Raw genomic sequence first — 57671 nt, 5'->3', positions numbered from 1 at the left:
CACATTGACTTTGCGGAACATCTCTATACCTTTTTTGGCATCCAACAAAGCTATGTCCTGTGGTGTGGTAACAATCACCGCACCCGTTACTGGTACTTTTTGGGCGAGCGTAATTTGTATATCGCCGGTACCTGGGGGCATGTCGATGATTAAATAATCCAAATTATCCCAGCGGGTTTGCATCAATAATTGCTGCAGCGCTCCCGTCGCCATAGGGCCACGCCAGAGCATTGGAGTATCTTCAGTAACCAGATAGCCCATGGAAATCGATTGGATACCGTAAGCATTGATCGGTAGCATTTGCTGCTTACCCTGGTCACCAACCACTTCCGGGCGGCGCTGCCCTACCCCCAACATTTGCGGTTGACTGGGGCCGTAAATATCCGCATCCAAAATACCTACCCGCGCACCTTCTGCTGCTAACGCCAGTGCAAGATTAACGGCAGTAGTGGATTTACCTACTCCCCCCTTACCCGATGCAACCGCGATAATATTTTTTACCTGCCGGATCGCTTGATGATGTGTTGTACTTTGATTGCTTGCCATAGAACCCTCTGTGTAACGCTATTCAGCACTCAAATTTCTGCTAATGAATTTGGTCGCACCCTAACAAAAAAGGGTGCCAATTGGCACCCTTTTTTGTAATCGGCTGCTTTAGTTAGCTTCAGCCAAATGCTCAAGCTCTTCGCGATCATGCTGATGATCTTTGGCAAGCAGCATGTACACCGAGGGCAATACAAACAAGGTAAAGAAAGTACCAATCGTCATACCGAGCACTAACACAATACCAATCGCATTGCGCGCCTCCGCACCTGCACCTGCCGCAAATATCAAGGGCGTATGGCCGGCAATAGTCGCGACGCTAGTCATCATCACCGGACGCAGACGCAACGAGGATGCCTCGCGAATTGCATCAAGCTTGGCGACACCCTGCTCCTGCAATTTATTGGCGAATTCCACCACCAGAATACCGTTACGCGCGATCAAGCCCATGAGGGTCACCAAGCCCACCTGTGAATAAATATTCAGTGTGCTGGTGAATCCATTGGTAAAGAACGGAATGGGCATAGGTATTTTCAGGAAGGTGAACAAGAGAGCCCCGAACATCGCCAAAGGTACCGAACCCGCAAGAATAACCAGTGGATCACGAAAGCTATTGTATTGCGCTGATAACACCAAAAAGATCATAACAATTGCCATCAGGAACGCCGGCAAAAAGGTATTACCTTCACGAATCAACTGACGCGATTCGCCGGTGTAATCGATGGTGTAGCTTTTTGGCAATATCTTACGTGCTTCGGTTTCCACATGTGCCAATGCTTGCCCTAACGGAACACCCGGAACGCCACTGATTTTCACTGCGTTGAGTTGTTGCATACGGTTAATCGTACGCGGCTCTGTCGAGTGACTAATGCTCGCGACCTGATCCAAACGAATCAAGTTCCCATCAGGACCCGTAACATACAGGTTGGCCAAATCATCAGGGTTTAATCGTTCCACACGCTTCACTTGCGGGATTACTTTATAGCTTTGCCCAGCCATATTGAACCGGTTGACATAACCACCACCCAACAAGGTCCCCACATCGTTAGTCACAGTCTGCAAATCCAAACCAAGATCCGCTACTTTTTCACGATCAATACTGAGCTTGTAATCCGGTTGATCCACTTTTACATCCAGCGTTTGGAAGTAAAACATACCGGACTTCACCATAATCTCCTGCACTTTCAATGCATAGTCATAGATCTCTTTGATATCCGCTGTGGATGCCAATACGATTTCAACAGGGAACTGGCCACCACCCGGTAATGCAGGTGGTGTAATGGGTAGAATTTTCACACCGGCAATAGCAGATAACTTTTGTTGTACTTCCGGCATTATCTCAAACACATCACGATCACGATCTTCCCAAGGTTTAGTTACCATGCCGGAAAAACCACCGGTGGGAAACGTCAATTGAAAAGTAAACGCTGTTTCCGGAACAGCCATAAATACTTCATTAACTTGCTTACCATAATGCGAAGCCTGATCGACGGTTGAGTTGGCCTGGGCATCTACTATTCCGAAAATAACACCTTGGTCTTCTGTTGGTGCCAATTCTTTAGGTGACATGTTGTATAGAGGAAAGCACAGTAAAGTGATACCTATCCAGAAAACATAAACACCCGCACGATTCTGCAAGCTGACTTCCAGCTTGCGCCCGTACCATTCGCGGAAACGCTCAAAAGGTTTTTCCAGCGGAGCCTTCAGTCCAGTGTGGGGTTTCAACATGCGCGACCCCAACATCGGCGACAAAGTAATTGCAACAATCGCGGAAATTGTCACTGCTCCTGCAAGTGTTATCGCAAACTCACGAAACAATGACCCGATCAAACCGCCTTGTAAACCGATTGGAATGTACACAGAAGCCAGTGTTACTGTCATCGCCAAAATGGGGCCCGCCAATTCACGTGCGGAAATAATTGCGGCAGGGAAAGGTTTCATCCCCTCCTGAATATGGCGTTCGATGTTTTCCACCATCACAATCGCATCATCCACAACCAAACCTACGCAAAGTACGATTGAGAGTAGCGTGAGCAAGTTCAGGGAGAAACCGCAGACCTGCATAATAAATAATGCGCCGACTAACGACAGTGGAATCGCCAATACCGGAATGATGACCGAGCGGCTAAACCCAAGGAATAAGAAGATTACTATCACAATAATCAACAGGGTTTCCGAGAGGGTTTTGATTACTTCATGAATCGCGGCGTCGATATACTCTGTTGAGTCATAGGCAACTGTGCCGGATAAACCTGTCGGCAATTCTGCCTTAATCGCTTCCATTTCCTTATTGACCGCTTTCATTACATCCAATGCGTTTGCATTGGGTGCAACCCATACCCCCATAAATACCGCAGTATCGCCTGAGTAGTTAACAACTGTGTCGTAATTCTCTGCGCCTAATGCGACGTCAGCAATATCACTTAACCGGATAATGCCATCAGCAGAGTTGCGAATAACTAGCTGCTTAAATTCATCGACACTTTTTAAATCAGTATCAGCGCGTAAATTAACCTGAGTATAGGTACCTCGAGTTTGCCCTACTGCTGCTTGCACGTTATTGGCCGCTAATGCAGCACGCACTTGTACTGGTGTTACGTTTAACGCCGCCATGCGTTCTGGCTTCAACCAAATACGCATAGCAAAAGTTCTACCACCCAACACGTCAGCTTTTTGTACACCTGCAACGGCCGTTAAACGCGGTTGGATCGAGCGGGTTAAAAAATCAGTGATTTGGTTTTGTTCAAGAATTTCAGAGCTGAAACTTAAGTAGGCAGCAGCAAATTGAGAATCCGCTGCCTCGATACGAATCGCAGGCACTTCCGCTTCTGGTGGTAAATCACCACGCACCTGATTCACCTTGGCCGAAATTTCAGTCATGGCTTTCAGTGGGTCGTAATTCAAACGCAAGTGCGCAGTGACGGTCGACATACCCATCGCACTTTGCGATTCGATGTAATCAATACCACCCGCGGAGGCAATCGCGCGCTCAATCGGAGTAGTAATGAATCCACGCACCAATTCTGCGTTAGCACCAACATAAACGGTGTTGATGATAATGACGGAAATATCACTACGGGGATATTGACGCACAGTCAGGTTGGAGCCTGCCTGTATACCCAAAATTAAAATAAGCAGGCTCACCACTATGGCAAGTACCGGCCGTTTGATAAAAATATCAGTAAATTTCATAAGTTAGGCTCATGGGCTTTTTGGCTTATGGAGTAAGTAAAGCGTGTGATCTTGTCACTCGCTCCACAATGAGGAGCGAGCAGGTAATCAAATACTAACTATCAGCTGGGGTTGGTTCGAGCTTGAACTCCGGTGTTGGCAATGCACTTACCGTTACCGCTTGTCCATTCAACAATTTGAATGCGCCTGCACTGGCAACTACATCACCCACTTTCAAGCCATCAACGATTTCAACAAAATCGCCGCGTGCCTTACCCAAGCGTACAAATTGTTGACGCGCTTTAAATGTGCCGGCTTTTTCACCGGCTTCAATTACAAAAACCGTATCACCGAAGGGCGCATAAATGACTGCTGTACTTGGAACAGCCAATACTTCCTGCGGATCAGACAAAGTCACTTTGGTTTCAACTGCCATGCCGGGAATCAACTGATTTTTTTCGTTTTGCAAATAGGATTGCACAATTGCATTACGGGTTACTGAACTGATCTCTGCACCAATCGCCGTAATTTCACCGGTAATTGTCGCATCAGAGCCATCGCCCACGTTGACTTCAACTGGCAAACCGCGATTCATTTGTACCAACCAGAATTGCGGTACGGGGAAATTGACGCGCACACTATTAGTCGCTTGTAAAGATACAATTTCGCCACCGACTTGTAGATCCTCCCCCAAGTCCACTTGACGAATGCCCAAGCGCCCATCGAAGGGCGCGCGCACTATTTTTTTCTCGAGAGTAGCTTTCAAATCGCCTACATCGCCTTCAGCAGATTCCATTTGCTGAACGGCAGTATCGAGTTCGCTTTGCGAAACAGTATTACGTTTGCGAAGCTCCACTAACCGTTCATGATTTGATTTAGCCAAACGCAGACGCGCTTCCGCGGCGCTCAGTTGCGATTGCTCATTACCCGACTCTTGTACCAGAATCACAGTACCTTTTTTAACTTGTTCACCGGATTTAAAGCGTATCTCTTTCACCTTACCGGCAACTTCGGCGGCAATCACAATACCTTCGGAGGCTTCTACCGTACCCATCGCCGTATAGCTATTAGGCCACTTTTGAATTTCCGTGGTGAACGTGCTGACAGTCTCAGAAGGTGCAGGGGTATTCTCGCCGGCCTCCACCATAGCGGCAATTTGACCGCCTTTGATGCCGCCGACAACCAACACAATTCCTAGAAGGCTTGCAACAGCAATACCGATTGATTTCGCATTGTTCATAAGATGAAGAACCATTGAGAGGAGAGAGGATTCAAAAATATGGGGTTGGCAAGCGACTACGGAGGGAGGAGGTGATAAACCGTAGGTATCCCAACCATAACTTCGGCATTTTTCAGCTGAAGAATTGTTGCACAGCCACATATAAAACCAAAACCAACAAGTGTCACAAAGTGTAAAAGTGACCTATCCGCTTTAGCTGTCAGAGAAAACCAGCCGACCATCTGGTCGGTTGGCAAATAATATTCCCTTTTTGATCATTGTCCAACGAATTGTTAGGCATAACACAAAGTTATGACATTCATCATTCAATGATGCCGCTATTCTCCACAATGGAGTGACAAGACCTGTCAGCAGAACTAATCGCCCGTTATGAAGGATGATAAAAGCTCAATCGACCAACTCGGCGGTGGTAATGCAGTAATTGCTCTCCGGCTCAGATACACCGCCCCCCAAAGGATCATGAACAATACCTACCTCGTAGTGGTCACCGGTAATTTGAGCAAGCAATTCACGAAGGGCCGCATACCGTTCAAGCGGATACCCGATGATATCGCCCTCCACCAGAACCACGTTTGAGCAATCCAGAATTGCTGCCCTACCTGCCACTTTTACCCACCCACCAACCGCTTGGATCTGGATACGAATAAGGCCGTAATGGTATTTATGAATAGAATCAACTTTGGGAATAAAATGGCGGAAATTTTGCCCAGCCGAAAAGAAAGAAGAAGATTTGAATTTTGAACCTATCACCCCTGCCGCAGACAGATGGCGCTCAATCAATTGAGTTTTATTAAAACCAACATAGGGTTCAGGATAAAAAATTAATGCAGTGGCGGTCATATAAACATCCTTGCTGTATGTGTTGATTAATGTCGGTCCGTGATTAGGCGGATTCAACCAAAGAACCGACTAAAAATCAACAAATGAAACTCGCTGAATTTAGCGATAAGTCTGCTAGGATTTGCGCTCTTTCGATTTTTCCAAGGAATATTTATGACCTGGGCACCCCACGTAACCGTCGCCACCATTATTGAACGCGATAATCGTTTTTTAATGGTGTACGAAGAGGCCGATGGCAAAAAAGTTTACAACCAACCGGCTGGCCATTTAGACCCTAACGAGACATTAAAAGAAGCGGCAATTCGCGAGACCTTGGAAGAGACAGGTTGGATTGTGGAGTTGACTGGTGTAGTAGGTGTGAATTTGTATACCGCGCCCAGCAATGGCATTACCTACTTCCGCACCACGTTTATTGCCAACGTCGTCAGTCATGATGCAGCGCGTACTTTGGATACCGGCATCATTGAAGCCGTCTGGCTGACCTATGAGGAGCTGCTGGCCCGCAAAGACCAGTTACGCAGCCCCATGACCCTGCAAATCATTGAAGAATACCTTGCAGGGCGCCGCTTTCCCCTCAATGTCGTCGGCTAAGGTGGCAGTGAGGGGCCGGGGCGGGTAAAATGCCCGCCTTTCCCTTTCCCAGCAGTTGCTCCTTATGTCAGACGCTCTTCCCGCCCCCGTCTCAGGCTCATCTATAGGCCAGGGCCAAAAAGTTATCGTTGGAATGTCCGGCGGTGTTGATTCCTCAGTCTCTGCCTTGCTCCTGAAACAACAGGGCTATCAGGTCGAAGGCCTGTTCATGAAGAACTGGGATGAGGACGACGGCACTGAATACTGTACGGCCAAAGCCGATCTGGCGGATGCCGAAATGGTCTGCGAACGCATTGGTATCAAGCTACACACCGCTAATTTTGCAGCGGAATATTGGGATAACGTATTCGAACACTTCCTCGAAGAGTACAAGGCCGGGCGTACACCTAACCCGGATATTCTCTGTAACCGCGAGATCAAATTCAAAGTTTTTATGGAATACGCGCGCATGTTGGGTGGCGAGCTGATTGCCACCGGCCACTATGTGCGCCGGGCCGACAGCAATGGCCATGCCCATCTGCTGAAAGGCCTAGACCCCAACAAAGACCAAAGTTACTTTTTACATGCGGTGGGCGAAGCTGAATTTGCCAAGTCCCTGTTTCCTGTCGGTGAGCTGGAAAAGCCGGAAGTACGCCGGATTGCAGAAGAACACGGTCTGGTTACTCACAACAAAAAGGACAGCACCGGGATTTGTTTTATCGGCGAGCGCCGCTTTAAAGACTTTTTGCAACAGTACCTGCCCGCACAACCGGGTGAGATTCAAACCCCAGACGGCAAGGTGATCGGCGAGCATATGGGTCTGATGTATCACACTATTGGCCAGCGTCAGGGGTTGGGCATTGGCGGCGTAAAAGGTGCCAACGAAGAGCCCTGGTTCGTTGCGCAGAAAGACTTGACACGCAATGTGCTGATAGTGGTGCAAGGTACGGATCACCCCCTTTTATATACCGATCACTTAATTGCCCAGCAGGCCCATTGGATTAATGGCACCCCGCCCTCATCTACCTTTACCTGTACTGCCAAAACCCGCTACCGCCAACCCGATCAGGAGTGCGTAGTAACCCTGTTGGCTGATGGCACCCTGGATGTTGGTTTTGCGCAACCGCAGCGCGCAGTAACACCGGGCCAGTCCGTCGTTTTTTATGAGCATGACATCTGCCTCGGTGGTGCAGTGATCGAATCTACCGACAACCGCTAACCCGTAAATCAAATCCCTTTTCAAGTAGCTGAGAGAATTTCGCGTGAGCAAAAACTGGCAAGACATTACCCTCGCCCTCGCAGGCGTATTTCAAGCAACTGCATTAGTGGAACAGGTTGCAAAAACAGGCCATGTCCCGCCCGATGCCTATAAATGCAGTATTGAAAGCATGCTCGACCTCAACCCTGAGAGCACACTCGCCGTTTATGGCGGGAACCTGGAAAACCTTCGTACCGGGCTCGAAGTCATGCGCGAACTACTGCGCCCCGGCTCGCAAAAACACCGGGAAACATTGCGCTATGGTTTAGGTGTGCTACACCTGCAGAAAAAACTCGCTGGCCGGCGCGATATGCTCGGCGTTATTGGCAGCCGTCTGGAGCAAGTTGCGCAACAGGCGCAACATTTTTCGTCTACCCATGAAAACGTTATCGCCAATTTAGGCACGCTCTATACCGAAACGCTGAGCACCTTCCGTTTTCGCATTCAAGTTAATGGCGACTACAATTATCTGCAACAACAGCGCATCGCCAACCAAATACGCGCCCTGCTGCTCGCTTCAGTGCGGTCGGCAATCTTATGGCGACAAGTTGGCGGCAACCGCTTGCAACTCCTGTTTTATCGTAAGCATATTGCGCAACAGGTCGATGATTTTTTGCGCAGGATGTAATTGATTCATAAAACACGGTGAACAAATTCGCATTTTATTTTTTAATCTTTAAACGAGAAACACAATGGACAATTCATTTAACACACTCAACGCGCTTAATGCTGTATCGCCAGTTGATGGCCGTTACGGTAGCAAAACCATCGCACTGCGCAGCATTTTTAGCGAATTCGGATTAATTCGTTTCCGCGTAGAAGTGGAAGTTCGCTGGTTGCAACAACTCAGTCGCCTTGAAGGTGTTCAGGAAGTCCCGGCATTCAGTGGAGCGACCAATGTATTTCTCGACAAGATCGTTACTGATTTTAACGAGGCCGATGCACAAGCAGTAAAAGATATCGAGCGCACCACCAACCACGATGTAAAAGCGGTTGAATATTTTCTTAAAAACAAATTTGCTGGCAATGCTGAACTCGAGGCCGTGTTGGAATTTGTACACTTCGCATGTACCTCGGAAGATATCAATAACCTCTCGCACGCATTAATGCTGCGCGAAGGCCGCAAAGTATTCCTGAAAGATGCTGAATCCATTATCGACGGAATCGCCAAACTCGCACACGATTACGCGGCAGATTCCATGCTCTCCCGCACTCACGGCCAAACCGCATCACCCACTACTGTGGGCAAAGAAATGGCGAACGTGGCTGCGCGTTTACGTCGCCAGTTAAAAACCATTAAAGAAGTGGAATTGCTCGGCAAAATTAATGGCGCCGTTGGTAACTACAATGCACACTTGTCTGCCTACCCTGATGTAGATTGGCAAACCAATGCGAAAGAATTTGTTGAAAGCTTGGGCTTGAGCTGGAACCCCTACACTACCCAAATCGAACCGCACGATTACATAGCTGAATTGTTTGACGCGATTGCACGTTTCAATACCATCGTGATCGATTTTGACCGCGACATCTGGGGTTATATCTCACTCGGTTACTTCAAACAAAAGACCATCGCCGGTGAAGTGGGATCTTCCACCATGCCCCACAAAGTGAACCCGATCGATTTTGAAAACTCTGAAGGTAACCTGGGGATCGCTAATGCGATTTTCACCCACCTCGCACAAAAACTGCCAATCTCCCGCTGGCAGCGCGACCTCACCGACTCAACTGTATTGCGTAATATGGGCGTCGGTTTTGGTTACGGCATGATTGCTTACGCATCAACGCTAAAAGGGATGAGCAAATTAGAAATCAACCGTGCGCGTCTCGCGGAAGATTTGAATAATTCATGGGAAGTGTTAGCCGAACCAATCCAAACCATTATGCGTCGCTATAACGTCGCAGAACCCTATGAGAAATTAAAAGCACTGACTCGCGGCCAAACTATCAATCGCGAGGTGCTCGCTGCATTTGTTGAAACGCTGGATATTCCCGAGCACGCCAAGCAGACTATGCGCGATTTGACCCCCGCCAATTACATTGGCAATGCGGTGGATCAAGCCAAGGCGATCTGAACCGTGAAAAAATAAAGGGCTCTTCAAGAGCCCTTTCTTATTTTGATTCCCATTTTATTTTCAGGTATTAAAAATGACCGCACCACTCACCCATCTTGGCGATATGCCCATCGAAGAATTTCTGCGCCATTACTGGCAAAAAAAACCACTGCTGATCCGCAATGCATTTCCCGGTTTTGAATCGCCAATTTCACCCGATGAATTAGCAGGTTTGGCGTTGGAAGAAGAAGTGGAGTCGCGCATTGTATTGGAAAAAGGTGCGACGCCCTGGGAATTGCGCAACGGGCCGTTTGATGAGAAAACTTTCGAGACATTACCAGAAAGTCATTGGACATTATTAGTTCAAGCAGCCGATCAATATGTGCCGGAAGTAAACCAAATGCTCGATGCATTTCGTTTTATTCCCAACTGGCGTCTGGATGACATTATGATCAGCTATGCACCGGATAAGGGCGGTGTCGGTCCACACTTTGATTATTACGATGTATTTTTACTGCAAGGTTTGGGGAAACGCCATTGGAAAATCGGTCAGATGTGCGATAACGATTCACCGCGTATTGAAGGTACCCGCTTAAAAATCCTGAGCGAATTCCACACTACTGACGAATGGGTAGTTGAACCGGGCGATATGCTTTATATACCGCCCGGGATTGCCCACTGGGGCAATGCGCAAGGCGATGACTGCATGACCTACTCAATCGGTTTCCGCGCACCCAGCCATGCCGATATTATTTCGGAGGTCGGCCAGGAGGTTGCATTGTCTATTGCCGATGATTTGCGCTTTAGCGACCCGGATTTGAAATTGCAGAATAATCCTGGCGAGATTGGTGCTGAAGCTATCTCGCAAGTACAGAAAATTTTGCAACAACATTTAACCGCAGAAAATATCGCCCATTGGTTCGGAAAATTTATGACCGAACGTAAATATCTGGATCACACCGACGAAGAGCCGATGGATATCGATGCCGATGAGTGGCAATCAGCCCTCGCCGATGGCGAATTGCTCTGGCGCCACCCATCGGCTCGCCTCGCTTTCCACAGCGATGCTAAGGGCACTTTATTATTTGCCGATGGCGAAGCGATTTGCTGTTCGCGCGAGCTGGCTGAGTTAGTGTGTAAAGAAGTGGAGATTAGTTGGCGCGAACTCAAAGAGTTAGTGCAAGATCCACAAAACCGCGCGGCAATTACCCAACTGGTCAATCAGGAAACCTTATTGGTCGATGAATAGCATGCTGATCACAATTATTCCCACCAGCTGGCAGCAACATAAAGCGGATTTAACTAAAATCCGAACCAATGTTTTTATGCACGAACAACAGGTTTCTGCAGCAGATGAGTGGGATGGATTGGATGAGCAAGCGATGCATTTTTTAGCCTTATCGGCAACTGACGAGGCCATAGGTTGTGCCCGATTATTGCACGAGCCATCGGGCGTAAATAATCTTTATCACATCGGTCGGGTTGCCATTCTCGAATCTTTTCGCAACCAAGGTATCGGCCATCAATTGATGCAGTTTGTAATCGCTTATTGCAAAAAAACAGCGCCCGCGAATCACATTTATTTACACGCGCAGACTGAACGCCGCCATTTTTACGAAGCATTGGGTTTTATTGCAGAAGGACATGAATTTATGGATGCAGGAATACCTCATGTCCGTATGTATCTACCGCACTAAAGGAGCAATAAAATGGCTGAACAATCATCAGCAAGTGATACGCTGTGGCTGTTGGATGGAATTTCGGATTTTCGCACTTATAGCGAACAATTGATCACGCAAAGTCGCCGTTCAATCGCCATTCTCACACGTGACCTGGATGCACTTGTCTACGCCACACCAGAATGCGTACAGCACTTATCAGACTTTGTGCGTTCCAGTCGCAATGCACAAATGCAAATATTGATTAAAGATACCAAACCCGCGATCGAAACCGGGCACTTGCTTGTGCGGCTTGCGCAGCGACTTTCATCCAAAATCCTCGTGCGTAAAATGACCGTTGAGCCCAACAATAAAGAAATGGGTTTTATGCTCGGTGATACTGACAAGCTACTCTATAAAAACGACGATGCACTGTATCGCGGTTTTTTTAATAGTGCCGCCGCCAGTGAAATAAAGTCCTTGCGCGAGGAATTCAATTACCTCTGGCAATATGGCGAACTTGAGCCTGAATTCCAAGTGCTGCACATTTAAGCTGCAAGCCCTACCCCCCGGTAATACCCATAAAAACTGTTGCCAAACTTCACAACGCGTAAAAAAAGCAGTTTTTGCCGGAAAAGCAGCGTATTTTTTGTTGCCGATTACTTTTTTATCCTATATATATAGCGTCAATCCGCGTTTAGGGCCGTTTAAGCCTACAAATGCAGGGCTTTTTGTTATAAAAGTTGTTGTACGAGTATTGCCAGGATCAACCAGACTCTGCAATTCACGTTGTTGCTATACGTAGTGACTATAGTTAGTTACTACGCTATTACTACACGAGCATCTTTGTTCAAAAGATAAGCATACCCACTCATCAATAAATAGAAGGAAACCAATATGGCCGCCAAAAAACCTGCTGCCCCTAAAGCTGCTCCAGCTAAAAAAGCACCTGCTGCTAAAGCTGCTGCCCCTAAAGCCGCACCAAAAGCTGCCGCTAAAAAAGCACCAGCACCAAAAGCCGCTGCTAAAAAAGCACCTGCTGTTAAAGCTGCTCCCGCTGTTGTTAAGCCGATTGCTGAACGCCAAAACAAAACCCAAATGTTGCAACAAATTGCTGACTCAACCGAACTGAGCAAAAAACAAGTTCAAGCAGTATTAGACGAGTTGACCAACATTATCGAAGGCCACATCAAGAAGAAAGGCGTGGGCGAATTCGTATTCCCTGGCCTGTTGAAAATTACCACCGTTAAGAAGCCCGCCACTAAAGCACGCAAAGGTATCAACCCCTTCACTGGCGAAGAAGTGATGTTCAAAGCCAAACCAGCGAGCACCTCTGTAAAAGTGCGCCCGCTGAAAAAACTGAAAGAAATGGCTGTTTAAATACTCGCTGCTTCTTGCACAAAAAGCCCCGCAACAGCGGGGCTTTTTATTGATACTCAAATCAATCTATAAAACCCTAAACCCTTCACCCACCAATGCATTTTGCAAGCGCTTGATGCGCTCAGCAAATTCATCCGCCGTGTATTCTTTTGCGGGGAGCTTACCCCAAATCGGTTGAGGCCATGCCGGGTCGTCGGTAAAGCGAGCAATATGATGAATATGGAGCTGGCGCACCACGTTGCCAAGTGCCGCCACATTCATTTTGTCGGCATCAAACACGCTGGTCATCACCTCTGACAAACGACAAGACTCCCGAATCAACTGCAGCTGCTCATCTTCTGCCAAGTGATGTATCTCATACACGTCCTCGCGCTTGGGCACCAAAATGCACCAGGGATAATTAGCATCACGGCTTAGCAGCAGTAGCGATAAATCAAATTCGCCGATAACGATAGAGTCTTGGGCAAGACGAGGATGAAGTTCAAACATGGTGCCTTCCTTCTTTTATTTGACAAGAGATAGACACTGGAGCACCCGAGGCGCTATACCAATATCTCCAACCGCCGTAGAATAAGCGGCTTTGAAACCCATTATAGCTACCAAGAAGTCATAACTATGCGTTCCAGCCGATTTTTAATTGCCACACTTAAAGAAACACCTTCAGATGCGGAAGTTATCAGCCATCAATTGATGCTGCGCGCGGGCATGATCCGCAAAATGGCCTCAGGCCTTTATAACTGGTTGCCGATGGGTTTGCGCGTACTGCGTAAAGTCGAAAAAATTGTACGCGAAGAAATGAATAAATCCGGCGCGATGGAAGTGTTGATGCCGGTAGTACAACCCGCAGAATTATGGGAAGAGTCGGGTCGCTGGCAGCAATACGGCCCGGAGCTACTGCGCATGACTGATCGCCATGATCGCCCTTTTTGCCTCGGCCCAACCCACGAGGAAGTGATTACCGATTTGATCCGCAATGAGATCAGAAGCTACAAACAATTGCCGGCCAATTTTTACCAAATCCAAACCAAATTCCGCGATGAAATACGTCCACGTTTTGGCGTAATGCGCTCGCGCGAATTTATCATGAAGGATGCTTATTCCTTCCACACCAGCACTGAGTCCCTGCAAGAAACTTACGATGTGATGCATGCGACCTACTGCAATATCTTCACCCGCTTGGGATTGCAATTCCGCCCGGTATTGGCCGATACCGGCTCAATCGGTGGCGCCTTCTCCCATGAATTCCATGTATTGGCCGACAGTGGTGAGGACGATATTGCGTTCAGTAACGCCAGCGACTACGCCGCCAATATCGAAAAAGCCGAAGCTCTGCCACCTTCGACACCACGCACCGCTGCACAACACGTGATGCAGGAAGTCGCAACACCAGGCAAACACAGTATCGATGAAGTCTGTGAGTTCCTGAAAGTCAGCCCGCAACAAACGGTAAAAACCCTGATCGTGCTGGGTGAAGTACGCGAAGATAAAACTCAGCCGCTGGTAGCGCTGGTATTACGTGGCGACCACGAACTCAACGAGATCAAAGCAGAGAAATTAACCGGTATCGCATCACCACTGACACTGGCACCTGAAGCGCGCATCAAAGCGGAGTTGGGTGTTGGCGTAGGTTCACTGGGTCCAGTCGGTCTGAAGATCGCCGTGATTGTTGACCACTCGGCTGCGCACCTCTCGGATTTTGTCTGCGGTGCCAATAAAGATGGCTTCCACCTGACGGGTGTAAATTGGGAACGCGACGCGACTGCACCGCTGGTTGCCGATATCCGCAATGTAGTGACCGGTGACCCAAGCCCTTGCGGTAAAGGCACATTGGAAATTAAACGCGGTATTGAAGTTGGCCACATATTCCAACTCGGTACTAAATATTCTGAAGCGATGAAAGCCAAGGTCTTGGATGTCAACGGTAAAGAGCAAACCATGATTATGGGTTGTTATGGTATTGGCGTAACTCGCGTTGTCGCCTCGGCCATCGAACAGAATTTTGATGAAAACGGTATTATCTGGGCAGATTCCATTGCACCTTTCCATATCGCCATAGTGCCGATCAACATGCAGAAATCCCCAGCTGTTGCCGCCAAATGCGAAGAGCTTTATACACAACTGCAAGAGGCAGGCTTGGATGTCTTGTTGATGGATGAAGACAAGGCACGTCTCGGAACCATGTTGGCAGATACCGACTTGATGGGTATCCCACATCGCATTGTGATTGGCGATCGCGGGCTGGAGGCTGGTAGCATCGAATACAAAGGGCGTCGTGATGCGGAGAAACAGGAAATTCCGGTAAACGATATTGTGAACTTCCTGAAAGCCACTGTGAAAGTGTAAACCAACCTTGTCTGTGCCCCCTTGAATTATCAAGGGGGCACATCGTCATCCCGGCCCTCTAGATAGAACTCACAATAGCATCGACTAACGCACATTTCTCTTCTGCAGTGAAAAGTCGTACTTATTTTTTCTCCGCCATCCACTTCGACAAGAATTCCCGAAATCTCAGTGCTCAAACCTTGTGTGTTTTGGTCGCAATAAATTGTTGTGCAAAGTCCGCTTATAGTGTGCAGTTACGCATAAAAAATCGGCTTTTTGTACCACTTCATAAAGTGGCATTCGCTTAAAAAAAATCGAACTTCTCCAGAAGAATTCCCACTTTAATTATTAACTGGCACCTTTAAAACGCTGTGACGCAGGTTGCAACGCCCCTTCAAGCATGAGTGTTAACTTGGCCTCGCTGTACGCATGGTTGTATTGTTTTTTTAAGCTGATATCACGATAAAAATATTCCATGCCTCCCTAAAAATTCGACTTACACGATCAATGGGCGATCGAGGTATCGGATTTATTTCGCATTGATAGACTCATCACACAATAATTGAGAGGAAATGCAATGAACTTTCATCGCGTAAAAAATACCGCCAGGCATTTGTTGTTTGCCGGCATCACTAGCTGTGCACTTGCTAGCACCGCACAAGCGGCCACCGTTGATTTACTGGTCCTCTACGATAATTTCTCCAAAAACTATTTTGGTGGCGATCCACAAACTGCAATGAACAGTTGGGTAAATCAAATGAATGCGGCTTATGCCGACAGCCAGATCGACGTGCAACTACGTTTGGTCGGTGTGCGTGAAATGGAGCAAGCGGGCGCCGACATGGGTGCGGTATTGGGCAACCTGCGCCTTAACAGTGCCGCCATCGCCCTGCGCGACCAATTGGGAGCAGACTTTGTATCCCAACTTCACCAAAAAGGCGCTTGTGGTGTTGGCTACGTGGCTGTCGATAAAAACTGGACATGGAACGTTACAGCACCGGGTTGCGGCCCTATCGTCATGGCGCATGAGCTGGGGCACAACATGGGATTGAATCACTCCCGCAAACAGGGTGACCAATCAGGTGCACGTTTCCGTTATGGTGTTGGTTACGGGGTGGATAACGTATTCGTCGATATCATGGCCTACGAAGGCGTATTTAATACTACGCGCGTCAATCGTTTCTCCAACCCCAATCTCACCTGCCGCGGACTACCCTGTGGTATAGCCGTGGGACAAGCCAATGAAGCTTACGGCGCACTGGCTATTCACAATGTCCGCGACGAAATCGCAGGCTTCCGCCCAACCGCAGGTGCTTCTGGTCCGGTACAAGTTTCACAGCATTGCGACTACGGTGGCTACAACGTTGGCTTACCAGTTGGCAGGTACACACTGGGTCAATTGCAAGCGCGCGGCATTATCAACGATGATATTTCATCGCTCCGCGTTCAAGCGGGTCACAGTATTACGCTCTATCAAAATGACAATTTCAGCGGCAACTCCATCACTAAAACCGGTGACGATAACTGCCTGGTGAATGAAGGATTTAACGATACTGCCAGTTCGATTGTCGTGGCGGCGAGCGGCGGCGTTAATATTTTGATCCAGGCTGAAAATTATTTTGCTAACAACGGTGTGCAAACTGAAGCTACTACCGATACCGGCGGCGGCCAAAATGTGGGTTGGATTGAGGCAAATGATTGGATGGCTTACAGCAATATCACCATTCCAACGACCGGCACCTACACGATTGAATACCGTGTTGCGAGCCCAAGTGGCGGCAGACTCTCAGCCGATTTAAATGGTGGTGGAATTCTGTTGGGTGAAGTAGCCATACCGGCAACCGGCGGTTGGCAAAATTGGACCACCGTTACACAAACCGTCAATATGAATGCAGGCACTTATAATTTTGGCGTGTTTGCCAAAACCGGTGGATGGAATATTAACTGGATTCGTATCAAACGCTAACGCAAGCTTGTACACGTGGAATAGGCATCGATTCCTGATGCCTATTCCGCGATTTATATTCTCACCACAACAATAATGAGCGAAAGAGTTATGCAAACCCAACGACATTTTTGGCTAAAAACAGTAATTGCTGGCGGGATTGTAATGGGCGTCGTGTATTTTTTTGCCCAACCATTAGAAGATGCGCCGACAAATATTATCGACCCGGCGGTAACCATACAAAAATCGTCCCCTAGTGTTGTTGATGATGATAGTCAGTTAAATAATCAACGCACAGCACAGAACTCCTCAAGTGCATCATCAGCGGATGAACAGACAATCGCGCCTGAACTACAAGAGCGCTTGGCGGCTATGCAACAACGCAGGCCCAATCAGCAATTTTCCAATAGTGAAGTTGCCGCTGCAGTCAATCGCACTAGCAGTTGGACGCCAACGGAAGACATTCCCCGCGAACTGCCATTGCAGCCAGAAGAATTTACCGATGGCCGTCAATTTATCGAATTGGATAGCTTAAAAATTGAAACATTAATGCCCGGTGACCAGATCAATGTCCGCGTAGATGAAAATGCCAAAGATTATAAAGTGACTATCGATAAAGTAGAGAAGCACGATTACAACAGCATCAGCTGGCACGGCCATATACAGGGGGATGACGGACAAAAATACAGTGTGAGTTTTACGCGCGGAGAACAATTAACAGTGGGGGGGTTGGATACACCGGATGGTCACTACGTTATCCAAGCCCATGGTGACAAAGGTTGGGTTGCATCGAGCCAATTGTTGTTTAAAACAGACACATCAGTGAGCGACGCTATACATCCTGCCGATGTAGATCCCAACTACTCCAACAACCAAGGCACACCGCATAACCATCAATGATGTGGAAAAAATATCGGCTCTTCTATACAGAGCCGATACACATTATTGGGACGGCACTTGCAGAAATTCCGCGGGTGACAATGCGCGCTTGGTGATTCGCGCTTGCGCAATATCCCCTTTAAACCAATGCACTTGATTCATGCGCGCGCCAATTGACGTTTTAGCATTGCTGGCAATCGGCAAATAGTCCACCTGCCCCACTAACTCTTGCTGTCCGTTTACGTAGGAAACAAACTCGCGATTTTTAAACGTTATCGCTGCGTGCGCCCACTCCCCAATGGGATGAACTTTGGTTGGGTCAATCAACGTAAATTGCGATTTTTCCGATTTGATATACGCATCCAAATACCACTGCTTTTTATCATTCAATCGCAATTCGATTGTGACGCGACGATTCGGATTGTCGGGTGATTCAATATGAAAAAAACGCGGTTCAAGATTATTCGGGTAAGCATCCGCCGGATTGAAAATAATCTCGATGGTAAATTCGATCGCATCACCCAAAGGATTGGCATCCACCAGCAAACGGTCGCCATCACCATCAAAGCGCACCGCAGCGCCCAGAGCCGTATTCACAACTTGAGGATTTCCCAAGACCTCGGCCGACGCACCGCCAATCCGACTTAGCGAATTGATATCCCATAGCGAAGCATCAGTCGATATTCCCGCAGGCGAGGCACAGGCAATCAACACCAGTGTGGCGGGAAGCAGTAATAATTTCATAGAGGCTGCAACTTATTCATCATCAGCTCCGGTGTAACGAGCTTGGTCTTGCAACAACTCACGCTCTACATCACCGGGTGAACCCGTATTGCGCGCGAGCAAACTGTAAGCCACAGGAACTAAAAAGAGTGTAAGAAAAGTTGCGACCAGCACACCGGAGATCACTACTACACCAATAACAAAACGTGTTTCTGAACCAGCACCAGATGAAATCACCAAGGGAATTGCGCCCGCAACTGCAGTAAGGCTGGTCATTAAAATTGGACGCAAACGCGCAGAGGATGCCTCCAACAATGCCTCGGTAAATTCCACACCGCGATCGCGCAATTGGTTGGCGAATTCCACGATAAGAATGCCATTTTTTGCGGCCAACCCTATCAGCATCAACAAACCAATTTGCGAGTAGAGATTAAAACTACTGCCTGTCAAATAAAGCCCCAACATTCCACCCAGTATCGCTAGTGGAACAGTAAGCATAATCACAAACGGGTGCACGTAGCTTTCAAACTGGGCTGCCAATACCAAAAAAGTAATTAATATTCCCAGCAAGAAAATAAACATAATCGAACCGCCTGCCGTCTGGAAATCGCGCGATAGGCCTTTGTAATCCACAACAGCGGTCGATGGCAGATGCTCGCGCACCAAACCATTTAGGTGATTAAGCGCATCACCCAAGGCAAGTCCATCAGCGAGGTTTGCTTCGATCGTGAGCGAGCGCATACGGTTATAGCGATTCAAGCGGCTGGCATCGGCAACCTCCTTCAAGGTAACCAAATTCGACAATGGAATTAATTCACCCGAACGCTCGGAGCGGACATACATGTTTTGCAAACTGGTCGTTGTGCGCTGCTCGTCTCGCTCGCCTTGCATAATCACATCGTATTCTTCACCATCATCAATATAAGTCGTTGCGCGACGCGACCCCAACATAGCTTCAAGTGTACGACCGATATTATTTACACTCACGCCCAAATCTGCAGCACGATTGGTATCAATTAGCACCTCGACTTGCGGTTTGGTTTCTTTGTAATCCCAGTCGATACCCGTTAAGCCTGGATTATTTTTTTCCAGTTTCTCTAATAAGATATCGCGCCATTTAGCCAACTCCTCGTAGGTGCCTCCGCCCAAAACAAATTGCACGGGTTTAGTCGCCTGCGAACCAAAGCCTTGGCGCATTACAGGCGCTGCGGTTACACCGGGTAAATCCGCAAGCTTTTGACGAATTTCATCCATCACCACAAACGCACCGCGGCGCTCGCTCCAATCATTCATCACGGCGATAATCATGCCCGAGTTAAAACTTTCTACCGCACCAAAACCGCGTGGAGCACGTACCATTAACCGATTGATTTCTCCCGCCTCTACATATTTCATCATGCGGCTTTCAATTTCGGTCATGTACTCTTCCATGTAGGCGTAACTGGCACCCTCAGGGCCATTCACCATCACAAAAAAAGTACCGCGATCTTCACGTGGCGCATATTCGGAGGGGATTTGTTGGGCAAGAAAAAACGTACCCAACAATAATAATGCGAAACTCACAATGATTAATTTTGCACGGCGCAAACAAGCGCGGATGGCATGCTGATAGCGCAGGCGCATACGCGACATTCCCCGATCAATCGACGCAACAAAGTTATTTTTATTTTCATTGCGCACCAGCATTTTGGAGGCGAGCATGGGCGAAAGCGTGAGTGCGATTAATGCAGAGAAGCCAACAGCCGCAGCCATAGTAATGGCAAACTCGGAAAATAAACGCCCTATATCGCCTTTTAAAAATACGATCGGAACGAAAATGGCAATCAGCACCAGCGTAGTTGCAATAACAGCAAAGCCTACTTCACGTGCACCATCATAAGCAGCAAGCAAAGGTGTTTTACCTTTTTCTTCTATATGGCGTACGATATTTTCCAGCACTACAATCGCATCATCAACCACCAAACCAATTGCGAGCACCAGCGCCAGCAAGGTCAGCATATTTACTGAGAACCCCATGACGGCAAGCACAGTAAAGGTCGCGATAATTGAAACGGGTACTGCGACAGCAGGCACTAACATCGCGCGGATGCTACCCAGAAATAAATAAATCACCAACACAACCAAAGCGATTGCAATACCGAGCGTGATGTAAACTTCATGAATCGCGCGCTCAACAAAAATAGAACTGTCGTAGCTATCTTCGAGGCTCATACCTTTAGGTAAAATTGCGTTGATGCGGTCACGCTCTTCTTTTGCACCGCGCGCCACATCGATGGTATTTGCAGTGGATTGCTTCACAATCCCGATACCGACTTGTGTAACGCCGTTACCGCGAAATAAGGTGCGATCCTCTTCGGTACCCTTCTCGACTTTGGCAACATCACCCAAGCGAATTAAATGCCCATCATCGCCGCGCTTAACAACCAACTGACTAAATTGATCTACCGTGCGATAGGAGCGTGCCATACGCACTGTAAATTGCCGCTCCAGCGATTCAATACTACCCGCCGGTAATTCAATATTTTCGGCGCGCAATGCGGATTCAACATCATTCACCGTTAGATTGCGTGCGGCGAGTTCGCGTCTGTCCAACCATAAACGCATAGCGTAACGCTGCTCGCCACCAATACGCACTCGAGCAACACCGTCAATCACCGAAAAGCGGTCAATTAAGTAGCGCTGCGCATAATCCGATAGTTCCGGCATCGTCATATTTTCGCCGGCCAAATTAAACCAGAGAATCACATCTTCATCGGAACTGACTTTTTGAACTTCAGGCGGATCAGCCTCATCCGGTAAATTTCCTAATGCACCGTTGACGCGGTCGCGAATATCATTGGCTGCAGAGTCCATATTGTGGCCAGTATCAAACTGTACCACTATGTTAGAGATACCATTTTCGCTGGAGGATTCGATAAAACGAATGCCCTCTACGCCTGAGATGCGATCTTCAATGACTTTAGTAATCCGCGTTTCAACAATGCTCGCCGCCGCACCGGGATAATTGGTGCGGATGGATACGACAGGTGGATCAATATTGGGGTATTCACGCAAAGTGAGGCGATCAAACGCCACTATGCCGAAGGCAATTAATAAAATTGAAATGACCGAGGCAAATACCGGCCGCTTAATGGAAATATCCGAGAGCATCATCGCAGGTTACCCTCAGTTATTTTTTTGTTTGATTAAATCGGAAAGGTGTGTACCTTCTCCTGTTTGTTCGGCATCAGGTTTTTCCTCTGCCAATACTTTTACTTTTTGCCCGGGACGAACTTTTTGTAAACCATGGGTCACTAATTTATCACCCGCATTCAAGCCACTTAACACCTCTACCGATCCCGCAAGACGCTCGCCAATGGTAATTTGGCGGCGTTCAACAATGCCTCCTGTTTCGTCCAGCACAAATACGAAATTATTACTGCCCAGCGGCACTAAAGCGGATTCGGAAATAATTAACGCGTCGCGCGATGCCGCTTTTAAATCGACCAACATCAACATACCCTGCTTTAATTCGTGATTTTTATTGTCGAGCAACGCACGCACTTTAATTGAACGAGTCACTTCATCGATTTGGTTATCAATGCTAAAAACTTCTCCTTCAAAAACCTTGTTACCTAAATCACGGCTCTTTGCAATGATCGGCAAACCCGGTGACAAGCTGCGCAAATAAACTCCGGGCACGGTGAAATCCAGTTTCATTTTTGAATCGTCATTCAAGGTGGTAATTTGGTCTCCAGGTGAAACCAATGCACCGACACTCACTTCGCGCAAACCAACTACACCTGAGAAAGGCGCTAGCAACACCAAATCTTTCAAGCGCGATTCAGTTGCATTGTAGCGCGCACGCGCCGACTCAAATTCTCGCACGCGTTGATCCAGCAGCGATTGGGAAGCGGCGCCGCGTTTAGCTAGCTCTTGCACACGGTCGAGTTGTTTTTTGGCCTCATCGGCATTAAAGCGCGCCTCTTCTAACAGCGCTGATTCTTCTCGACTGGTCATCTCCACCAGTACCTGACCTTTTTCAACGCGCTGGCCATCCTCAAAATTAATCCGCGTCACCTTTTTCGTATCATTCGGGGTCAGCGTAATCGCCTCATTTGCGCGCAGAGTCCCGAGTGCTTCAATAGTGGTTGTCAAACTCTTGATACTCGCAGCTTGTACGATGACCTCGACAGGCCTATCTGCTGGAGGTTGCGCATAGGCGCTGGCAACAAAAGCAAAGGAGCCGAATATAAGGACACGCAAACTATTCAATAGGCATTGCGAACCGCGTAGCGAAACATGCGGATGTTGATTCATAAGATCTCCCTGGAAATAAAGCATCGCCATTATTCAAGTGATTTTGCAGCGCTGCCAAAGAAAATAAGTAACACGGCGGTTTGATGTTGCAGCCTATTACGCACAGATGTCGGTAAAGGATAAACGGCAACCAGAAGGATCCTGCAAGTTTAACATTTGTTTACAAAATCAAACCTTTAGGCGCAATTGTGCAAGAAAAACAGAACGGCAGCCGGTTATTAATCACAGCTGCCGTTGCATTATTTTTCATCAGGAGAGAAGAGAATTGATGCTGAGTTGATGCAGTAACGTAAACCGGTCGGCGCTGGCCCATCGGTAAACACATGGCCAAGATGGCAATCGCATTTGCGGCAAACCACCTCGGTTCGCACCATGTAATGGCTGGTATCCATATTTTCCCGGATTGCCGTTTTATTGACCGGAGCATAAAAGCTTGGCCAACCGCACCCGGCATCAAACTTGGTATCAGCATCAAATAAGAGCTCGCCACAGCAGCGGCAGCGATAATCGCCCGCACTGAACTCCTGCCAATATTCACCGGTAAAGGGGCGCTCGGTGCCCTTTTCCCGGCAAATCCGGTACTGCTCAGGGGTTAATTTTTCCCGCCATTCGGCGTCGGTCAGGTTTTCGTTATCAGCCATAAGGATTTCCTTGACAGATCAACTAGTTAAGGTCGATTATTCGAGTGTTTTTCAACCGCAATCACGCACGACCGCAATCAAGGCATCTTACTGCAAATGAACCCGATTAAGAAATCCGACAAACTCAATGGAGTCTGTTACGACATACGCGGCCCGGTATTGGACCACGCCTATCGCCTCGAAGAAGAAGGCCACCGTATTCTGAAACTGAACATCGGCAACCCTGCCCCGTTTGGTTTCTCGGCACCTGATGAAATTATTCAGGATGTCATCCGCAACCTCGCCAATGCCGAAGGTTACACCGCATCCAAAGGCCTGTTTGCCGCGCGCAAAGCCATCATGCACGAATGCCAGCGCCTGGAAGTACCCGGCGTTGAAATCGAAGATATTTTCCTCGGCAATGGCGCGAGCGAATTGATCGTGATGGCCATGCAGGCACTGCTGAATAATGGCGATGAAGTCCTGGTGCCCGCACCGGATTATCCGCTTTGGACTGCTGCTGTAAATCTTGCTGGCGGTAAAGCTCGTCATTATTTGTGCGATGAGCAATCTGACTGGTTCCCGGACCTCGCCGATATCGAAAGCAAAATCACCGATAAGACCCGCGGCATTGTAGTTATCAACCCCAACAATCCAACCGGTGCGGTTTACAGCCAGGAAGTATTGGAAGCGATTGTGGAATTGGCCCGTCGCCACAACCTGATTATTTTTGCGGACGAAATTTATAGCAAAATCCTGTACGACGATGCCGAATTTATCCCTATGGGGAAGTTGGCGCAGGACGTACTTTGTGTGAGCTTCAACGGCCTATCAAAAGCCTATCGACTGGCTGGTTTCCGTTCTGGCTGGATGGTCATCAGCGGCGCCAAGCATCGTGCGCGCAGTTATATTGAAGGCTTGGAGATGCTCTCTTCAATGCGCCTCTGCGCTAACGTTCCGGCCATGTACGCCGTACAAACGGCATTAGGTGGTTACCAGAGCATTAATGAATTAATTATTCCTGGCGGCCGCCTGCGCGATCAGCGTGATACTGCCTTAAAAGCCATGGCCGATATTCCCGGTTTGTCCTGCGTAAAACCCAAAGGCGCTTTGTACTTGTTCCCAAAATTGGATTTGAACATGTACAAGATCAAAGACGACCAGCAAATGATCCTGGATTTCTTGTTGCAGGAAAAAGTATTGTTGGTTCAGGGCACCGCGTTTAACTGGCCGAACCGCGATCACTTCCGCATTGTGTTTTTGCCCCGCGAAGATGACTTGACCAAAGCAATTCATCGCTTCGGTAATTTCTTATCCCGTTACTCGCAATAATTTTTTCATCATTTCAAAAAACACACATAAAAAAACCAGCCTTGCGCTGGTTTTTTTATGTTCAGGCAGCTGATGGAGGAACTCGGTACACCAAGAGCTTTAATTGCTGCTCTGGGTCTATATCGGGGAAATCTGCATGCGGTCTTACCCTTTCGATAAATTCCGTATGCGGACACTGCTCAACAAACTGCTGCTTTAAAAAGCCTTCACTCAATTCCGGTGCATTTAAACAAGCCAGCACTAACCCACCTGTGGGCATCAATTCCGGCAAACGACGAATAACTTTTGCGTAATCTTTTTCCGCGATAAAACTGCCTTTTTGGTAAGACGGCGGATCAATAATCACCAGATCATAGGGGCCGGGCTTTTTAACACGACTCCAGGATTTCAAGATATTTTCAGCAACAAATTCACTTTTACTTTTCGCAAGATTGTTGAGCTGATGGTTGGCACGACCTAGATTCAAGGCGGCACTACTCATATCTACGTTAACGACTTTCTCTGCACCAGCGTTGATAGCAACAACCGAAAAAGCACAGGTATACGCAAATAAATTCAGTACCCGCTTATCTGCTGCATGCTGTTCAATCCATTGCCTACCCGATTCCATATCCAAAAAGAATCCTGAGTTTTGCTGTTGTGCAAGATGCAAATTAAACAGTGAATTGCCACGGCGCGCATAAATCAAATCGGGCAACTCACCCCAGACAATTTCACTCGGTGCATTAGGCATATAACGATGCTGCACTACTAACACCGAATTAGATGATGCAAACAGAGGATGAATTTGTACAATCAATTCGTCCAACCACTGCTCAGGTGGTTCAACAAAAAGAGTTACCAAAATAGCGGGCTGAAAAAAATCAACTGTCACAAATTCCAAGCCAGGAAATGTGCGACCACGGCCATGAAATACACGGTAACTATCAATTTCAGTTTGGATACGAATTTTTTCAGCGAGCAAGGCAAGGCGCTCAACAATAATCTGCATTAATGTTCGCCTTCTACGGAATAACCTACGGGATACATAATGGCCTCGCGATACCCGACAATAACCGGGCGATAACCACCGAACGCAACATCCAATTCGGGGTCATTGGTATCCACCAATAGTGGGCGGCCATTAAGCGCCAGGATTTTTCCGCGCGCGGCAATAATATGGATATTATTTTTGCCAATGCGACGCAAAATCGCTGGAGTAAATTGCTGATTGCCACGGCCAAGAATATGACCTTGCCCACCAATCGCAGTGATGATCATTTTTACTGGACCGGAGAACTGATCGAGGTGGGTAATAATTTGTGCAGCACTGACATCTGTGGCAATTAATTCATTATTCAACAATACATCCACACCTAACAAACTGCCATCAACACCAAGCTCTTGTAAAAAAAGATGTGTCGTTGAACCTGGGCCGACCAAATACAGTGTATCGGGTTGCAACTGCTCAATCATTCCTTGGGCAACATCCAGTTGCGCCAATTCATCGCGCTCAGTACCGGCATTTTTAACTTGCTGCAAAAATTGCGAATCTTCCGGCACTAATAAAGTGCCGTAAAAGCGTGCACGCACCTGGCCATTACGAAACGCATCTTCATCAATATCTTTTACATCGCGCTCGACGATATTCACCAAGGAGCCGGTTAATAATTGTTTAAGGATTTCACCCGCAGCTTCTGGCGCATTAGCGTAAACACCGGAATGCATCTTCACACCACAGGGAACACCTAATACCGGTTGGGATGTACCCACCACATCGGCAATTAATCGCGCAGTGCCATCGCCACCGGCAAATAAAATCAAATCAACATTGTGTTGCATAAGCACCGTGGCCGCAGCGCAAGTATCTTGCGCACCGCTCGGCTGTTGTTGCGCAGCGCCGACAACATGGGCAGTAAAACCAGATGCGTGGGCACTGCTTTCCCCCATATCGCCAGCAAAACAAAAAATCTCTATTTGCTCACGAAAATTGGCAATCACCTGCAGTGCGCGCTCCATACGCTGCAATGCACGCGGTTCAGCACCGCGCGCAATGGCTTCAGTGCGAATCGCATCGCCATCGGAACCTTTTAAGCCGACACTGCCGCCCAAGCCTGCACAGGGATTAATAATTAAACCGAGTTTAAACACAGTGGAATCCTAATACCTGCAACCATTTTTTATCGGTATCAGTGATGCTTTCCAAATGCACTTGGTAATTATGAAATTCACGGCGTACCGGATAGTGTTTGCGCAAGCTATCGAAGCCTTCTCCAAAAACCACTTCACCTGCAAATGCCTGCGTAGCAAGTGCACGCAAACGCGCATCGTCTGCGGCGATATCGTAAACCTGTTTTATTAATTCTTTGGCGATATTGAAAATATTATTATGCTTATCAATATTTTTATCGATACGCAATTGATTATTCGCCAATGGCGGCACCAATGCAGTGAGCGAGGATTGCGGAGATTTATCGAGATGACGGCAGAGCGCCTGATAAATCAGCTCGGTGCCGTTTAATTTTCCATCGTAGCTGTAACCAGCGATATGCGGGCTGCCGAGCAATACATGATTGAGTAATTCCAGCGATATATCCGGCTCAGGTTCCCACACATCCAATACAACACGTAAATCATTGCGCTCAGTTAACACATCCAACAAAGCCTGATTATCAATCACCGGCCCACGCCCACAATTAATTAATACCGCTCCAAGTTTCAATTGCAGTAATTCTTTACGCCCCAATAAATGAAAGCTTGGATGTGCCCCAGTAGTGACGAGCGGCGTATGCATACTGATTACATCGCAAGCCAGTACCTCTTCAAGACTAGTGAGATCAGGATTTTGTGCAAGTGTCAGATTGGGATCATAACAGAGCACATCAACGCCCTGTGCTTTGAGCCGTTTGTAGAGCAAGCCACCCACATTGCCGCAGCCGATAATGCCGAACTTTACTGGCAGCCAATTGATATCCAAATGGCAAAGTGCGGCATAAACAAACTCAACCACTGAATTGGCATTGCAGCCTGGGGCGCTGGACCATTTGACTCCATGTGCATCCAAATAGGCTTGATCCAAATGATCAACACCAATAGTGCAAGTACCCACAAATTTAACCTTACTACCCTCTAGCAGAGCGGGGTTTACTTTGGTAACCGAACGCACAATCAAGGCATCTGCATCACGGACATCAGCCGCAGTCATAGTGCGGCCCGGCAAACAGACCACCTCACCCATATGGCCAAAAAATGCATTCACCAGCGGGATGTTTTCATCCGCAACTATTCTCATAACAACTCGCTTAGGTTCGAAAAATGGCTTCTATAGACCTTATCTGCGGTAAAACCAAGCTACAGATAAATCTATGGAATAAAAAAGTTGCCCATAGCAGTTGTGCTTTGGGGATTTAGCATATACTTTATATAGTGATGGTGACGTTAAAACCATCGTTCGGCACCTGGTTTTCAAATCAGGCTCTGCCTCACTTTAGGGGGTGGTATTATGAAGATCTCGGACACTGGCCACAACATGGATAATGTGGTTGATCTCTTCACCAGGAAAACCTATTCGGCCCTTCACGATGAGCGTTTTATCCGCCTGGCTCCTGAATTGGACGGATTGGAAATGCTTTATTCCAACGATACCAGCTCCGAAAAACTCTACAGCCTAAAAATCCTTTGTTGGGGCTTACGCGCTAACGGCGAAGTAGTTGGCTTGGTGCCGTGGCTCAATGACATAGTGCCCTGCCCTGACTTATGCGACCCCTTAAATGGCCATTGGGAAGGGTATTATGATCCGGGCATTGACGAGCTGTTCTTCGAGGCGCCCATGCACAAGATCATTGAGCTGGAAACCGCAGCGGAGTATTACGAAGTTCAGTGCGACAGTGGTGATGATGTAATCCAGGAACTACCCGATACTATTGGTACACATGCCGTATTGGCCGTGCCCGATAGCAAGCGTTTATCATTGGTAGAAGTCGTGAGTTGGAGCCTGCATTTTGATGGCAGTGTTTACGCCATGATTAGCGATCCAGCCAAAGTAGTTAGCACGCCGGTGTTGCCGGGAGATGATTCTTTGTACGAGGCCCAAGCCAGCGAATTTTTCCGCTACTTCTTCCAACACCAGATTGCCAACAAAATCAAAGCAGAAGACCCCGAAGCTATGGCTGCGATTTCCATGCTGGTTGATGGAATACAGTAATTTTTATTCTCCTGCACCTTTGCAAATAACGCCGCTCGTGCGGCGTTATTTTTTGGCGTCTCGAAAAGATATAACTAAAAATCCGTAAAAACCAATTTTTAGTTTTTACGAATATAAAAAAAGTACTGTTTTTCCGTTTCTTTTTGCTCGATCAAATCGTGACCAAGAAATAAACAAAATTTGGGAATATCGCGCAGCGTAGATGGATCTGTTGCAATCACTTCAACAACATTACCCGTTGCAGCTTCACGCATTACTTTGTGCAACATCATCACCGGCTCAGGGCAAAGCAAACCTGAAGCATCCAAACTTTTATCAATTGTGTCATTCATAGTTTTAAATCGTCTATAAACTTTTCGGCAAATAGCCAAGCGATTGCTATCATTAGGTCAACGGAAAAACATTCAGCAAAAGAGTTAACTACCGAGGAACCTGGTTCGATGTCTCGGATATCTATAAGCGATTATATGCCCACCGATTTTTTTAGTCGCCAAGCGTTGGAGCTAACGTTTCGTCTTTTGCGAAACAATCATCCTTTGCTGGCACATGCTGTAAAACAAACTATCGATAATACTGCCACTGTATCCTACGAAGATTTACAGTCTGCCTACACAGGTGAAATGCTACTCAACTCCGAAGTATTAGCGTCGCTAAAAGCCCACACTATTGGAAAAATAGTATCTGTGTTAACCGACATTGGCGAAGAGGCACTCAAACAAAATGATTTACCTCCAAGCCATATGACGCTAATGCGCACCTTGATTGAAGACTGGGTGCAGCTCACAGAATGGGTGCTTGCACATACTTCGGCAGATCAAAACGACCGTACGTCATACCATTAATTTTAGAGAATGACTGCGCGCTTAAGAAACGCGCAAATGACCAGTTACCTCTTCTCTATCGTGATACAGTTGCTTGAATTGGATTTCAACTTTAAAACCCGCTTTTTCCAATGCAGTACGAATACGCTCTTCACATTTTTTCACTTCAAGATAGCGCTGCTTCATAGGTAATTTCAAATTAAATACAGCTTCACGACAATTGGCTTTCGTGAACCAACTAATTACCATACTCGTTACACGCGCAGGTTTATCAACGATATCGCATACCAACCAATGCACCGGTTTTTTCGGCTCATATAAAAAACCATCCGTCAAAATATGCAAGACCTGCCCTGTCTCTAACAAGTTTTTATCCATTGGACCGTTATCGACTGCCTCCACATACATTCCACGCTGCACCAATTGCCAGGTCCAGCCACCCGGCGCAGCACCCAAGTCAACGGCGCGCATGCCAGAGGCTAGACGCGTATCCCAATCTTCTGCAGGAATAAAGTGATGCCAAGCCTCTTCCAATTTTAAGGTTGCACGGCTGGGCGCTTCTTTGGGCAAACGCAACCGTGCAATACCCGTTGGCCACGGCGATGAATTGTACGCAGGAATCACACCTAAATAGGCTTGTGTACCGGTGATAAACACCAGATGCAAACGCATGTGGCTACTTGGCTGAAATACTTTATTGGCTTTTAATGCTTTCTCAAACGGCGCGGTAAATTTTTTACTTAACCCAGAGAGTTCTTTACCCTCATTTGTATCGACGGTTTCTATCACCAATTCGCTGGTACTTGGCAATGCCTCCGCCGCTGCCAGTAAAGGTGTGACGCGATCAGCGACGGGCAAGTCATCAATCAAACCTGCACTGACAAACCACTGGCGCGCAAAAATCAATTTGGTAAAACGCAGCTGCTTGGTGATTAAATCTGCACCATTCGGCTCTTGGGTAATGAATACCACATAAGCGCTACCATCTTTGGTTTTGCTATAGCCATAAATACCCAGCTCACCAGCCAGATCAGTAATTTCTGCCGCACACTCTTTTTCAAAACCCGCACGACAATGTAAAAATAAATGATTCACAATTTTCCCGTTACGCAGATACGCGTTTAAATATAACGGAGCACTATTGCTCCATAAGTTCAGCATCACGGCGCGACAAAATACTTACCGTTTCTGTAGTAGTATCAAACACCACTACAATGTCGCGGCGCTTTAATTGCTGTTTAATTTGTTCAACTTTGGTACTGAGCGATATCTCTTCAACGCCATAATCGGTTCCCTCACGTGTAATAAATTCTTCAATTAATCCTTGTAATGCATCGCTCGATAATTGTTCATAAGGAATAATCATCTATTTCTCTTTCTATCGGTTTTGTGAGGAGAACCCGGTGATACCAGACCTGACTTGTTCAGCAGCAGCAAGCGGAGTAATCTTCGCTTATCAATCCTGTTTAACTGTTCAATCCAAACAATAAGGAATCACCGTGAATACACAATTGGTTTTAACTGTCCTCTGCGATGATCGCCCCGGTGTCGTTGAACAACTCGCCCAAACCATCAGCGAGCACCACGGCAACTGGCTGGAAAGCCGTATGGCGCAACTCGCAGGTAAATTTGCTGGAATCCTTCAGATCGCAGTGGCGGATACCCACCAGAACGAATTACGTACAGCCCTGGGGGGATTGACCGATAAGGGCTTTAAGATCGTCATTGAAAATGCGGTCAATACCACCAAACCGGACTGCCGCGAGTTCAGCTTTAGCGTCGTAGGCAATGACAGACCCGGCATTGTACGGGAAATCGCCCAAGCTTTTGCCGCCCGCCATATTAACATGGGCGAGCTGGAAACGGCGTGTTCAAGCATGCCATGGTCGGGAGAGCCGCTATTTGAGGCCACTGGGATAATTGAAGTGCCCAAATCGGTCGATATGAATGAGCTCTACGACTATCTGGATAAGATTGCTGATGAGCTGGCGGTGGATATCCGATTAGAGTCATCAACCGAACGCAATAGTTAGATCTACGCCACCACTAACAGCAGGGGCCACACTTGTGGCCCCTGTTCATAGCATTCATGCCATTGTTAGCCATCAGTGCTTTCGCTTTTTCAGCTCCTCATCAAACTTTTCCAATTCGATGTTGATTGCTGTAGTAGAAATATTGACCTCATAAAATGAAAACAATAGCGAGATCACCAACAAAATCAGACTGACAGCGAACAAATACATTCCCGCCGAAAGAAAAGACAGCAATAGCGAAAACATCGACAGCGTACAAAACACAAACGACAACACCCCAAACGCCTGCATCAACCGGATTACCGTCATACGGATACGCAAATTTTCAATTTGGCGAATTACAATGTCGCGGCTAGGTGCATTTTCCAAATTGCTTAATTGACGAATCACATTCGCAAGAGTCACAAAACGATTGGTGTAGGCCAGCATCAATAATGAAATTGCAGGGAATAATAAACTTGGAGTGGTGATGGTCATTTCCATAAATAAATTTTCAACTCAATTAAAATCTTTCACGCCAATAAATTACACGGTCATGGCCGCGATAACTACCAAAGGTATAACGCGCAGGGGGCAGCGCCTGATCAGAAAAACTGCCATCCTGATTCCAATCAAACCTAAGCCAAGGATAGCTCGTAAGATCAACATTGACATTAAAGCTTCCTGTACCGCCTCCAGTTGGCGCACTGAAAGAGTGAGTGGCCGTTCCGTTTGCGAAACCAACTTCAGTAGCCGTCATTTGACCGTAGGCACCGGTAGTGCTTCCCCCTGATAATCCTACGGTTAAATTCGCAGGAGTTAAAATATTTCCTGAAGGATACGCAATTACACTGCGTAAAATTGTTGTGCAGCTGTCATTCATATTTGGTGCAAAAAAACTACCCGTCCAAAATTCTGTAGCAAAATTAACAGGGAGAATCGCTGTTTCCGGACCAAATGCACCATCCAGCCGTAAGCGACCATAGCGCATGTTTAACGTAGAACCCAAATTGATTGCCGTACAACCTAACCCACTACATATCCCCGTAGTTGATGCATTCATATCCAACCCCTGCAAACTACGAGAATCAAACGTATCGCTCAATTGCAAACCAATTTGTAAATTCTCAAATGGACCATCAGGAACTTGATTAGGTAAAACGCGATTAAAACTTGCTGCAGCTGAATTGAGCAATAATTCACCCGCTGACCAAGTAAGAGCCGCACCAGCAGTGAAGCGTGGCAAGTTAACTCCCGAATTTGCGTTTTCTGCTACATAATTAATAGTAGGAATCGTGCCATACGCCGGTATGTAATTAGCCAATTTATTATTTCCAACTCCCCTTGCCTCTATTGAATAACTCAAGCTCAAAGGTTGTTGCATATAAGAAAATGCACCACAACTATTTGTGAGCGTAGAGTTTGTCAACGTAAAATGATTGGGATAAAAACGCCCCACAATTCCACTAGGAGAAATAACACTCACATTGCCCTGCCCCAAGTATCCCGTACCTGAGAGGCTGGGCTCTAATCTGAAACTCCCCACTTCATTCCATATCCTTGGAATTGTCGCACCGGCGGACAGTGCGCCATACGGAAAAGGAACATCGACAATATTATCGCCATTAAGGTCATCACCAATGATAAGCTGACCGGAAACACCACCTGTAGGGTAGTCTGGTTTTCTGACTGCACACGCCGGATCACTGACATCATCCCGCTCTGGGCATCCCATATTCAATTGAATTTTATTGCGTTCTGACGTAGTTATTTCATTGCCAAAATTCGGTGTAATTGCTCCTACTGCATTACGTGATTGCACATTCACCGTAAATTTTTCCCCCGCCGGAATAAAACCTAGCACGGGATTATTGGTACCCGCTGGATTAGCTTTAAATGGCGATGCCGTCTGGGCAACCGCTGATACAGCTAAAGTGTAGGGTTTAACCACAAATGGATTACTGCTTGCGGATATTATTAATTCAGGATTATTTCCTGATTCATCAATTTTTAACCGACCATGTAACGTAACTTGACCAACATCAGAATAATTAATTGTCATGGGCGCTTCGCCATTCGCATTAAAGGTCAAATTCACATTGTTGTAGGTAACTGCAGCAGCATTGTTATTGGCGGCGATCTGTATCCCGTTCACCGTAAAGGTTTGACCGCCTACACAAGAGGTTGGATTATTACAGGTAAATCCTAATCCTGTTTGAAGCGTTCTTGATGCAACTATCGCTTCACATACACCTGTTTTTGGGTTGGTACTAATCACCTTTGCAATCGCACTGCCATTTACACTGGCAACTTGCGTAGGAATATCAGCGAGTGCCGAATTAAGTGCAATCCGCAATACGGTATCAACAAACGTAATTGTTGATGTATTCGATGCTGTTGCGCTCTCAGCCTTAATCGTTAAAGTACCAGGCGTTGTCTGTCGCAAATATTTTGTAAAACTGGATTCATTACCCGTGAACGTAAAGGTATTTCCACCAACCCAAACACCTGTTGCAGGAGTTGTACTGAGGGTAACCAGGGTGCCGGCTGGCGGATTGTAAACAACACCCAATGAATTCCGTGCAGATACAGTCACCGCCTCTGCAGCGCAAGTAATTCCAGTTGCATTGTGACTGATTAAATAAGAGGCCGGTGTTGTAACGCACTCATAAAGCCCAGCCGCCGATATTGGTGAAGAACCCGTACCGCGAGGAATATCCACATAAGATCCACTGCCCGGCGTTTGCCATCGCAATTGCGCTACTGCAAAGCCGCCATTTTCGTAATATTCCAATTTAATGGGATAACTATTGCCTGCAACCAAATTCACTGCAGCAGACGTATGTATTGTTGCAGCATGATCATTCCATTGATCAATTAGTAAAACACCGTTCACCGTCAATCGTACGCCATCATCGGAATTGGTTTGGAATCGGTGAACACCCGACTGAGTAACATGCACGTAGCCGTCCCATCGAACAGAAAAAGCATTGGCACCAATACCGGTGGGCCCGGGAGCACCAGTGCCCCAGTCAAAATTAATGGGGCCATCAGATCTTCTGCTGGTCACAGGCGCAGTCAGCGATTGATTATTGAAATAATCGCCCGTAATACCTGCCGTTAAGGTTGTAGGGCATGATGCTACAGGCGGTGTGGTAACTGGCGCGCACTCATATAAACCCGCCCCCATAGCCGGTAATGGGCCACCGGGAATAGCGACATAAGAACTTGCCCCAGGCAATCGCCAATTCAAACGTATAACTGCATCACCACCAGCTTCGTAATATTCCAATACCAAGGTATAAGCGCTACCTGCAACTAAAGGGATATCAACCGTTGTGTCCGTTGCTGCCGAATGATCATTCCAGCGATCAATCACCAAATTACCATTCACATACAAACGTACGCCGTCATCAGATACCGTTTGAAAACGATACGAACCCGATTGAGTAACACGTACATACCCGGTCCATCGAGTAGAAAAATTATCAGCGCTAATACCGCTTGGCCCCGGTGCAGCAGTGGCCCAATTAAAATCAATCGGTGCATCACTGCGTGTCGCAGTTGAAGGCTCGGTGAGTGTGCGGTTGTTGTAATAATTTCCTGTAATTCCGCTGGATACCCCCGCCGGGCAATTCATCGGCGATGGTGGTGCGGAGCCACATGCATTTGCCGGTGTTGAACCCGGTGAGCAGGTGCCATATACGGCTCCGCCGTTGGTCACATTTACTGTTGAATAATTTGGGGCAGTTAAACTCCCATACACAATAGAATTATTAACCGTAATCGCTCCACTCGTACTACTGATACTGATTGACGAGGAGCCTGAACCCAACACACTGCCGTTTTGAATAGTCACAGTACTAGCTCCAGAAATACTGCCGCTCGTCATTGCCACTCCCGATAACGTGAGTGGATTGTTCGAGGTCATCACAAAGTTTCCGGCTAAAGTTCCACCCGTAATTGACATACCGGATTGTGCAGTGGCACCACCACCTAAATTCGTGCCATTAGTAGTGATGGTATTGTTGTTACTCCTCACCAACCCGGTTACACCACCACCGGTTAAATTAATATCACCATTGGTGGTGACCGTGCCATTAACTGTGGTGCCAACCAGCGTAACTGCGCCACTACTAGTCAAGTTGCCCCAAATAGTCGTAGTAGCAGAAGCGTCATGAGAGCCGTAAGTAGACGTGAGGTTGATACGGTTGCTAATGGACCCAATTGTGTTGTTATTCAGCGAAAAACCGTTATTAGCAGAAATGGTAATGGTGGTATTGGATGTCAGGATATCACCCGATGCCAAAGTCACTCGCCCATTACCATTACAGGTGTAGGTAGTGCCTGAAACACTCCAACTCGTACTACATGGAGGATAAGAACCTGACGTGAGATTATAAGTCGCAGCATTCACAATTGATGGAAACACAAGCGACCATAACAAGACGATCCATTGTATTTTTTGATTCACTAGATATCGGGATAAATAAAATGTTATGCGCATTTATTACTGCTCCCGGAAAGCGCCGACTTCAATAGTACGGACCGCGCGATAATGATCGCCCGGTCCGCAGGTGCCAACGCTTCTGATTGTGTAAAAACTTCTTGTTACACCAACAGCCGATGTCTGCAAATAATTAGTACCTACAGTGGGAGCGCAAGCGCTGTTATTCTGATAGATACAAGTACAAATCACAGTGGCAGTGCATGCCTGAAGACCATCTATATTGGCAAAATTCTGATTGATCGCCATATTAGCGCAAGCTTGATCGGTTGCCTGGCGATTGGCCGTTGTTAGAAATAACGCCTGCATACCACGTTGCGCACCACTCTCAGCAGCGTAAAATGATTGGATATTAATGAATTCCTGAATAGTGGACGTATTGGTTTGCGTCGCTGTACGTGAAATAGTTAATGCCAAAACACCCATAACCACCAAAATAAATAATGCCAATGGCAGTAAAAACCCGCGCTGGTCACGATAAGATGAGTCCGGAAATTGATTAGGGCACATTGCGAATTAGCACCCTCTGTGTAAAGTTAATCGTTTCACCACCGCTGGAAAAATCCAGTGAAATTATAATGGCAGTGTTGCGGTTTTCAGTACCTGCAGCCAAAGTAAAAGGAACAGTAGCAGAAACATTACGCGCAATAATATCGCTTGCACCAGTCACATCCACATTTGCGCTAGCAACATCAATACCCTGATAAAAACGAAGCACATTACTCACCACACAAAACGCTTGGGGATTATCCAGTAAGTAATAACGCCTATTGAAAGAATTCCGCTGCCAACGTTTGGCGGCACTCAAGGTAATATTACCCCCGGCATAACCCTCGCGGGATACCGCAGTAGTGCCATATATTTCAGCGGCCGACATAGCGCCTATAGTCACAAAAATGGGAGTTCCAAAATCAGCAGGAACTGGGACAGGTGAAGCAGGAATACTGTTACGTGGCGCCGCAAGGTTTTCATTATCGGGAACCGGATCAAAATAATTTCCACCGGCTGCAATCGGCATAAACTCAAGGCAATTACCACCATTGGTTACGCGCACTGAATAAGGTAATGCAATTCGCAACTGTCGTGTCATCCGCTCCAATGCCTGGCGTGAGGTATTAACTATTAAAGCTCGGTTTTGGGTGCGCTGATAAGCCTCTGTAGTTTTCACCACAAAGCCAGTTCCGATAGTGGAAAGAATGGAAAGGAGAACAATAACCGTGATTAATTCGATCAGTGTAAAACCTGACGAGCGGATTCCTGGAGTGAGTAAAATTCCTTTTGCTTTTAGCAAATAATGTTTCACTAAAAATTCGCTCGCTCAGCCGCTAACAAAATGGTTTCACCCGTCGGCGTGGCAACTCGAACGGTAATGAGTTTGATAGAATTCGCCGCATTAGTTTCAACAGTAACGGCACGCGTATAGCCCGCGTAAGGTGCATCGTTCCAATTGCGGTAATCATCTACATCGTTCATGTTAGCATCGGGCGTATCATCACACGCAGTACACGCGGGAATTCCGCCAGTGGGTGTGTTTTCAGAATATCTCAGCGAAAGAATTTCATCCAACAGCGATTGTGCGGCTTCCAACGCCTGAGTACGAATTATTGGATCGACATTGGTGATAGTGGCTTGACGATAAACACCCACCAACGCCAGCAATGCAATACTCACCACCACAATAAAAACAATCATCTCAATCAAGCTAACACCTGATATTCGAATGCGATGCATTAGCAATTTATTGCGCATAAGCATAACCACTGGCATCAACTTGAATGGTTGCAGTAACACCGCTGCTATTGCCTGAACCGGTCAGGACTATTTGTGTCGCAGTAGTACGGCCTAATTTATCGTAATTCAATGTCAGTGCTGGCAGGCTCACACCCGCTGGCATCGTCAGCGGATAAAAATCGTTACTGACGGCGATGGGGTTATTATTTTCATTGACGCTTACAGAGTTAGCGGTGAGCACTACAGAAATATTGCTACGCATCATTGCTTGTTGTTGAGCAAAAAATAAGGCCGCGATGAGATCATCGCGGCCTGATTGTACTGCGGCGGCACCTGTTGAACTTATACGAGATAAGAGAACAACCGACACTATTCCGACTAAAATCATTACCGTAACCAATTCAATAAGAGTAAAGCCTTGATTACGCATAATTAATTTTTAATCAAGTGAAATATTAAGGCACATAAATGCCACCAAAAGTCGCAGTATCTGTCGTACTATCTTGCGTAACTGTGCAAACAGCCTCCGCACCCAATGTGGTTGCGGTAAATGTGCCCGTAACTGTATAACCGTCAGGAACTCCACCTAACAGAGCATCTTCAACGTCAGCGCACGTATTTATTGATGCTGCAGTAGTCGTAACGGTTAAGCCCGCTGCGCTCGCAACCGCATTGGCATAATTCATTGCCATCGCACTCGCTAGGCTACCCGCCACGCCATCTAATGCCGCCTCCTCAGCCGCATCCGACAAATCCACAAAGCGCGGAAGCGCCGTGGCAGCTAAAATCCCGAGAATTACAATTACTGCAATTAATTCAATCAACGTAAAACCAGATTGCTGTTTCATAAACAAAACTCCGCGCCGTTAAAAAGAGAACATTAAACATTGTGTGGCTGGCTCAATAACGCCCGGCCTCGTAGGTTGGACATCCCTGGGGTTCATAAACGCCTATGGTATTTACGAACAAAAACTCATGTGGTTAAAACAAAATATAGCTAAAACTCTCAAGAACGCCAGTTTATAAACTAATTAATATTTAAGCGTTAATGACCTGTTGGAATGAACATTAACCTGCCATCAAAAGGGTAATAATCAAAATAAGCAGATCCATCGGTAAATTCGTAGCGGCAGCTATTAGCATTGGCAAATACGCGATAGTCCCAGCGGCTTTTTACAGCTTCCCCCTTGGCAATGGGTGCGGGGTTTTGTAATAGCTGCTGCCATAACTGATAACAATCTTCGTCGGTCACTTGATAATCATCGGCAACCGGGCCAGTAACCGATACAGGCCAGCCCTGCTCCGAAAAATGAAGTGGTTGCCCGGAACGGGCTAGCGGTTCTTGTTCACTCTTTTTATCGACAATATTGGTTACTAAATATTGGATGCGCGCATTAGCGGCACCCGTCATGAAATGATTGGATATAATTTCCAGGCGCAAAACTCGTGCATCTTCAGCCATTAAGGAATAACGGCCCAGCGCAGCAAGCGCGATAATCGCAATAACGATTACTGCAACAAAAAACTCGAATCGCCCATGGTGGTAAGTTTGGATCAAAATCACCTCACTTTTGAATGTTATACATATCCCACATGGGCAGAAAAATACCCAGAGCAATTACTGTGACGAAACCGGCCATAATCACAATCATGATTGGCTCGATCCGGTCGCTCAGTTGTTTAACATCGTATTCCACTTCACTTTCATAAAAGGCAGCAACTTCAGCCAGCAGAGCATCCACTTGGCCACTCTCCTCCCCCACGGAAATCATCTGCAATACCAGCGGCGTGAACATGCCGCTGATCAGATGGGTTTGGAACAAACCTTCACCCCGTTCGACACCAGCGCGTATACCTCGAATTTTATCGCCGAGGTAAGGGTTATCCACAGCACGCGCGCTCAACTCCAAGGCATTGGAGAGCGGCAACCCTGCATTCAACATCAAACCAAATGAACGGGCATAACGCGCGAGGGATGCACGCTCGATAATATCGCCCACCACAATCAAGCGTAGCTTTTTGCGCCCCCAAACACGGCTGCCTTCTGGTGTATTTACATAGTGATAAGTCCAGGCAATGACTGCCGCGATCATGGCAAACACATACATCCAATAATTGACAAAAAAGTCAGAGACACCAATAAGTATGCGAGTTGGCAGTGGTAACTGCGCACCAAATTTGGCAAACATACCGGCAAATGCGGGAATAACTTTTATGTTAATGACCGCAATGGCAATCGTGATTGCAATCAATACAAACGAAGGATAACGAAGTGCAGTTTTGATACTTTTCATGGTCGCCAGATCGCGCTCCATGTATTCACTCAACTGCTTGAACACCAAATCCAATCGCCCGGAGTTTTCCCCCACACTCACCAAACTGACAAATAAATTATTAAATATTTTGGGGTGGGCACGCATTGCAGTAGACAGCTCAACCCCCGCTTCCAAGCGTTCCACAATATCGTTCAACGCTTGCTGGAACGCATAATTGCGCAAGGATGCCGATAAACCACGCAAGCCTTTTACCAGGGGAATCCCTGCACGGGTAATGGTGTGCATTTGGCGGCAAAACATAATCAGTTCGACGGTTTCCACGCGCCCGCGATTAGTGGCGCGTGCAAAACGCTCAGACAAACTCAATTGCTCGATAAACTCTTTTACTTCGACCGGTGTTACCCCACGCCCAAGCAATTGATTGACGGCAGCATCCTGGCTGGATGCATCCAACTGTCCGGTAATCAAACGGCCCTCAACATTTCGGCCTTTGAACTCATAAATCGCCATTGTTATTTATTACCTGACACGTTAGACATCATCAATTTGCGCGGAAATAGTCATCACCTCTTCCAGTGTTGTCGTGCCTTCCAGTGCATACCCCAATGCCGCTTCGCTGAGCGTAACAAAATTGGGAACTGCGTAAGCGGCGCGGGTAAATCCGTTGATGTCGTTCATGCGCAACGCTTCTGCCATCGCCTGGTTTAATTCCAACATTTCAAAAATACCGATGCGCCCACGATAACCCGTGTTGTGGCAATGCGGGCAACCTGCACCCTGCTTGAAGGGAACATTGCTAAAATCGCGCCCTTTACCAATAGTCGCCAGCAACTGTTGTTCATTGGCATCGGGTGTATAGGGCTGGATGCAGCTTGTGCAAATGCGGCGCACCAAACGCTGTGCAACAATTGCCTTAAGTGCGGTCGCGACCAAATAACCATCGACGCCTATATCCATCAAACGCAAGGCCGATGTCACTGCATCGTTGGTGTGCAAGGTCGATAACACCATATGGCCAGTCATGGATGCACGCAGCGCAATCTCCGCTGACTCTGCATCGCGGATCTCGCCCACCAATAAAATATCCGGGTCTTGCCGCAAGGTTGCACGCAACACACTTGCGAAATTTAAACCGATTTTTTCATGCAGCTGCACTTGGCTAATACGCGGCAAACGGTATTCAACCGGATCTTCCACGGTGATGATTTTTTTCTCGGGTTTATTTAATTCAGACAAGGCACCATAGAGCGTTGTGGTTTTACCGCTACCGGTAGGCCCCGTTACCAATACCAAGCCGTGCGGGCGAGTGATCGCTTTGCGGAAGCGATCAATTAAATGCGGCGGCATGCCCACATTATTTAACGGGCGCACACCATCGGTCTGGTCAAGCAACCGCATTACAACCGATTCACCAAACTGCACCGGCATAGTAGAAATACGCACATCAATATTGTGGTGTTTTACTTTCAAATTAAAACGGCCGTCTTGCGGCAAGCGCTTTTCTGAAATATCCATACCCGACATTAATTTCAAGCGCACCACTAAGGCGGAGGCGATACGCTTTTCATTCATCACCTGCTCAAGCAGTACACCGTCGATACGGTTGCGGATACGCAACACTTTTTCATCGGGTTCGATATGGATATCCGAAGCTTTGGTATTGATCGCCTCTTCAAATATTTTTTGCAGGAGTTTGACTACAGGTGCTTCACTGTCGGTTGCGTCTACCGCGAAATCAGCCAAATCCAATGCGGATTCTTGCAACTCCTCATCCAGCTCACCAGCAAGGGTCGCAATTTCGCTGGCGCGGGTGTAAGCGATATCAAGAATATCCAGCAATTCCGATTCACGCACTACCGCCGGTTTAATATTTTTTTGTAGGATACGCTGCAACTCATCCAGGCAAAAAATATCGGTAGGGTCGGCCATACCCAATAACAAGCCGTCCATATCCTCGCGCAATAGCATCACCCGGTAGCGGCGCGCACTTGTCTCCGGTAATTTTTGTACCAACTGGCGATCAAACCGGAATTGTTTTAATTCCACAAAAGGAATATTGAGCTGTGCGGATAACAAACTCAGCAGCGCATTTTCTTCTACATAACCCAACTCTACCAAAGTGGCACCCAGCTTACGGCCGGTCAGCTTTTGCTCTTGCAAGGCGTGCTGCAATTGGGATTCAGAAATCATATTTTTCTCGACAAGCAAATCGCCGATACGAATACGTTTTTGTGTAAATGTATTAGTCATAGGTTTTTAACCAGTTGTTACTGCTGCAAAGCAGCAATGCGCTGCTGGACATAAGTACGCACTTGCGGTTGCAAGTCGGCATATTGATTTACACGCTGATAGGCTTGCGCCGCTACTTGCGGTTGATTAAGTGCATCTTGCGCCAAGGCAAACCCCAACCAATAGGCGGGTTTATCGCCAAACACACTGAGCAAGCGGCGGTAGTGATTAGCCGCTTCCAGATTCATTCCTGTGCGTTGGTACAACCCGGCTAGCAATCCGCGATAATTTTCGTTGCGCTCAGCCTCACCCAAATGTGCTTCCAATAATTGGATTGCCCGTGCATCCTGCTGCTGGATAGAAGCTATCTTCGCCTCATAAAAAGTCTGCTCAACCACCGATAAATAATCGGCTTGTGCAACCAATGCCTGCATAGCACCGGTGTTCTCTTGCGTAGCAAAAATATCCAGCAAGGTTTTTACAGATTCACGCGGTTGATTGGCAGTCGCGATAAAATTTTGTAGTTTTGCTATGGCGATATCCACTTGGCCTTGCACCACTAACTGATTGGCCTGTTGCGCCTGCTGTTGATCTATCCATTTAACATTCGGTGCAATCGATAATTGCGGCTCACGCTCCTCAACCGGGGGTATCGCTAAAGATTCTGCAACAGGTTCTGTGGCTGCAGTTGCAAATGGCTCCTGGATACTGACGGATTCCGGCGCTTCTGCAGAAATTAATGCGTCTGTTTGTTCAACTGGCACCAATGGCTCATTTGGCGTTGTTTCGACATTGGTAGATTGGTTGACCGGTTGATTATTTGCATTGGCAACCACCACAGATAAATTGGTAATGGCCGATTCCAATGCGGCAATTCGCTCACCCAATTCCGGCGCAACTGAGCGGCTATCAATAGCTTCAGGGACTGGTTCTGCTGCGCTGGTCTCCTGCTGTGTTGTTTGCTCTACAGTGGTGGATTCAATTTGCTTCACCGGGGCTGGTTCAACAATCGTTTGATCGGTAGCAGATGGAGTAGCTGTGGTGTCCGTAGTTGCCTGCGAAAAAAAATTCAACTTCCACAGCACCAGTATTGCCAACACCAATACAAACACAACCAAACTCGGCACCAGGGTACGCGGTAAAGGTTTTACTGCACGGGTGTTATAAAATAATTCACGCTGCTCTTGCGCATTAAAATCCAATGCCGCCTGATTCGCAGTTGCCGTTGTTTCTAATGTTGTTTGCTGATGGGATAAATCCCGCAGCATATCGTTAAGCAAGCTCATCACATGCCCCCCAACAAACCTGGAGCCAATACAATTGCCGCTGCTGCGCTAGCGGCCAACATCGGCCAGAGCCAGTAATCGCGCCGCGCTAACCATCGGCCGAGTGAGCGGCTTTCGGCAGTATCTGTAATCGCCCGCACCATATGGCTACGGTTAACTCGGTTGGCCGCTTGGCCATAGGCCGCAAGCATGGCCTTGTGTGCCATCACATTAATCAAACGCGGCACACCACCAGACGCTTTGTATAAGAGTGAGGTTGCAGAATAGGAAAATAGTGAAGCACCGCGATAACCGGCGGAGCTTAAACGATACGCAAGGTAATCTGGCAAGCTCGCACGGGGAATCGTTTGCAAATATTCAGAGAATACAATGCGCTGCTTAAGCTGGCGCAAATCCGGGCGATCCAGCAACTCATCCAATTCCGGTTGCCCGAACAACACCACTTGCAACAATTTACTTTTTTCAGTTTCAAGATTAGTCAGTAAGCGCAGCGCTTCAATCGTTTCTCGCGGCATCGCCTGCGCCTCATCCACAATCAATACGACTTGCCGCTTTTGCTGGGCAAGCTCGACCAAACGCAGATTGATATCTTTTAATAATTGGTAGGAGGGAATTTCGGGAGAATAAGCTATGCCGATCTCCTCTGCCAAAAACCATTTAAGTTCATCGGGAGTGAGAAACGGATTGGGAATATAGGCAGTAATGTAATTATCGCCCAGGCTAGCCAATAATTTTCGGCTCAACAATGTTTTGCCGGTACCCACCTCACCGACAATTTTAATAAACCCTTCACTGTGGCGCAGTGCCAGCAACAGTGTGCTCAATACTTCGCGATGGCTTTGACTGTTGAAATAAAATTGTGTATCCGGTGTTAACGAGAAGGGATGCTCCTGTAATCCGAAATGTTGACGATACATGGGAAGCCTCTCATGCAAACACTGAATGTTTGCGATTTATTTCTACTCGCTAAAAATGATATTTACTGGTTGCGGTATGCATCGCCCATGCGTTGCATATTACTCTGCGCCTCATTGAGCTGTGCATCCCAGGTTTTATCATCGACAACAATGGGGCGCAGCAAAATTACCAGCTCGGTTTTTGATTTGCTTTTGTTCTTGGTGCGAAACAGGGCATTTATTCCCGGGATATCCCCCAGCAATGGGCGCTTGCCATCGACATTATTACTGGATTCAGTCATCAACCCACCTAATACAATTACCTGCCCATTAGCGGCCTTAACAATACTGTCTGATTCACGCACTCCACGCAGAGCCAATGGCAGGGCAAATTCCTGATCGCCCACCGTAAATACTTTTTGCTGGTCAGTCACTTCACTCACAACCGGGTGGATGTGCAAAATAACTTCACCGGTTTCGGAAATTTGCGGTGTGACATCCAGCGATATACCGCTGAAAAATGATGAGAGTTCAATATTCGGCGTATTAGTCGTTGTCGCTGCATTGGATGTCTGGTTGCTGGAAATGCCGGTAACAAAATATTCGTCGGACCCCACACGGATAACTGCTTTTTGATTGTTCACCGTAGAAACACGCGGACTTGAAAGCACTTGCACACTCCCCTGCGTTTCCAACAGCGATAGCAACTTAGTAATATCCGTTACTTGAATTAAGCCAGCGACAGTTCCACCAATTGCCTCGCGCGATGGGATAGTTTGGCTTTGCAAAACACCATTGGCATCGATATAGGTGCGGGTAATATTAATTGCGCGAAATTCGTCTACCGGTGCTGATCCATCGGTATTGAGCGGAAAACCATCGCGAAGATTTTTTGCCGCAGAAATTTGTCCGCTAATCGCCCCCCAATTAACGCCCGCTTCAAATCCTTCACTTAAACGAACTTCCAGGATTTTTGCTTCAAGGATGACTTGTCGCTTTACACTTAATTCAGAGCGTTCCAGGAAATCGCGCACCGCACTCAGTTCATGTGGCATAGCTTTCACAACCACCATGCCAGCCTGTGGGGTAATCATGACCGACCGATCTTCTGTTTCGCCACCAATAATCGACACCACTGTTTTTTCCAGTGATGACCAAAAATCGGTGCGATTTAACGTTTGTACACGTGAGCCCGGTGTGAGCGCTGAGCCACCGCCACTCTCTTTACCCTGGCTCGCATTTTCAATCATGCCAAGCAGATTGGCATTTTCATTAGCGCTGTTACCGCCACCACCTGAATTGGAATTCGAGTTATTACCACCGTTGCCTGAACTTTGCGCACGGCCAATCATCACACTCGTATCAGACACACCTACACGCTGCACATCCAAATAATTAATCTGGAACACTTCTGTGCGCATGGCATTGGCGTAAATGGTGTAAATACCGCGATCTTTTTTGTACTCATAGCCATAAATATCGCGTGTAACACGCAGCACATCATCGACCGTCACATTATTTAAATCGAGCGTCACACTGCCGTCTACATCGGGATGAACAACCACATTGACGCCAGTGCCGCTTACCAAGCCGAGGAAGAAATCTTTCGCTGCAACATTGCGCACCGAAACATCAAAGCGTTCGTAGTTAGTTTTTGCCAAACCACCAGAGGCGAGGGTTTGATTATCGAGCAGTGTTTTATTCACTTCTGGCGGTACAGTTTTAGCTGCGATGTTTTGCTCGCGTTGCTGTTCAACGACTTGATCCATTGCATTTTCAGTAGCCAGACGTTTATCACTGGTACCTGTTGAGCTACAAGCATTCAATATGAATGTTGCCAGCATCAAACAGGATATTTTTTTTGGGTTGGTGAACATCGTCACTGCCTCAGTTATTTTGTTCAATCGATTAATGCCGCTTCATAATGCTGGGGGATAACCGCAGCACCCAGGTTTGATCAGCCTGTTGCAGGACAACGGCCTGAGCCGAAATTCGCTGCACTTTTACATTGCCAGTGCCCGGCACGGTTTGCCCTTCGCGCAAGGTGCTGCCATTAATAATGGCCAATTTACGCTGCGTGCTAATTAATATGGAATTCAATGCAAATTGCTGCACACCACTCGCGTTTGCAGTAGCGGCAACATGCCCTAAAGGTGTGGTTGGATCGCGCACATCCAACGCACTGACGTCATTCGCCAATACTCGGGCACTGAGCAACAACAGACATAAGGAACTTGCGATGATTTTATACACCTAACAGCCCCTCCTCTGAACTCAGGGTAAACACGCGAATATCAATCTCCGCATTCGGATATTGCTTAACGGTGTAATCCAGTGACTCCCAATAAAATTTCCATTGCAGCGCTTCTATTTCCGTCATCAATTGAATTAACTGTGAATAGCTTCCTGCAACACGGATTAACACTCCATGCTTATACACCCCGGTCCCACCGGAAGCTGGCTTACCCTCAGTGTTTGTATCCTGTACTGGCGCTGCTAACTGCAACTCAGTTGCCGCCAAGGTGCGCACTTGTAGAAGTTTTACACTGGAGGTGCGCAGCAGCACTTCTTCTAATACTTTGGGCAATTGCTCTGCACTGATCAGACCCTGCGACAAATTAGACAAACGCGCTTCAACGGAAGCAATATCTGTATTGAGTTTTTGAATGATGTTGGTTTTGGCGATTGCAGGATCACTTGCCATAGCCATCGCCAGAGTGTTCATTTGTGTTTGCAACGTTTGTTGTTCACTGGCAATTTTTGTGGCCTCTGCTTGTAGAAAATTGCGCTCGCGATCAAATCTGGCTTGGACTAAAAAATTCCACAGTAAAAAAATCAACGCCAATAGCGTAAGAAAAATCAGCACTCGCTCGCGCAGTACACGGCTATCAATTTTTTCCAATAGGTTGTTAATGGCCGGTGGCATTAGCGTGCACCTCGCGCTTTTTCATTCAATTCCAGCAACATTTGCACAGCCGTTTTAGCTTCAGGGTCTTTGCCTGATACCACCGGTTGTTTAGCGAGTGAGAAATCGAACAACCCTTGGTTGTTTTGTACGGGTTCAATATTCAGCACCCCGAAAGCTGTCTGGGTAAAAACGGGCTCGCTGCGCAAACGCTGGATGTAGAGAGGAATCTGGTCAGCCGCGCGAGTTTTTCCCGCGAACTCGGCGTAATTACCGCCCTGCTGCAAGGAAAAAACCGAGAGGCTTAATGTATCCGGGGATTGCCGCCCCAACGCGTGCAGGTGTGCAGAAAAACCCGTGTTATTGCCCAGGTTTTTATTGGCGATGACATTGAAAATTTGTCCGCGCCGATCAAGCTCGTCAGTTAATTGCACAATTTGCCCATCCAACTCTGCTAAATTGTTGCGCGGACGCTGCTGTTCTAATTGGGTAATTTGTTCTTTCAATTGTTGTAATTGTGCGCGGCTTTGTTCGAGTGCAAGCTCTCGCTCACGGTTTGCATTGGCACTCAGCACACTGACAATCATTAACAACACCACAAATAACCCCAAACCCCACAACATTTGCACGCTGCGTAGGGGTTCGCGGTTGGGTTGGAATTCCGGCAGGTATAAGTTGATCTGTTGCATATCAGCCCTGCCCCACTTGGTCTTGGCGCAATGCCGCACCTATCGCACACAGCGAGAGCGATAGGATATGGTCGGGAATTGCACCTGCAACTTGTACACCGCTATTGAGATCAAGCAGATTAATGGTGACAGCGAGTGCATTGCGAATTTCAGGCGTTAATTTATCCGCAGTAACATTTTCGCCACAGAGATAAATGTGGCTGGGGGGAACTTGGCGCATTTGTCGCTCGAAGTAATCCAGTGAGCGCTGCAGCTCCAACACTAGCGCTTCGCCAGGTAAATCATCGAGCAAACCGGCGTTATAAGAGAGAGAAAATTGTCGGGACAAATACAAATTGCCTTCACGAATGATTTGCAAGCTACCACCGCCCTGCTGCAGCTTTACGATAGCCACTCCGCGTTTAGTGTCACAGCAGGCCTCTGCCAAGTTGCGCAATACAAGTTCGGGGATATCGATGTTTTTTAATTGCAGCCCGGTAGCTTTTGTTGCAGCCACTGCTGCTTCAATATTTTTACGTTGGGCTGCCACCGTGTAGGCCATACGGCTGGTGCCACGCGCACTGTCTTCCGGCAACAAAAACGCATCAACAATCGCTTCGGCAATCGGGAACTGCACCAAATCTTTAATGCGCCAGCGCAATGCCTCAGCCAATTCTTCTGCAGGAACTTTGGGCGCTTCACCCAAAATTAATTGATAACTCCCAGGGCTCATCACCAAATTGCAGGGAATACCCAGTAACCCCAGCTTGAGTAAACGGGTGCGCAAGAGATCAGCTGATTCAATACCGTTTTCGGCAGGAATGAAATCGCAATTAACCAAATAAGGTTGTTGGGTCGCCGGGCGCTGGATGTGGGCAAAAGCAACCCCTGCGGTGCTAAAGTCCACGCCTATGACCTGATTCTGGCGTTTTGCTCCGCGCAAAATGCGGGTTACTTTTTCCACAAGCTGTTTCAAATCGGGGCTCTCGAATACTGGTTTCTGCGATAATCGTGCTGCCACTATTGATGTCTGACCGAAAGTCGTGCCTCACAGTAAGTTCAGCCGGACGAAAATATTGTGCAGGACAGCTAATAACTCTTGCTTATAATTGACGTCGCAAACATAACCTTTAACAAAGAACATAGACCATAAAGGTACAAAACGCCAAATGCTGCACATAGTTCTTTTTGAACCGGAAATCCCACCCAACACTGGAAATATTATCCGGCTCGCGGCCAATACCGGTTGCCAACTCCATTTGATTGAGCCACTGGGTTTTAAGTTGGATGAAAAAAGCGTAAATCGCGCCGGTATGGACTATCGGGAAATACAGGAATTAAACCTGCATCAGGGCTGGGACGAGTTCCTGGATAAGCAAAAACCAGCGCGGATTTTTGCGCTTAGCACCAAAGGCACGCGCTGCCACAGCGATGCACAATTCAAGCCCGGCGATTATTTATTGTTCGGCCCTGAAACGCGCGGATTACCGGCAAGCATTCGCGAATCCCTGCCTGCCGACCAGGTGCTGCGCATCCCCATGGCAGCCAATAGTAGAAGCATGAATTTATCCAACGCCGTAGCGGTGATGGTTTATGAAGCCTGGCGCCAACTGGGGTATGCTGGCGCGGTTTAAAAACAGGGCGTCGGCCCACACGTGTAAGAGATGATCGAATGAGCAAAATCCAGATTTTTATCGGCAGCGTCTATGGCGGTGCCGAAGAGGTGGCTGAAATCCTGAGCGAAGCGCTAGGCAAGCTCGGCCACGACGTTAGCTTAAATACCTACGCGCGCGCAGAAGATCTGGCGCGCGACCCGGACGAAGTTATCCTGTTGTGCCACTCCAACACTGGCTCAGGTGAATTACCCGACAACATCCAACCACTCTATTTGCATCTGACCCGCGATTACCCACGTATTGCAGGGCGTCGTTACGGGGTGGTGAATCTGGGCGATAGTAGCTACACCACCTTTAACGAGGGCGGGCGCATGCTGGATGCCGCCTTTGAAGACCTTGGCGCTCAGCGCATTGGTGAACCCTTGGTGTTGGACGCGAGCAGCGGCGATGATGCAGCGACACTGGCGCGTGACTGGGTGCAAGATTGGGCGAAGCTGATTTAGCTGAATTAATGCAACTGATTAGATGTACTGATTAAACCTAAGTAATCGAATATGAGTGAAACCAAAACCATCGGCCTGTTTTACGGTAGCTCTACCTGCTACACCGAAATGGCAGGCGAAAAAATCTGCAAAACACTCCACAACCTGCTCGGCGAAGAGCGCGTGGATTTTTTTAATATCGCCGATACCCCGATTATCCAAACCCAATTTTATGATTACCTGATTTTTGGTATTCCCACCTGGGACTACGGTGAACTGCAAGAAGATTGGGAAGAAATTTGGGATGAATTGGATTCGCTCGATTTCAGCGGCAAAAAAATTGCCATCTACGGCCTGGGCGACCAAGTGGGTTACCCGGAATGGTTTTTGGATGCCATGGGTTATCTGCACAGCAAATTGGTACATCGCGGCGCAACACCCTGCGGTTATTGGCCACGCGCCGGTTATGTATTTGAAGCCTCCAAAGCGCTCACACCGGATGAGCAGTATTTTGTGGGCCTTGCCCTGGATGATGAAACCGAATTCCAATTGAGCGATGCACGCATTCAACAATGGTGCACACAAATAGTTGATGAGTTTGGTTTGTGAGTGATTCAACGCATATCGACCATGCCCAACTGCAATGGGATGAAGATGGCCAACCCGTCTCCAGCACTTTTGGCGATGTGTATTTTTCCCGCGCGAATGGATTGGAAGAAACCCGCCATGTTTTTTTGCAGCACAACCAATTACATGAACGCTGGCAGCAACTTAATGCCGGTGAACATTTCACTATTGCCGAAACCGGTTTTGGCTCAGGATTAAATTTTTTAGCTGCCTGGCAATTGTGGTTAACCGCTGCACCTGCGGACGCACAATTGCATTTTGTCAGCGTAGAAAAATTCCCGCTCACCAAACTGGATTTACAACGCGCCTTGGCGCTCTGGCCGGAACTGGGTGAATTTACTGAACAACTGATCGATGCTTATCCGGTTTTTGTCGGCACTGGTTTTCATCGCCTGAGTTTTATGTATGGCCGCATCAAACTCACACTGATTATCAACGACGCCGCTGCAGGTCTTACCCAACTACTCGCCACGACTCATCCCGCGTTCGCCAATTATTGCGCGAAAATCGATGCCTGGTTTTTAGATGGGTTTGCCCCTTCTAAAAACCCACAGATGTGGAGCGATGAATTATTTACAGCGATACGCCAACTTAGTCACGCGGGCACAACAGCAGCAACCTTTAGTGCGGCGGCGATTGTTAAACAAGGATTAAAGTTCGCAGGATTTAACATCCAGAAAGTACCCGGCTTTGGACGCAAGCGCGAGATGGTAAAAGCCCGAATGGAACAAGAGCCTGTGGTTGATTATCAGGACTCAGTGCAACCGCGCAGTTATTCACCCTATCCCGTACCCTGGACTATTGATGTTGCTGCCACGCCCCCAACAGAGAAACATGCCTTAATTATTGGCGGCGGTTTGGCCGGCTGTACCAGCGCGCGCGCATTGGCTGAACGCGGCTGGAAAATTACCCTGGTAGAGCGCCACGCGGGACTTGCGCAAGAGGCGTCTGGTAATCCGCAAGGTGTGCTCTACGCAAAACTATCTCCCAAAAATGAAGCACAAGCAGAATTTAATTTGCATGCACTGCAATTTGCGCAGCAATTTTATCGCTCGCGTTGGAATGCGATAGGTGAGCAATGCGGTGTATTGCAACTGGCGCATTGCGAATCCGAACAGCAATTGCACGAACAGCTGCGCGACAAATTTTCCGCCACTGAAGAGTTAGTAGAGTTTGTAAATGCAGCACAAGCGACGGCTATTGCAGGTGTCAGGCTTAACCAAAGTGCATTGCACTTTCCCAAAGCTGGCTGGATTAATCCACGCAAACTTTGTGAAAGTTTAACGGATCATACCGCCATTCGGGTGATCACTGATTGCGCCGCGCTGGCCTTGGAGCACGTTGACAGTAATTGGCAAATCAATAACAACCCTGAATTGCGTGCACCAGTGGTGATTATCGCCAATGCTACCGATGCAAAATCGTTTGCGGCTACACAACACTTGCCAATTAAATCTATCCGTGGGCAAATTACTTATCTTCCACAAACAGCCGCAAGCAGCGCACTAAAAACCCTCGTCTGCAGTGAGGGCTACATTGCCCCCGCGGTAAATGGCCTACATTGCACAGGCGCGACCTTTAATTTAAAAGACAATACACGCGAGCTGCGCGCAGAAGACCATCGCAACAACCTGGAAAATTTGCGCTCGCCTTTACCGGAATTATTGGATGAGTGGGAAAACATGGAAGTAGAGAATTTGCACGGGCGCGTTGCATTTCGCTGCACTCTACCCGATTACCTACCATTGGTAGGTGCTGTGCCCAATGAACAAACCATGTTGGAAGACTTTGCCCCGCTGCGCAAAAACGCGCGCGCTGCGATTCATAAAACAGGGGCTTATCACCCGGGTTTGTTTATTAATATTGGCCACGGTTCACGCGGCCTTGCCTATACGCCACTGAGCGCAGAATTGCTGGCGTCGCAGATTAACCAAGAAGTACTACCACTGCCGCGCGAGCTTGCCAATGCATTAAATCCAGCGCGCTTTTTAATTCGAGACCTGATCAAAAACAAACGCTAAGGCTGAGACACAAACACTTTTAGTCGTTCGTAGCCTGCGCGGCTAACAGGTAATTTGACACCGCTATGCAACACCGCTACTTGTGCATCCTTACTGATACGCTCCAAAGATTTCACCGCACTGAGCTTGGCAATAACGGAGCGATGAATGCGCACAAACTCCTGACTATCAAGCTGTGCCTCCAATGCTGATAAGCTCTGGGTTTTCATTATGGATTTTCCATTCCAGTAAATACTGATGTAATCATCTTGCGCTTCTATGTACTCCACTTCCGCCAGTGGAATAATATGAACCTGGCCACGGTCGCGTACTACAATACGCTCCAGTTTGGCGTCGGCAATTAACTCAGAAATATTGGCAGGTGTTGCATCCAGTAGCTTTCGTGCGCGCACAATAGCTTCATCAAAACGTGCCTGCGAAAAAGGTTTTAGCAGATAATCCACTGCATGCAGATCAAATGCCTTCAGTGCGTATTGATCGTAAGCGGTAGTGAAAATCACACCGCTAGTGCGCCCAGTTAACTCCAGCACTTCCAACCCATTGAGTTTGGGCATAAAAACATCCAGCAAGACTAAATCTGGCGCAAGCCTATTAATCGCGTCGACCGCTTCCAGGCCATTGGTAGCTTCGCCGATGATGTTGATATCTTTGTGTTTGGCCAAATATTCACGCGTCAATGCTCGCGCTAATGGTTCGTCATCCACAATTAATAACTGCAGAGTTTTAATCATTACGGCTCCCAGCCATGACCGGCTCAAAAGGAATTATCATATCAAGATAAAAATTATTGTGCGCCTTATACCAGCTAATGCGCGATTTTTCCTGATAAAGGCTGTGTATGCGTGCCTTGAAATTTTTAAGCCCGGTTGCGGTGCCAATCACACTGGGCGATTCGGGATCAACAGGATTGCTAATTGCAATATGCAACCAACTATTTTCAATAACACTTTTAATCTGAACAACACCGCCATCACTGAGATTACATATGCCGTGCTTAATCGCATTCTCCAACAGCGGCTGCAAAAACATAGCTGGCACCTGCGCAGTCAATGCTGCCGGATCAATCTCCCAGCTAACTTGTAATTTTTGCCCAAAACGAATTTTTTCAATCTTCAGGAAATGTTTGCAGAGCTCAACTTCTTCGCCAAGGTTGATTTGTTGCCGCGCAGATATAGCTAAAGTTTTGCGATAAAAACTACCCAACTCTATCGCCATATCGCGCGCAGCAGCCGCATTAATAGACGTAAGCGCGCTGATAGAGTTGAGACTATTAAATAAAAAGTGGGGATTAATTTGGCTGCGCAGCATTTGTAACTCAGCATCGCGCGCGAGCAATTGGCTGGCAATTTGTTGGCGCTCTGCGCTGCGGATATTTTCAAAGGCGATAAAAACATCGTGCGCCAGCAGCGACACCAGATACAACAACAGCGCCGCCACAAACAATAAACTCGTCAACTGACGATCGATTAACACGCCATCAGGGTACCCGGTTGCATCGCCAATAATTTTGCTCCAGAACACGCACAGTAGTATCCATAACAGTGATGACAGCAAGGATGCACAGCCAAACACAGATACAACTCTTAATGCGGTGCGCTGACGAATGGGTAATGAACGACACACGAAGTAGGAGGAGGTGAGAATAAATCCGTACAAGTGCACCGCCGGCAGCGCAAAAAATAACGCGCTACTCCATGCAACTGAATGCACAGCAACCAATGTCCAGGCCAATAAAATACCCGGAATAGTCCAAACAAGAACATACCAAAACAGTCGGCGCGGCTGGGATAAAATGGGATGCATAATTCTGCGCTTTAATTTTTGATCTCTACACCGCCCATAATCGCGGTGCCGGTGATGATCAAACGCTTGGTTGAACCAGCGGGAGAAATCGTTTTATCTTCAATCGCGCCCATCAATGCAGTACCACGATTAATAACACTCCAATCTTCAGGCACCTTGATCACAATCCCGCCCCAAGTCGCCCAGAGGTTAAGAACGGCATCCGAACTGATTGACGCACCACGCAAATCCAATTCAACGCCGCCCATCACCGCCGTAATATCGCCGCCTTTAAAATCTTGTGAATTGCTAATCGTTTTGTTACCACCCATTACGACACTGATGTCGAGGCAGGAATTATCCGATGAGGCCTGTTCACCAGATCCAAATACCATTGAGCCGCCCCGCCCCTTATCTTTAAACATGATGTAAGCACCGACTGCGATCAATATCGCCGGCCACCAGTCCCACAAGTTGATATTCAGAAGACCGAGATGTTTCAACGTCAACACCACGCCCACAAAAATCAAACCACCGCCGATAAAAATACTGGAGCGACCCTTGGAATGGAGTATTTTCAGAATACCAACGGCAATAAATACCGTGGGCCAGAATTGGAAGAAATGCAGGGATTCAAAAATATTCAGTTTATCGATTAAGGCTATCAAGCCGATGATCAATATAAAAGCGCCAATGACAACGCGCTGCTGGGGATTCGTGTTAGCCATCATAAACTCCTTTAGGACAGTGAAGGTGATGTTGCAACCTTAGGGCAAACATCTGGGGCTGTCGCGTGTTAGTCGGCAACTGGCGAGAAAAGTCGGTGAATAACGTTACTCAGTGTGCTTTACCGGTAATTGTCTATACTCCTAAACATTCCCTAATGAGAGGTAACGCCATGCTGACCAACCGCGCCTATATTTTGGACGATGAAGTCGATTTTCTGCATAACTATTACGAGCGGTTGGTAGTGCAGGAAGTGCACGACCAGAGCGAGCGAGTCCAACAGGGAGACCGGGATTTCCTCGCTGACGTAGCCTGTGTTGCTTTGAACCGCTTGCCGCCGCGCTATATCCGCCACGATGTGGATATGACTTTTTTTATGTCGCCGCAAGATATGGTGGAGATCGAACGCAAAGTCAGCCAAGCGGTGACTGATGCACTGAGTTATGTTGAGAGCAGAGAGCGCGGCGAAAGCCCTAAACTACCGCCTGTTGAAGTCTCGCTTATTTCCACCCGGGGGGATAAACCCGCCAAAGCAGGCAAAGCGGTTACAGCAGAAAAAACTGAAGGATCCAAACCCGGAAAGGCACCAGTCAAAGCAAAAACACCCAAGAAAAAGTAGTCATCGACATTTAGTATCCAAACGAAAAAGGCCAATTAATGGCCTTTTTCGTTATTGGTATATTCCAATTTGGCCGCATTCGGCGGTATCTCTGAAATCACCTGCGAGCCACTGCCGCAGGCAATCACGGTGCGCATCGCCTCCTCCACGCTCACGTGCGGCAATAAATCTACACACTCGGCCGACAAGTGATAGACAAAACCGGAGGTGGGGATGGGTGCAGTTGGTGCGTATACCGTGTAATCACCATTGGCATGTTTCGCCGTGACGATTGCGGTTACCGATACACCCGCCGCGCGGCCCATCAAATAGGCGCGGCACACTTCACCTTTTAACAACGAGGTATTGCCCTCACCACCTAACAATTGCGAAACCACTTCACGGATCGTTTTGTAACCCGGGGCAAGGCGTGTCAGCCATTCATCCAACTGATCATGTACCCACTCGCCCACACTGGTTTTAATAAACAAACCGATCAGAAAAAACGCGCAGAGCAGTAAGAGAACACCCAGCACATCGGCCATGTGATTGGTAAATGCCGTTTGCTCAACCAACCAATGGCTCAGCGGTTGGATAATCGAACGCACCACACCCAACAGCCATTCCACCAACCATAAAAAGATCGCAATCGGCAGGATTACCATAAATCCACCGATCAGGGTGATGCTGACAAACGAACGCAAACGCTTCATGATTGGAGCCTTTTAATAACGATGGATTAACGAGTGAACCAGTTTATCTGCGCACTATTGTGCACCAGCTTATTTTTTATAGCGAACCTGCTGCCGGCAACAGCCTGCGCGGCAACCCCGATTACATTTGAAGTACTCGCCGAGCGCACCCATAAACCCACGTTGTTCACCCAAGGTTTATTAGTCGATGGTGATCACTTTTATGAGAGCAGCGGGCTGTACAATCAATCGCTACTAGTGACCTACCCCATCGCAGAACCAGCCGGTACCTGGGCAAAAATATCGGCACCCTTTACCAAAAAACAAGTAGTCCCCTCGCGCTATTTTGCCGAGGGCCTGGCACTGTTGGGCGACAAACTTTATCTGCTGACATGGCAGGAACAAACCCTGCTGGTCTACGACAAAGCCACGCTCAATTATCAAAAAAGTATCAGCTACCAAGGCGAAGGCTGGGGTTTGACCAGTGATGGCAAACAACTGATCCGGAGCGATGGCAGCGACACACTATATTTTCATAACACAGACACCTTTGCTGTTATAAAAACGCTAAAGGTTTCCAACGATGATCTAGCGGTAAGCAAACTCAACGAACTGGAATTTGCACAAGGCTTTATCTGGGCCAATATCTGGCACGACGACCGCATTGTTAAAATTGATCCGGCCACGGGCGAGGTTGTCGGCGAGTTAAACCTCAGTCAGCTCAAGCATGCATTAGCATTAAAGAACAGCGAACAGGTTTTAAACGGCATTGCCTGGGACGA

The 57671-nt window shown here is 47.5% G+C and carries 57 protein-coding genes (2 of these 57 cut by a window edge); 21 read left to right on the top strand and 36 right to left on the bottom strand.

The window, feature by feature from the left end; translation table 11 throughout:
- The 4 genes from apbC to J2X05_RS10785 all read right to left on the bottom strand — a co-directional run.
- A protein-coding gene (gene apbC / locus J2X05_RS10800; protein ID WP_310072302.1) for an iron-sulfur cluster carrier protein ApbC crosses the window boundary here: on the bottom strand, positions 1-546 show its 5' portion. It extends 309 nt beyond the left edge of the window; the window shows 546 of its 855 coding nt (coding positions 1-546); it begins with the start codon at positions 544-546; the stop codon falls past the left edge of the window.
- Positions 547-654: 108 nt separating this feature from the next.
- On the bottom strand, positions 655-3735 hold the full coding sequence (locus J2X05_RS10795; protein ID WP_310072301.1) for an efflux RND transporter permease subunit: 3081 nt from the start codon (positions 3733-3735) through the stop codon (positions 655-657).
- Positions 3736-3829: 94 nt separating this feature from the next.
- Complete coding sequence (locus tag J2X05_RS10790) at positions 3830-4954, bottom strand: efflux RND transporter periplasmic adaptor subunit (RefSeq protein WP_310072300.1); 1125 nt, start codon at positions 4952-4954, stop codon at positions 3830-3832.
- Between the two features lie 387 nt (positions 4955-5341).
- Entirely contained in the window at positions 5342-5794 is a 453-nt protein-coding gene (locus tag J2X05_RS10785) for a hypothetical protein (RefSeq protein ID WP_310072298.1), read from the bottom strand.
- Positions 5795-5947: 153 nt separating this feature from the next.
- Between J2X05_RS10785 and J2X05_RS10780 the strand changes: the two genes are divergently transcribed.
- The 8 genes from J2X05_RS10780 to J2X05_RS10745 all read left to right on the top strand — a co-directional run bounded on the left by J2X05_RS10780 (position 5948) and on the right by J2X05_RS10745 (position 12711).
- Positions 5948-6385 (top strand): NUDIX hydrolase, encoded by a 438-nt coding sequence (locus J2X05_RS10780; RefSeq protein WP_310072296.1) that lies wholly within the window; start codon positions 5948-5950, stop codon positions 6383-6385.
- Between the two features lie 64 nt (positions 6386-6449).
- Positions 6450-7583, top strand: coding sequence for a tRNA 2-thiouridine(34) synthase MnmA (mnmA, locus tag J2X05_RS10775; protein WP_310072294.1), 1134 nt, complete (start codon positions 6450-6452; stop codon positions 7581-7583).
- A gap of 43 nt (positions 7584-7626) precedes the next feature.
- Complete coding sequence (gene hflD / locus J2X05_RS10770) at positions 7627-8250, top strand: high frequency lysogenization protein HflD (protein ID WP_310072292.1); 624 nt, start codon at positions 7627-7629, stop codon at positions 8248-8250.
- A 64-nt stretch (positions 8251-8314) separates the two neighbouring features.
- Positions 8315-9694: an adenylosuccinate lyase gene (gene purB, locus J2X05_RS10765; RefSeq protein WP_310072291.1), complete on the top strand. Its 1380-nt coding sequence runs from the start codon at positions 8315-8317 to the stop codon at positions 9692-9694.
- Between the two features lie 73 nt (positions 9695-9767).
- Positions 9768-10922 (top strand): ribosomal protein uL16 3-hydroxylase, encoded by a 1155-nt coding sequence (locus J2X05_RS10760; RefSeq protein WP_310072289.1) that lies wholly within the window; start codon positions 9768-9770, stop codon positions 10920-10922.
- A gap of 1 nt (position 10923) precedes the next feature.
- Complete coding sequence (locus J2X05_RS10755) at positions 10924-11370, top strand: GNAT family N-acetyltransferase (RefSeq protein WP_310072287.1); 447 nt, start codon at positions 10924-10926, stop codon at positions 11368-11370.
- A gap of 12 nt (positions 11371-11382) precedes the next feature.
- Positions 11383-11883, top strand: coding sequence for a DUF7931 domain-containing protein (locus J2X05_RS10750; protein WP_310072285.1), 501 nt, complete (start codon positions 11383-11385; stop codon positions 11881-11883).
- Between the two features lie 345 nt (positions 11884-12228).
- The gene (locus J2X05_RS10745) at positions 12229-12711 is read left to right on the top strand and encodes an HU family DNA-binding protein (RefSeq protein WP_310072283.1); all 483 of its coding nucleotides are present in this window, start codon (positions 12229-12231) and stop codon (positions 12709-12711) included.
- Positions 12712-12777: 66 nt separating this feature from the next.
- Here the strand turns inward: J2X05_RS10745 and J2X05_RS10740 are convergent, their stop codons facing one another.
- Positions 12778-13200 (bottom strand): HIT domain-containing protein, encoded by a 423-nt coding sequence (locus J2X05_RS10740; protein WP_310072281.1) that lies wholly within the window; start codon positions 13198-13200, stop codon positions 12778-12780.
- A gap of 126 nt (positions 13201-13326) precedes the next feature.
- Between J2X05_RS10740 and J2X05_RS10735 the strand changes: the two genes are divergently transcribed.
- From J2X05_RS10735 to J2X05_RS10725, 3 genes are all read left to right on the top strand, one after another.
- On the top strand, positions 13327-15054 hold the full coding sequence (locus J2X05_RS10735) for a proline--tRNA ligase (RefSeq protein WP_310072279.1): 1728 nt from the start codon (positions 13327-13329) through the stop codon (positions 15052-15054).
- Between the two features lie 556 nt (positions 15055-15610).
- Positions 15611-16999 (top strand): carbohydrate-binding protein, encoded by a 1389-nt coding sequence (locus J2X05_RS10730; protein ID WP_310072277.1) that lies wholly within the window; start codon positions 15611-15613, stop codon positions 16997-16999.
- 90 nt (positions 17000-17089) lie between these two features.
- Positions 17090-17878 carry a protease inhibitor BamI-like protein gene (locus tag J2X05_RS10725; protein WP_310072275.1) on the top strand — a complete coding sequence of 263 codons (789 nt, stop codon included), beginning with the start codon at positions 17090-17092 and terminating at the stop codon, positions 17876-17878.
- A gap of 42 nt (positions 17879-17920) precedes the next feature.
- Here the strand turns inward: J2X05_RS10725 and J2X05_RS10720 are convergent, their stop codons facing one another.
- From J2X05_RS10720 to msrB, 4 genes are all read right to left on the bottom strand, one after another.
- Complete coding sequence (locus J2X05_RS10720; RefSeq protein WP_310072272.1) at positions 17921-18601, bottom strand: LamG domain-containing protein; 681 nt, start codon at positions 18599-18601, stop codon at positions 17921-17923.
- 12 nt (positions 18602-18613) lie between these two features.
- Entirely contained in the window at positions 18614-21733 is a 3120-nt protein-coding gene (locus tag J2X05_RS10715; RefSeq protein ID WP_310072270.1) for an efflux RND transporter permease subunit, read from the bottom strand.
- Positions 21734-21745: 12 nt separating this feature from the next.
- Positions 21746-22879: an efflux RND transporter periplasmic adaptor subunit gene (locus J2X05_RS10710; RefSeq protein ID WP_310072268.1), complete on the bottom strand. Its 1134-nt coding sequence runs from the start codon at positions 22877-22879 to the stop codon at positions 21746-21748.
- A 239-nt stretch (positions 22880-23118) separates the two neighbouring features.
- Entirely contained in the window at positions 23119-23520 is a 402-nt protein-coding gene (msrB, locus tag J2X05_RS10705) for a peptide-methionine (R)-S-oxide reductase MsrB (protein WP_310072266.1), read from the bottom strand.
- Between the two features lie 96 nt (positions 23521-23616).
- Here msrB and J2X05_RS10700 point away from each other — a divergent pair, with 96 nt between their 5' ends.
- Positions 23617-24831: a pyridoxal phosphate-dependent aminotransferase gene (locus tag J2X05_RS10700; protein WP_310072264.1), complete on the top strand. Its 1215-nt coding sequence runs from the start codon at positions 23617-23619 to the stop codon at positions 24829-24831.
- Between the two features lie 61 nt (positions 24832-24892).
- On the opposite strand, the gene J2X05_RS10695 is transcribed toward J2X05_RS10700, so the two are convergent.
- The 3 genes from J2X05_RS10695 to J2X05_RS10685 are packed head-to-tail and all read right to left on the bottom strand — an operon-like array spanning position 24893 to position 28102.
- Positions 24893-25822: a class I SAM-dependent methyltransferase gene (locus tag J2X05_RS10695; RefSeq protein ID WP_310072262.1), complete on the bottom strand. Its 930-nt coding sequence runs from the start codon at positions 25820-25822 to the stop codon at positions 24893-24895.
- Positions 25822-26961, bottom strand: coding sequence for an ATP-NAD kinase family protein (locus J2X05_RS10690; protein ID WP_310072260.1), 1140 nt, complete (start codon positions 26959-26961; stop codon positions 25822-25824). The genes J2X05_RS10695 and J2X05_RS10690 overlap by 1 nt, the downstream gene beginning before the upstream one ends.
- On the bottom strand, positions 26954-28102 hold the full coding sequence (locus J2X05_RS10685) for a 4-phosphoerythronate dehydrogenase (RefSeq protein ID WP_310072258.1): 1149 nt from the start codon (positions 28100-28102) through the stop codon (positions 26954-26956). The genes J2X05_RS10690 and J2X05_RS10685 overlap by 8 nt, the downstream gene beginning before the upstream one ends.
- A 210-nt stretch (positions 28103-28312) precedes the next feature.
- Between J2X05_RS10685 and J2X05_RS10680 the strand changes: the two genes are divergently transcribed.
- Entirely contained in the window at positions 28313-29014 is a 702-nt protein-coding gene (locus tag J2X05_RS10680) for a hypothetical protein (protein WP_310072256.1), read from the top strand.
- Between the two features lie 98 nt (positions 29015-29112).
- Here the strand turns inward: J2X05_RS10680 and tusA are convergent, their stop codons facing one another.
- Positions 29113-29346 (bottom strand): sulfurtransferase TusA, encoded by a 234-nt coding sequence (gene tusA, locus J2X05_RS10675; protein ID WP_310072255.1) that lies wholly within the window; start codon positions 29344-29346, stop codon positions 29113-29115.
- Positions 29347-29454: 108 nt separating this feature from the next.
- Between tusA and J2X05_RS10670 the strand changes: the two genes are divergently transcribed.
- Entirely contained in the window at positions 29455-29856 is a 402-nt protein-coding gene (locus J2X05_RS10670; protein WP_310072253.1) for a hypothetical protein, read from the top strand.
- A 21-nt stretch (positions 29857-29877) separates the two neighbouring features.
- Here J2X05_RS10670 and rlmM read toward each other — a convergent pair whose 3' ends face one another.
- The gene (rlmM, locus tag J2X05_RS10665) at positions 29878-30930 is read right to left on the bottom strand and encodes a 23S rRNA (cytidine(2498)-2'-O)-methyltransferase RlmM (protein ID WP_310072251.1); all 1053 of its coding nucleotides are present in this window, start codon (positions 30928-30930) and stop codon (positions 29878-29880) included.
- 43 nt (positions 30931-30973) lie between these two features.
- Positions 30974-31201 (bottom strand): YheU family protein, encoded by a 228-nt coding sequence (locus tag J2X05_RS10660; RefSeq protein ID WP_310072249.1) that lies wholly within the window; start codon positions 31199-31201, stop codon positions 30974-30976.
- A gap of 133 nt (positions 31202-31334) precedes the next feature.
- Between J2X05_RS10660 and J2X05_RS10655 the strand changes: the two genes are divergently transcribed.
- Positions 31335-31868, top strand: coding sequence for a glycine cleavage system transcriptional repressor (locus tag J2X05_RS10655; RefSeq protein WP_310072247.1), 534 nt, complete (start codon positions 31335-31337; stop codon positions 31866-31868).
- A gap of 72 nt (positions 31869-31940) precedes the next feature.
- Here J2X05_RS10655 and J2X05_RS10650 read toward each other — a convergent pair whose 3' ends face one another.
- From J2X05_RS10650 to pilM, 17 genes are all read right to left on the bottom strand, one after another.
- Complete coding sequence (locus J2X05_RS10650) at positions 31941-32351, bottom strand: DUF2721 domain-containing protein (RefSeq protein ID WP_310072245.1); 411 nt, start codon at positions 32349-32351, stop codon at positions 31941-31943.
- Positions 32352-32370: 19 nt separating this feature from the next.
- Positions 32371-36321: a PA14 domain-containing protein gene (locus J2X05_RS10645; RefSeq protein ID WP_310072243.1), complete on the bottom strand. Its 3951-nt coding sequence runs from the start codon at positions 36319-36321 to the stop codon at positions 32371-32373.
- 36 nt (positions 36322-36357) lie between these two features.
- On the bottom strand, positions 36358-36864 hold the full coding sequence (locus J2X05_RS10640) for an MSHA biogenesis protein MshP (RefSeq protein WP_310072241.1): 507 nt from the start codon (positions 36862-36864) through the stop codon (positions 36358-36360).
- Positions 36854-37657 (bottom strand): PulJ/GspJ family protein, encoded by an 804-nt coding sequence (locus tag J2X05_RS10635; RefSeq protein WP_310072240.1) that lies wholly within the window; start codon positions 37655-37657, stop codon positions 36854-36856. The genes J2X05_RS10640 and J2X05_RS10635 overlap by 11 nt, the downstream gene beginning before the upstream one ends.
- Positions 37657-38103, bottom strand: coding sequence for a type IV pilus modification PilV family protein (locus J2X05_RS10630; protein WP_310072238.1), 447 nt, complete (start codon positions 38101-38103; stop codon positions 37657-37659). Before J2X05_RS10630 ends, J2X05_RS10635 begins: the two co-directional genes overlap by 1 nt.
- Positions 38093-38515 (bottom strand): pilus assembly FimT family protein, encoded by a 423-nt coding sequence (locus tag J2X05_RS10625; protein WP_310072236.1) that lies wholly within the window; start codon positions 38513-38515, stop codon positions 38093-38095. Before J2X05_RS10625 ends, J2X05_RS10630 begins: the two co-directional genes overlap by 11 nt.
- A 25-nt stretch (positions 38516-38540) precedes the next feature.
- Entirely contained in the window at positions 38541-38933 is a 393-nt protein-coding gene (locus J2X05_RS10620; protein ID WP_310072234.1) for a type II secretion system protein, read from the bottom strand.
- 197 nt (positions 38934-39130) lie between these two features.
- Positions 39131-39643, bottom strand: coding sequence for a hypothetical protein (locus tag J2X05_RS10615; RefSeq protein WP_310072232.1), 513 nt, complete (start codon positions 39641-39643; stop codon positions 39131-39133).
- A 7-nt stretch (positions 39644-39650) separates the two neighbouring features.
- Entirely contained in the window at positions 39651-40871 is a 1221-nt protein-coding gene (locus tag J2X05_RS10610; protein ID WP_310072231.1) for a type II secretion system F family protein, read from the bottom strand.
- Between the two features lie 21 nt (positions 40872-40892).
- Positions 40893-42611, bottom strand: coding sequence for a GspE/PulE family protein (locus J2X05_RS10605; RefSeq protein ID WP_310072230.1), 1719 nt, complete (start codon positions 42609-42611; stop codon positions 40893-40895).
- Positions 42612-42628: 17 nt separating this feature from the next.
- The gene (locus tag J2X05_RS10600; protein WP_310072228.1) at positions 42629-43876 is read right to left on the bottom strand and encodes a tetratricopeptide repeat protein; all 1248 of its coding nucleotides are present in this window, start codon (positions 43874-43876) and stop codon (positions 42629-42631) included.
- Positions 43876-44793 (bottom strand): ExeA family protein, encoded by a 918-nt coding sequence (locus J2X05_RS10595; protein ID WP_310072226.1) that lies wholly within the window; start codon positions 44791-44793, stop codon positions 43876-43878. The genes J2X05_RS10600 and J2X05_RS10595 overlap by 1 nt, the downstream gene beginning before the upstream one ends.
- A gap of 62 nt (positions 44794-44855) precedes the next feature.
- A complete protein-coding gene (gene mshL, locus J2X05_RS10590; RefSeq protein WP_310072224.1) occupies positions 44856-46649 on the bottom strand; it encodes a pilus (MSHA type) biogenesis protein MshL in 1794 nt (597 codons plus the stop codon).
- A gap of 31 nt (positions 46650-46680) precedes the next feature.
- Positions 46681-47025 (bottom strand): hypothetical protein, encoded by a 345-nt coding sequence (locus tag J2X05_RS10585; protein ID WP_310072222.1) that lies wholly within the window; start codon positions 47023-47025, stop codon positions 46681-46683.
- Positions 47018-47698: an MSHA biogenesis protein MshJ gene (locus tag J2X05_RS10580; RefSeq protein WP_310072220.1), complete on the bottom strand. Its 681-nt coding sequence runs from the start codon at positions 47696-47698 to the stop codon at positions 47018-47020. Before J2X05_RS10580 ends, J2X05_RS10585 begins: the two co-directional genes overlap by 8 nt.
- A complete protein-coding gene (locus J2X05_RS10575) occupies positions 47698-48366 on the bottom strand; it encodes a PilN family protein (RefSeq protein WP_310072219.1) in 669 nt (222 codons plus the stop codon). Before J2X05_RS10575 ends, J2X05_RS10580 begins: the two co-directional genes overlap by 1 nt.
- A gap of 1 nt (position 48367) precedes the next feature.
- A complete protein-coding gene (gene pilM / locus J2X05_RS10570; protein ID WP_310072217.1) occupies positions 48368-49321 on the bottom strand; it encodes a type IV pilus biogenesis protein PilM in 954 nt (317 codons plus the stop codon).
- A 193-nt stretch (positions 49322-49514) separates the two neighbouring features.
- Here pilM and trmL point away from each other — a divergent pair, with 193 nt between their 5' ends.
- The 4 genes from trmL to mnmC are packed head-to-tail and all read left to right on the top strand — an operon-like array spanning position 49515 to position 53091.
- Positions 49515-49979 carry a tRNA (uridine(34)/cytosine(34)/5-carboxymethylaminomethyluridine(34)-2'-O)-methyltransferase TrmL gene (trmL, locus tag J2X05_RS10565; protein WP_310072215.1) on the top strand — a complete coding sequence of 155 codons (465 nt, stop codon included), beginning with the start codon at positions 49515-49517 and terminating at the stop codon, positions 49977-49979.
- A 38-nt stretch (positions 49980-50017) separates the two neighbouring features.
- Positions 50018-50464 carry a flavodoxin domain-containing protein gene (locus J2X05_RS10560; protein WP_310072214.1) on the top strand — a complete coding sequence of 149 codons (447 nt, stop codon included), beginning with the start codon at positions 50018-50020 and terminating at the stop codon, positions 50462-50464.
- A 51-nt stretch (positions 50465-50515) separates the two neighbouring features.
- Positions 50516-51052, top strand: a complete 537-nt coding sequence (fldB, locus tag J2X05_RS10555) for a flavodoxin FldB (protein WP_310072212.1) — start codon at positions 50516-50518, stop codon at positions 51050-51052.
- Positions 51049-53091, top strand: a complete 2043-nt coding sequence (mnmC, locus tag J2X05_RS10550; RefSeq protein ID WP_310072210.1) for a bifunctional tRNA (5-methylaminomethyl-2-thiouridine)(34)-methyltransferase MnmC2/FAD-dependent 5-carboxymethylaminomethyl-2-thiouridine(34) oxidoreductase MnmC1 — start codon at positions 51049-51051, stop codon at positions 53089-53091. The genes fldB and mnmC overlap by 4 nt, the downstream gene beginning before the upstream one ends.
- On the opposite strand, the gene J2X05_RS10545 is transcribed toward mnmC, so the two are convergent.
- Genes J2X05_RS10545 through J2X05_RS10535 form a run of 3 tightly spaced genes read right to left on the bottom strand, consistent with a single transcriptional unit; the run spans position 53088 to position 55604 of the window.
- A complete protein-coding gene (locus J2X05_RS10545) occupies positions 53088-53822 on the bottom strand; it encodes a LytR/AlgR family response regulator transcription factor (RefSeq protein WP_310072208.1) in 735 nt (244 codons plus the stop codon). The genes mnmC and J2X05_RS10545 overlap by 4 nt on opposite strands.
- Complete coding sequence (locus tag J2X05_RS10540) at positions 53815-54894, bottom strand: sensor histidine kinase (RefSeq protein WP_310072207.1); 1080 nt, start codon at positions 54892-54894, stop codon at positions 53815-53817. The genes J2X05_RS10545 and J2X05_RS10540 overlap by 8 nt, the downstream gene beginning before the upstream one ends.
- Before the next feature lie 11 nt (positions 54895-54905).
- A complete protein-coding gene (locus J2X05_RS10535; RefSeq protein WP_310072205.1) occupies positions 54906-55604 on the bottom strand; it encodes a LiaI-LiaF-like domain-containing protein in 699 nt (232 codons plus the stop codon).
- A gap of 167 nt (positions 55605-55771) precedes the next feature.
- Between J2X05_RS10535 and J2X05_RS10530 the strand changes: the two genes are divergently transcribed.
- Positions 55772-56218 carry a late competence development ComFB family protein gene (locus J2X05_RS10530; RefSeq protein WP_310072203.1) on the top strand — a complete coding sequence of 149 codons (447 nt, stop codon included), beginning with the start codon at positions 55772-55774 and terminating at the stop codon, positions 56216-56218.
- Positions 56219-56253: 35 nt separating this feature from the next.
- On the opposite strand, the gene J2X05_RS10525 is transcribed toward J2X05_RS10530, so the two are convergent.
- The gene (locus J2X05_RS10525) at positions 56254-56910 is read right to left on the bottom strand and encodes a DUF502 domain-containing protein (RefSeq protein ID WP_310072201.1); all 657 of its coding nucleotides are present in this window, start codon (positions 56908-56910) and stop codon (positions 56254-56256) included.
- Between the two features lie 33 nt (positions 56911-56943).
- Here J2X05_RS10525 and J2X05_RS10520 point away from each other — a divergent pair, with 33 nt between their 5' ends.
- Positions 56944-57671: the 5' portion of a glutaminyl-peptide cyclotransferase gene (locus J2X05_RS10520; RefSeq protein ID WP_310072199.1), read on the top strand. It continues 70 nt past the right edge of the window; 728 of the gene's 798 nt are visible here — the first part of the coding sequence; its start codon is at positions 56944-56946; its stop codon lies beyond the right edge, outside the window.

This window comes from Cellvibrio fibrivorans (assembly GCF_031457055.1).
In the GTDB taxonomy this organism is placed as follows: Bacteria; Pseudomonadota; Gammaproteobacteria; order Pseudomonadales; family Cellvibrionaceae; genus Cellvibrio; species Cellvibrio fibrivorans.
Note: the sequence above shows the minus strand (reverse complement) of the source record. Positions and strands in the feature narration are given on the sequence as shown.

What these genes read in the sequence shown, in the direction of transcription:
- J2X05_RS10795 (WP_310072301.1), bottom strand. Translation starts at nt 3,735, where the DNA reads ATGAAATTTACTGATATTTTTATCAAACGGCCGGTACTTGCCATAGTG.
- J2X05_RS10790 (WP_310072300.1), bottom strand. Translation starts at nt 4,954, where the DNA reads ATGAACAATGCGAAATCAATCGGTATTGCTGTTGCAAGCCTTCTAGGA.
- J2X05_RS10785 (WP_310072298.1), bottom strand. Translation starts at nt 5,794, where the DNA reads ATGACCGCCACTGCATTAATTTTTTATCCTGAACCCTATGTTGGTTTT.
- J2X05_RS10780 (WP_310072296.1), top strand. Translation starts at nt 5,948, where the DNA reads ATGACCTGGGCACCCCACGTAACCGTCGCCACCATTATTGAACGCGAT.
- mnmA (WP_310072294.1), top strand. Translation starts at nt 6,450, where the DNA reads ATGTCAGACGCTCTTCCCGCCCCCGTCTCAGGCTCATCTATAGGCCAG.
- purB (WP_310072291.1), top strand. Translation starts at nt 8,315, where the DNA reads ATGGACAATTCATTTAACACACTCAACGCGCTTAATGCTGTATCGCCA.
- J2X05_RS10760 (WP_310072289.1), top strand. Translation starts at nt 9,768, where the DNA reads ATGACCGCACCACTCACCCATCTTGGCGATATGCCCATCGAAGAATTT.
- J2X05_RS10755 (WP_310072287.1), top strand. Translation starts at nt 10,924, where the DNA reads ATGCTGATCACAATTATTCCCACCAGCTGGCAGCAACATAAAGCGGAT.
- J2X05_RS10750 (WP_310072285.1), top strand. Translation starts at nt 11,383, where the DNA reads ATGGCTGAACAATCATCAGCAAGTGATACGCTGTGGCTGTTGGATGGA.
- J2X05_RS10745 (WP_310072283.1), top strand. Translation starts at nt 12,229, where the DNA reads ATGGCCGCCAAAAAACCTGCTGCCCCTAAAGCTGCTCCAGCTAAAAAA.
- J2X05_RS10740 (WP_310072281.1), bottom strand. Translation starts at nt 13,200, where the DNA reads ATGTTTGAACTTCATCCTCGTCTTGCCCAAGACTCTATCGTTATCGGC.
- J2X05_RS10735 (WP_310072279.1), top strand. Translation starts at nt 13,327, where the DNA reads ATGCGTTCCAGCCGATTTTTAATTGCCACACTTAAAGAAACACCTTCA.
- J2X05_RS10730 (WP_310072277.1), top strand. Translation starts at nt 15,611, where the DNA reads ATGAACTTTCATCGCGTAAAAAATACCGCCAGGCATTTGTTGTTTGCC.
- J2X05_RS10725 (WP_310072275.1), top strand. Translation starts at nt 17,090, where the DNA reads ATGCAAACCCAACGACATTTTTGGCTAAAAACAGTAATTGCTGGCGGG.
- J2X05_RS10720 (WP_310072272.1), bottom strand. Translation starts at nt 18,601, where the DNA reads ATGAAATTATTACTGCTTCCCGCCACACTGGTGTTGATTGCCTGTGCC.
- J2X05_RS10715 (WP_310072270.1), bottom strand. Translation starts at nt 21,733, where the DNA reads ATGATGCTCTCGGATATTTCCATTAAGCGGCCGGTATTTGCCTCGGTC.
- J2X05_RS10710 (WP_310072268.1), bottom strand. Translation starts at nt 22,879, where the DNA reads ATGAATCAACATCCGCATGTTTCGCTACGCGGTTCGCAATGCCTATTG.
- msrB (WP_310072266.1), bottom strand. Translation starts at nt 23,520, where the DNA reads ATGGCTGATAACGAAAACCTGACCGACGCCGAATGGCGGGAAAAATTA.
- J2X05_RS10700 (WP_310072264.1), top strand. Translation starts at nt 23,617, where the DNA reads ATGAACCCGATTAAGAAATCCGACAAACTCAATGGAGTCTGTTACGAC.
- J2X05_RS10695 (WP_310072262.1), bottom strand. Translation starts at nt 25,822, where the DNA reads ATGCAGATTATTGTTGAGCGCCTTGCCTTGCTCGCTGAAAAAATTCGT.
- J2X05_RS10685 (WP_310072258.1), bottom strand. Translation starts at nt 28,102, where the DNA reads ATGAGAATAGTTGCGGATGAAAACATCCCGCTGGTGAATGCATTTTTT.
- J2X05_RS10680 (WP_310072256.1), top strand. Translation starts at nt 28,313, where the DNA reads ATGAAGATCTCGGACACTGGCCACAACATGGATAATGTGGTTGATCTC.
- tusA (WP_310072255.1), bottom strand. Translation starts at nt 29,346, where the DNA reads ATGAATGACACAATTGATAAAAGTTTGGATGCTTCAGGTTTGCTTTGC.
- J2X05_RS10670 (WP_310072253.1), top strand. Translation starts at nt 29,455, where the DNA reads ATGTCTCGGATATCTATAAGCGATTATATGCCCACCGATTTTTTTAGT.
- J2X05_RS10660 (WP_310072249.1), bottom strand. Translation starts at nt 31,201, where the DNA reads ATGATTATTCCTTATGAACAATTATCGAGCGATGCATTACAAGGATTA.
- J2X05_RS10650 (WP_310072245.1), bottom strand. Translation starts at nt 32,351, where the DNA reads ATGGAAATGACCATCACCACTCCAAGTTTATTATTCCCTGCAATTTCA.
- J2X05_RS10640 (WP_310072241.1), bottom strand. Translation starts at nt 36,864, where the DNA reads ATGTGCCCTAATCAATTTCCGGACTCATCTTATCGTGACCAGCGCGGG.
- J2X05_RS10630 (WP_310072238.1), bottom strand. Translation starts at nt 38,103, where the DNA reads ATGCGCAATAAATTGCTAATGCATCGCATTCGAATATCAGGTGTTAGC.
- J2X05_RS10625 (WP_310072236.1), bottom strand. Translation starts at nt 38,515, where the DNA reads ATGCGTAATCAAGGCTTTACTCTTATTGAATTGGTTACGGTAATGATT.
- J2X05_RS10620 (WP_310072234.1), bottom strand. Translation starts at nt 38,933, where the DNA reads ATGAAACAGCAATCTGGTTTTACGTTGATTGAATTAATTGCAGTAATT.
- J2X05_RS10610 (WP_310072231.1), bottom strand. Translation starts at nt 40,871, where the DNA reads ATGGCGATTTATGAGTTCAAAGGCCGAAATGTTGAGGGCCGTTTGATT.
- J2X05_RS10605 (WP_310072230.1), bottom strand. Translation starts at nt 42,611, where the DNA reads ATGACTAATACATTTACACAAAAACGTATTCGTATCGGCGATTTGCTT.
- J2X05_RS10600 (WP_310072228.1), bottom strand. Translation starts at nt 43,876, where the DNA reads ATGAGCTTGCTTAACGATATGCTGCGGGATTTATCCCATCAGCAAACA.
- J2X05_RS10595 (WP_310072226.1), bottom strand. Translation starts at nt 44,793, where the DNA reads ATGTATCGTCAACATTTCGGATTACAGGAGCATCCCTTCTCGTTAACA.
- mshL (WP_310072224.1), bottom strand. Translation starts at nt 46,649, where the DNA reads ATGTTCACCAACCCAAAAAAAATATCCTGTTTGATGCTGGCAACATTC.
- J2X05_RS10580 (WP_310072220.1), bottom strand. Translation starts at nt 47,698, where the DNA reads ATGCCACCGGCCATTAACAACCTATTGGAAAAAATTGATAGCCGTGTA.
- J2X05_RS10575 (WP_310072219.1), bottom strand. Translation starts at nt 48,366, where the DNA reads ATGCAACAGATCAACTTATACCTGCCGGAATTCCAACCCAACCGCGAA.
- trmL (WP_310072215.1), top strand. Translation starts at nt 49,515, where the DNA reads ATGCTGCACATAGTTCTTTTTGAACCGGAAATCCCACCCAACACTGGA.
- J2X05_RS10560 (WP_310072214.1), top strand. Translation starts at nt 50,018, where the DNA reads ATGAGCAAAATCCAGATTTTTATCGGCAGCGTCTATGGCGGTGCCGAA.
- fldB (WP_310072212.1), top strand. Translation starts at nt 50,516, where the DNA reads ATGAGTGAAACCAAAACCATCGGCCTGTTTTACGGTAGCTCTACCTGC.
- J2X05_RS10545 (WP_310072208.1), bottom strand. Translation starts at nt 53,822, where the DNA reads ATGATTAAAACTCTGCAGTTATTAATTGTGGATGACGAACCATTAGCG.
- J2X05_RS10540 (WP_310072207.1), bottom strand. Translation starts at nt 54,894, where the DNA reads ATGCATCCCATTTTATCCCAGCCGCGCCGACTGTTTTGGTATGTTCTT.
- J2X05_RS10535 (WP_310072205.1), bottom strand. Translation starts at nt 55,604, where the DNA reads ATGATGGCTAACACGAATCCCCAGCAGCGCGTTGTCATTGGCGCTTTT.
- J2X05_RS10530 (WP_310072203.1), top strand. Translation starts at nt 55,772, where the DNA reads ATGCTGACCAACCGCGCCTATATTTTGGACGATGAAGTCGATTTTCTG.
- J2X05_RS10525 (WP_310072201.1), bottom strand. Translation starts at nt 56,910, where the DNA reads ATGAAGCGTTTGCGTTCGTTTGTCAGCATCACCCTGATCGGTGGATTT.